The organism is Mesorhizobium sp. 113-3-9 (assembly GCF_016756515.1).
Taxonomy (GTDB): Bacteria; Pseudomonadota; Alphaproteobacteria; order Rhizobiales; family Rhizobiaceae; genus Mesorhizobium.
On the sequence record NZ_AP023246.1, the window covers coordinates 2,366,115 to 2,423,785 of the forward strand.

General features: G+C 64.0%; 50 protein-coding genes and 1 tRNA gene (2 of these 51 cut by a window edge). 28 read left to right on the forward strand and 23 right to left on the reverse strand.

Annotation, left to right across the window (positions count from 1 at the left end):
• The 4 genes from MesoLj_RS11440 to MesoLj_RS11455 all read left to right on the forward strand — a co-directional run.
• A protein-coding gene (locus MesoLj_RS11440; protein WP_140771681.1) for an ABC transporter substrate-binding protein crosses the window boundary here: on the forward strand, positions 1-26 show its final stretch. It extends 1,009 nt beyond the left edge of the window; only the last 26 of its 1,035 coding nucleotides appear in the window; the start codon falls outside the window, past its left edge; it ends in the stop codon at positions 24-26.
• 62 nt (positions 27-88) lie between these two features.
• Positions 89-1,285, forward strand: coding sequence for a serine hydrolase domain-containing protein (locus MesoLj_RS11445; RefSeq protein WP_202326045.1), 1,197 nt, complete (start codon positions 89-91; stop codon positions 1,283-1,285).
• A 33-nt stretch (positions 1,286-1,318) separates the two neighbouring features.
• Positions 1,319-2,500 carry a serine hydrolase domain-containing protein gene (locus tag MesoLj_RS11450; protein WP_202326046.1) on the forward strand — a complete coding sequence of 394 codons (1,182 nt, stop codon included), beginning with the start codon at positions 1,319-1,321 and terminating at the stop codon, positions 2,498-2,500.
• Positions 2,501-2,625: 125 nt separating this feature from the next.
• Complete coding sequence (locus MesoLj_RS11455) at positions 2,626-4,947, forward strand: Tex family protein (RefSeq protein WP_202327251.1); 2,322 nt, start codon at positions 2,626-2,628, stop codon at positions 4,945-4,947.
• On the opposite strand, the gene MesoLj_RS11460 is transcribed toward MesoLj_RS11455, so the two are convergent.
• The gene (locus tag MesoLj_RS11460; protein WP_140771673.1) at positions 4,948-5,859 is read right to left on the reverse strand and encodes a LysR family transcriptional regulator; all 912 of its coding nucleotides are present in this window, start codon (positions 5,857-5,859) and stop codon (positions 4,948-4,950) included.
• Between the two features lie 157 nt (positions 5,860-6,016).
• Between MesoLj_RS11460 and MesoLj_RS11465 the strand changes: the two genes are divergently transcribed.
• From MesoLj_RS11465 to amaB, 9 genes are all read left to right on the forward strand, one after another.
• A complete protein-coding gene (locus MesoLj_RS11465) occupies positions 6,017-7,213 on the forward strand; it encodes an acyl-CoA dehydrogenase (protein WP_202326047.1) in 1,197 nt (398 codons plus the stop codon).
• Between the two features lie 115 nt (positions 7,214-7,328).
• Positions 7,329-10,688, forward strand: coding sequence for a transglutaminase family protein (locus tag MesoLj_RS11470; RefSeq protein WP_202326048.1), 3,360 nt, complete (start codon positions 7,329-7,331; stop codon positions 10,686-10,688).
• 6 nt (positions 10,689-10,694) lie between these two features.
• Complete coding sequence (locus MesoLj_RS11475; protein ID WP_202326049.1) at positions 10,695-13,106, forward strand: circularly permuted type 2 ATP-grasp protein; 2,412 nt, start codon at positions 10,695-10,697, stop codon at positions 13,104-13,106.
• A 164-nt stretch (positions 13,107-13,270) separates the two neighbouring features.
• A complete protein-coding gene (locus MesoLj_RS11480) occupies positions 13,271-14,155 on the forward strand; it encodes a transglutaminase family protein (protein ID WP_140771665.1) in 885 nt (294 codons plus the stop codon).
• Positions 14,156-14,301: 146 nt separating this feature from the next.
• Positions 14,302-15,240 (forward strand): glycosyltransferase family A protein, encoded by a 939-nt coding sequence (locus tag MesoLj_RS11485; RefSeq protein ID WP_202326050.1) that lies wholly within the window; start codon positions 14,302-14,304, stop codon positions 15,238-15,240.
• A gap of 103 nt (positions 15,241-15,343) precedes the next feature.
• Entirely contained in the window at positions 15,344-16,432 is a 1,089-nt protein-coding gene (locus tag MesoLj_RS11490; RefSeq protein ID WP_202326051.1) for a DNA topoisomerase IB, read from the forward strand.
• 94 nt (positions 16,433-16,526) lie between these two features.
• Positions 16,527-16,901 carry a YciI family protein gene (locus MesoLj_RS11495; protein ID WP_056578181.1) on the forward strand — a complete coding sequence of 125 codons (375 nt, stop codon included), beginning with the start codon at positions 16,527-16,529 and terminating at the stop codon, positions 16,899-16,901.
• Positions 16,898-18,172: an RNA polymerase sigma factor gene (locus tag MesoLj_RS11500; protein ID WP_202326052.1), complete on the forward strand. Its 1,275-nt coding sequence runs from the start codon at positions 16,898-16,900 to the stop codon at positions 18,170-18,172. Before MesoLj_RS11495 ends, MesoLj_RS11500 begins: the two co-directional genes overlap by 4 nt.
• A 198-nt stretch (positions 18,173-18,370) precedes the next feature.
• Positions 18,371-19,885 carry an L-piperidine-6-carboxylate dehydrogenase gene (gene amaB, locus MesoLj_RS11505; RefSeq protein ID WP_202326053.1) on the forward strand — a complete coding sequence of 505 codons (1,515 nt, stop codon included), beginning with the start codon at positions 18,371-18,373 and terminating at the stop codon, positions 19,883-19,885.
• Positions 19,886-20,125: 240 nt separating this feature from the next.
• Here amaB and MesoLj_RS11510 read toward each other — a convergent pair whose 3' ends face one another.
• The 7 genes from MesoLj_RS11510 to MesoLj_RS11540 all read right to left on the reverse strand — a co-directional run bounded on the left by MesoLj_RS11510 (position 20,126) and on the right by MesoLj_RS11540 (position 31,813).
• Positions 20,126-20,992, reverse strand: coding sequence for a hypothetical protein (locus MesoLj_RS11510; RefSeq protein WP_202326054.1), 867 nt, complete (start codon positions 20,990-20,992; stop codon positions 20,126-20,128).
• Positions 20,993-21,149: 157 nt separating this feature from the next.
• Positions 21,150-22,064 (reverse strand): hypothetical protein, encoded by a 915-nt coding sequence (locus tag MesoLj_RS11515; protein WP_202326055.1) that lies wholly within the window; start codon positions 22,062-22,064, stop codon positions 21,150-21,152.
• Between the two features lie 504 nt (positions 22,065-22,568).
• The gene (locus MesoLj_RS11520; RefSeq protein WP_140771651.1) at positions 22,569-22,943 is read right to left on the reverse strand and encodes a hypothetical protein; all 375 of its coding nucleotides are present in this window, start codon (positions 22,941-22,943) and stop codon (positions 22,569-22,571) included.
• Positions 22,944-23,139: 196 nt separating this feature from the next.
• A complete protein-coding gene (locus MesoLj_RS11525; protein ID WP_202326056.1) occupies positions 23,140-26,424 on the reverse strand; it encodes an efflux RND transporter permease subunit in 3,285 nt (1,094 codons plus the stop codon).
• Complete coding sequence (locus MesoLj_RS11530) at positions 26,421-29,549, reverse strand: MdtB/MuxB family multidrug efflux RND transporter permease subunit (RefSeq protein WP_202326057.1); 3,129 nt, start codon at positions 29,547-29,549, stop codon at positions 26,421-26,423. Before MesoLj_RS11530 ends, MesoLj_RS11525 begins: the two co-directional genes overlap by 4 nt.
• Complete coding sequence (locus tag MesoLj_RS11535; protein WP_202326058.1) at positions 29,546-30,925, reverse strand: efflux RND transporter periplasmic adaptor subunit; 1,380 nt, start codon at positions 30,923-30,925, stop codon at positions 29,546-29,548. The genes MesoLj_RS11530 and MesoLj_RS11535 overlap by 4 nt, the downstream gene beginning before the upstream one ends.
• Before the next feature lie 129 nt (positions 30,926-31,054).
• The gene (locus tag MesoLj_RS11540; protein ID WP_056578165.1) at positions 31,055-31,813 is read right to left on the reverse strand and encodes an SDR family NAD(P)-dependent oxidoreductase; all 759 of its coding nucleotides are present in this window, start codon (positions 31,811-31,813) and stop codon (positions 31,055-31,057) included.
• A 154-nt stretch (positions 31,814-31,967) separates the two neighbouring features.
• On the opposite strand from MesoLj_RS11540, the gene MesoLj_RS11545 reads away from it, so the two are divergent.
• From MesoLj_RS11545 to MesoLj_RS11585, 9 genes are all read left to right on the forward strand, one after another.
• Positions 31,968-33,377 (forward strand): aldehyde dehydrogenase family protein, encoded by a 1,410-nt coding sequence (locus tag MesoLj_RS11545; RefSeq protein WP_202326059.1) that lies wholly within the window; start codon positions 31,968-31,970, stop codon positions 33,375-33,377.
• A gap of 16 nt (positions 33,378-33,393) precedes the next feature.
• Positions 33,394-34,197 carry an N-formylglutamate amidohydrolase gene (locus MesoLj_RS11550; RefSeq protein WP_202326060.1) on the forward strand — a complete coding sequence of 268 codons (804 nt, stop codon included), beginning with the start codon at positions 33,394-33,396 and terminating at the stop codon, positions 34,195-34,197.
• 164 nt (positions 34,198-34,361) lie between these two features.
• On the forward strand, positions 34,362-34,946 hold the full coding sequence (locus tag MesoLj_RS11555) for a helix-turn-helix domain-containing protein (protein WP_056578162.1): 585 nt from the start codon (positions 34,362-34,364) through the stop codon (positions 34,944-34,946).
• 145 nt (positions 34,947-35,091) lie between these two features.
• A complete protein-coding gene (locus MesoLj_RS11560; RefSeq protein WP_202326061.1) occupies positions 35,092-35,817 on the forward strand; it encodes an ABC transporter ATP-binding protein in 726 nt (241 codons plus the stop codon).
• 43 nt (positions 35,818-35,860) lie between these two features.
• Positions 35,861-37,015 (forward strand): ABC transporter substrate-binding protein, encoded by a 1,155-nt coding sequence (locus MesoLj_RS11565; protein WP_202326062.1) that lies wholly within the window; start codon positions 35,861-35,863, stop codon positions 37,013-37,015.
• A gap of 45 nt (positions 37,016-37,060) precedes the next feature.
• Positions 37,061-37,765 carry an ABC transporter ATP-binding protein gene (locus MesoLj_RS11570; RefSeq protein ID WP_056578155.1) on the forward strand — a complete coding sequence of 235 codons (705 nt, stop codon included), beginning with the start codon at positions 37,061-37,063 and terminating at the stop codon, positions 37,763-37,765.
• Between the two features lie 8 nt (positions 37,766-37,773).
• Entirely contained in the window at positions 37,774-38,673 is a 900-nt protein-coding gene (locus MesoLj_RS11575; RefSeq protein ID WP_202326063.1) for a branched-chain amino acid ABC transporter permease, read from the forward strand.
• A 1-nt stretch (position 38,674) separates the two neighbouring features.
• Positions 38,675-39,760: a branched-chain amino acid ABC transporter permease gene (locus tag MesoLj_RS11580; protein WP_202326064.1), complete on the forward strand. Its 1,086-nt coding sequence runs from the start codon at positions 38,675-38,677 to the stop codon at positions 39,758-39,760.
• Positions 39,761-39,792: 32 nt separating this feature from the next.
• Positions 39,793-41,187 carry a glutamine synthetase family protein gene (locus tag MesoLj_RS11585; protein ID WP_202326065.1) on the forward strand — a complete coding sequence of 465 codons (1,395 nt, stop codon included), beginning with the start codon at positions 39,793-39,795 and terminating at the stop codon, positions 41,185-41,187.
• An 18-nt stretch (positions 41,188-41,205) separates the two neighbouring features.
• On the opposite strand, the gene MesoLj_RS11590 is transcribed toward MesoLj_RS11585, so the two are convergent.
• The 4 genes from MesoLj_RS11590 to MesoLj_RS11605 form a co-directional block, all read right to left on the reverse strand.
• The gene (locus MesoLj_RS11590; protein ID WP_140771629.1) at positions 41,206-41,529 is read right to left on the reverse strand and encodes a hypothetical protein; all 324 of its coding nucleotides are present in this window, start codon (positions 41,527-41,529) and stop codon (positions 41,206-41,208) included.
• Positions 41,530-41,603: 74 nt separating this feature from the next.
• Positions 41,604-42,455 carry an endonuclease/exonuclease/phosphatase family protein gene (locus MesoLj_RS11595; protein WP_140771627.1) on the reverse strand — a complete coding sequence of 284 codons (852 nt, stop codon included), beginning with the start codon at positions 42,453-42,455 and terminating at the stop codon, positions 41,604-41,606.
• 119 nt (positions 42,456-42,574) lie between these two features.
• On the reverse strand, positions 42,575-44,038 hold the full coding sequence (locus MesoLj_RS11600) for a phospholipase D-like domain-containing protein (RefSeq protein WP_202326066.1): 1,464 nt from the start codon (positions 44,036-44,038) through the stop codon (positions 42,575-42,577).
• Positions 44,039-44,553: 515 nt separating this feature from the next.
• A tRNA-Met gene (locus MesoLj_RS11605) sits at positions 44,554-44,630 on the reverse strand.
• 241 nt (positions 44,631-44,871) lie between these two features.
• On the opposite strand from MesoLj_RS11605, the gene MesoLj_RS11610 reads away from it, so the two are divergent.
• Complete coding sequence (locus tag MesoLj_RS11610; protein WP_140771599.1) at positions 44,872-45,831, forward strand: Gfo/Idh/MocA family protein; 960 nt, start codon at positions 44,872-44,874, stop codon at positions 45,829-45,831.
• Between the two features lie 45 nt (positions 45,832-45,876).
• On the opposite strand, the gene mnmA is transcribed toward MesoLj_RS11610, so the two are convergent.
• Complete coding sequence (gene mnmA, locus MesoLj_RS11615; protein WP_202326067.1) at positions 45,877-47,067, reverse strand: tRNA 2-thiouridine(34) synthase MnmA; 1,191 nt, start codon at positions 47,065-47,067, stop codon at positions 45,877-45,879.
• 287 nt (positions 47,068-47,354) lie between these two features.
• Between mnmA and sciP the strand changes: the two genes are divergently transcribed.
• Positions 47,355-47,630, forward strand: a complete 276-nt coding sequence (gene sciP, locus MesoLj_RS11620) for a CtrA inhibitor SciP (RefSeq protein WP_006203587.1) — start codon at positions 47,355-47,357, stop codon at positions 47,628-47,630.
• Positions 47,631-47,718: 88 nt separating this feature from the next.
• On the opposite strand, the gene MesoLj_RS11625 is transcribed toward sciP, so the two are convergent.
• Positions 47,719-48,645 (reverse strand): NADP-dependent oxidoreductase, encoded by a 927-nt coding sequence (locus tag MesoLj_RS11625; RefSeq protein WP_202326068.1) that lies wholly within the window; start codon positions 48,643-48,645, stop codon positions 47,719-47,721.
• A gap of 89 nt (positions 48,646-48,734) precedes the next feature.
• Between MesoLj_RS11625 and MesoLj_RS11630 the strand changes: the two genes are divergently transcribed.
• On the forward strand, positions 48,735-49,133 hold the full coding sequence (locus MesoLj_RS11630) for a winged helix-turn-helix transcriptional regulator (protein WP_202326069.1): 399 nt from the start codon (positions 48,735-48,737) through the stop codon (positions 49,131-49,133).
• Between the two features lie 130 nt (positions 49,134-49,263).
• Here MesoLj_RS11630 and MesoLj_RS11635 read toward each other — a convergent pair whose 3' ends face one another.
• Entirely contained in the window at positions 49,264-49,641 is a 378-nt protein-coding gene (locus tag MesoLj_RS11635) for a hypothetical protein (RefSeq protein ID WP_056578132.1), read from the reverse strand.
• Between the two features lie 451 nt (positions 49,642-50,092).
• Between MesoLj_RS11635 and ctrA the strand changes: the two genes are divergently transcribed.
• A complete protein-coding gene (gene ctrA / locus MesoLj_RS11640) occupies positions 50,093-50,788 on the forward strand; it encodes a response regulator transcription factor CtrA (protein WP_006203583.1) in 696 nt (231 codons plus the stop codon).
• A gap of 181 nt (positions 50,789-50,969) precedes the next feature.
• Here ctrA and MesoLj_RS11645 read toward each other — a convergent pair whose 3' ends face one another.
• The 3 genes from MesoLj_RS11645 to MesoLj_RS11655 form a co-directional block, all read right to left on the reverse strand.
• Entirely contained in the window at positions 50,970-51,338 is a 369-nt protein-coding gene (locus tag MesoLj_RS11645) for a response regulator (RefSeq protein ID WP_056578130.1), read from the reverse strand.
• A gap of 223 nt (positions 51,339-51,561) precedes the next feature.
• The gene (chpT, locus tag MesoLj_RS11650) at positions 51,562-52,191 is read right to left on the reverse strand and encodes a histidine phosphotransferase ChpT (RefSeq protein WP_019860754.1); all 630 of its coding nucleotides are present in this window, start codon (positions 52,189-52,191) and stop codon (positions 51,562-51,564) included.
• Positions 52,160-52,459, reverse strand: a complete 300-nt coding sequence (locus MesoLj_RS11655; protein ID WP_140771591.1) for a hypothetical protein — start codon at positions 52,457-52,459, stop codon at positions 52,160-52,162. Before MesoLj_RS11655 ends, chpT begins: the two co-directional genes overlap by 32 nt.
• Before the next feature lie 119 nt (positions 52,460-52,578).
• Between MesoLj_RS11655 and MesoLj_RS11660 the strand changes: the two genes are divergently transcribed.
• Positions 52,579-53,115, forward strand: a complete 537-nt coding sequence (locus tag MesoLj_RS11660; RefSeq protein WP_224518884.1) for a DUF1134 domain-containing protein — start codon at positions 52,579-52,581, stop codon at positions 53,113-53,115.
• 158 nt (positions 53,116-53,273) lie between these two features.
• Complete coding sequence (locus MesoLj_RS11665; protein ID WP_202326070.1) at positions 53,274-54,425, forward strand: hypothetical protein; 1,152 nt, start codon at positions 53,274-53,276, stop codon at positions 54,423-54,425.
• A 30-nt stretch (positions 54,426-54,455) separates the two neighbouring features.
• Here the strand turns inward: MesoLj_RS11665 and MesoLj_RS11670 are convergent, their stop codons facing one another.
• From MesoLj_RS11670 to MesoLj_RS11690, 5 genes are all read right to left on the reverse strand, one after another.
• Positions 54,456-55,253, reverse strand: coding sequence for a TrmH family RNA methyltransferase (locus tag MesoLj_RS11670; RefSeq protein WP_202326071.1), 798 nt, complete (start codon positions 55,251-55,253; stop codon positions 54,456-54,458).
• Positions 55,254-55,356: 103 nt separating this feature from the next.
• Positions 55,357-55,701: an ArsR/SmtB family transcription factor gene (locus MesoLj_RS11675; protein WP_056578376.1), complete on the reverse strand. Its 345-nt coding sequence runs from the start codon at positions 55,699-55,701 to the stop codon at positions 55,357-55,359.
• 155 nt (positions 55,702-55,856) lie between these two features.
• A complete protein-coding gene (locus tag MesoLj_RS11680) occupies positions 55,857-56,636 on the reverse strand; it encodes a HugZ family pyridoxamine 5'-phosphate oxidase (protein ID WP_140771583.1) in 780 nt (259 codons plus the stop codon).
• Between the two features lie 145 nt (positions 56,637-56,781).
• The gene (locus tag MesoLj_RS11685; protein ID WP_202326072.1) at positions 56,782-57,543 is read right to left on the reverse strand and encodes a 3-hydroxyacyl-CoA dehydrogenase; all 762 of its coding nucleotides are present in this window, start codon (positions 57,541-57,543) and stop codon (positions 56,782-56,784) included.
• 123 nt (positions 57,544-57,666) lie between these two features.
• On the reverse strand, positions 57,667-57,671 hold the 3' portion of the coding sequence (locus MesoLj_RS11690) for a GNAT family N-acetyltransferase (protein WP_140771579.1). 520 nt of this gene lie beyond the right edge of the window; 5 of the gene's 525 nt are visible here — the last part of the coding sequence; its start codon lies off the right edge, out of view; it ends in the stop codon at positions 57,667-57,669.

Below are 57,671 nucleotides of genomic sequence, written 5' to 3' on the forward strand. Positions count from 1 at the left end.
AGATCTGGACCGAACTGCAGAAGTAATCGCTGCGTGAGAGACCCGGCGGTACACGCCGGGTCTCTATCTTTTCCGGGAATGGCCTTTCATGGACTCCTATCGCAACAGCGATCCGCGGCCGCCGATCATGCAGGGCTCGCCGCCCGCCATGGTCCCTCCGAAGCTCGACTGGGACCGGCCGTCGTGGAACCGCTGGGCGTTCCAGCACATCAGGGAAATTCTGCCGACAGCCGAAGTCTGGCGCGGCAACGGCCATCGCCATCGCCTCGAACGCGCCGAGGTCGATCTTGACGGGCTGGCGGTCGAGGACAGCGAGGGCAAGCCGACAACCCTCGCCGGGTTGTTGGACGAGACCTACACGGATGGCTTCCTCGTGCTCAAGGACGGCAAGATAGCCTATGAGCGCTATTTCAACGGCATGGACGAGCGCACGCTGCATCTGTCGCAGTCGATGGCCAAGTCCGTCACCGGCTCGGTGTTCGGCATATTGGCTGGACGCGGCCTGATCGATCCGGCCAGGCCGGTCACCGACTATCTACCTGAACTCGGCGCCACCGGCTGGGCCGGGGCCAGCGTCCAGCATGTGCTCGACATGACGACGGGCGTGCGTTTTTCCGAGGAATATACCGACCGCTATTCCGATATCGGCCAGGTCGACGTCGCCACCGGATGGAAGCCGGTGCCGCCAGGCAGCGATCCGGATTTCCGCTGGCCCTCGCACATGTTCGAGCTGATCCTGGGCCTGAAGGACACGGTCCGCCCGCATGGCGCTGCATTTGAATACCGCTCGATCGAGACCGACGTGCTCGCCTTCATCATGGAGCGCGTGACCGGCAAGCGGCTGGCGCAGCTGGTTTCGGAAGAACTCTGGCAAAAGCTCGGTGCCGATGAAAGCGCCTGCTTCACCGTCGACAGTGCCGGTTATGCGCTGGCCGATGGCGGCTTCAATGCGACGCTGCGCGACTATGCCCGCTTCGGCCAGATGATCCTCGACAATGGCGGCGGCATCGTGCCGGCCGGCTGGATCGAGGCGACACGCAACGGCGAGCACGGGCCGGATTTCTCCACCAGCCTGCCGGAAGGCAGCTATCGCAACCAGTTCTGGATCGAGGATGCCAGCTCGCGCGCACTGATGTGCCGGGGTGTGTTCGGGCAAATGATCCATATGGACTGGAACACAGGAATGGTCGTGGTGAAGCTTTCGACCTGGCCGGATTTCAGCAATCTCGGCTATTCCACAGCGACGCTGAAGGCGGTGCACGCCATCGCCGCCGCGCTGATCTGAGCCCCCACAAGAAACGACCTGGAAGGAAACGCCATGACCGGCAAGACCGCGTTCGAGACCCGCTACGGCTTTCGCCGCAACGAGGTGCTGCTTTCCAACTGGCGCGTGAACCCGTTCAATCGATGGTCGTTCCAGAATCTGGGCGAACTGGTGCCGACAGCGCGCGTGACCGCTACATCGGGTAGTGCCGAGGCGCCCGCGCGGGATTTCGGTGGCTTGCTTGGTGAAAAGGTTTCGGTTGCCAGCGCTCCGGAGACGGTGGCGGAATTCCTGGTGCGCTCCAGCACCGATGCGCTGACGGTGATGAAGGGCGGCAAGGTGATCGGCGACTGGTTCGCGCCGCATATGGATTTTGGTGCCCGCCACATCATCTTCTCGATCAGCAAGTCGGTCACCGCCATCATCGCCGGCATATTGGAAGGCGAGGGCGTGTTCGATCCGGAAGCGCCGGTGACGACCTACATCCCCGAAGCCGCCGGCTCGGCCTATGGCGATGCGAGTTGCCGGCATGTGCTCGACATGAGCGTCAGCCTCGATTTCGAGGAAGCCTATCTTGATCCGGAAAGCGCTTTCGCGCGCTACCGCCGCGCCACGCTGTGGAATCCGGGCGGCGGCACGGAAAGCCTGCGCCAATTCATCCTGACCCTGCAGCGCCTGGCCGAGCCGCATGGCCAGACATTCCGCTATCGCTCGCCCAATTCAGACCTGCTCGGCCTGTTGCTGGAGCGGGCTTCCGGCCAGCGCTTCACCGACCTGATGCGCGAGAAGCTGTGGCTGCCGCTTGGCGCCGTCAGCGAAGCCTCGATCGGCGTCGACATGGAAGGCACGGCGCGCACCGCCGGCGGCATTTCGGTGACGCCGCGCGACCTGGCGCGCATCGGCGAAATGATGCGGCAAGGGGGCACCGCCAATGGACGCCGCATCGTGTCAGAGGCCTGGGTGCGCGACACGACAAGCACCGGCGGCAGTGCGGAAGCCTGGCAGCGCGGCGCGATGCTGCCGCTGTTTCCCAAGGGCCGTTATCGCAACAAATGGTACCAGACCGGACATGAGAACGGTGCCTATTGCGGCATCGGCATCCATGGCCAGTGGCTTTATGTCGATCCCAGCACCGAAGTGGTGATCTCCAAGATGTCGTCGCAACCGGAGCCGGTCGACGACCCGCTGGATCTTGAACTCGTCGCGTTTTTCGAAGCGTTGAGCCGGATGGTCTAAGCGGCTCCGCAGCCACATTAGCGCGCGCTTTCCTGTGGACCGCCGGGCTGATGGAGGCGCGGCGGTTGGCGGACCGGATGTCTGCGCCTATGGTCGCCGCTCTTTTCGACAAGAGTGGGAATGACATGGCATCCGACATCAAGCGCATCGCAGCCATCATCGCGGCCGAGATCGCTGCCCGGCCCGAACAGGCGGCAGCGGCGATCGAACTGCTCGACGAGGGCGCGACGGTGCCGTTCGTGGCACGTTACCGCAAGGAGGTGACCGGCGGGCTTGACGATACGCAATTGCGCGACCTTGCCGAGCGGCTCGCCTATCTGCGTGAGCTCGACGCCCGCCGCGACACCATCCTTGGCTCGATCCGCGAACAGGGCAAGCTGACGCAGGAGCTTGAGACCAAGATTGCCGCCGCCGCTACCAAGGCGGAGCTGGAAGACATCTATCTGCCCTACAAGCCCAAGCGCCGTACCAAGGCCGAGATCGCCAGGGAGCGCGGGTTGGGGCCGCTGGCGGAGGCCATTCTTGCGGACCGTTCACTGGTGCCCGCCGAACTGGCGCTGGCCTATGTCACCGAGGAGGTGGCCGACGCCAAGGCGGCCCTTGAGGGCGCGCGCGATATTCTCTCTGAACAATTCGCCGAGAATGCCGACCTGGTCGGCAAGCTGCGTACCTACATGAAGGAACGCGCTTTCATGCGCGCCAAAGTGGTCGACGGCAAGCAGGAGGCCGGGGCGAAATTCTCGGACTATTTCGACCATGTCGAGCGCTGGGCAAATGTGCCGAGCCACCGTGCACTGGCCATGTTGCGCGGCCGCAACGAAGAGGTGCTGTCGCTCGACATCGAGGTCGACGCCGACGACACTTCGCCGGTGAAGCCGGTCGAGCGGATGATCGCCAACGCCTATGCCATCGGCGCCAGCCTGCCGGGCGACCGCTGGCTGATGGACGTCGCCGGCTGGACCTGGCGGATAAAACTGTCGCTGCACCTGACACTCGACCTGATGCGCGATCTGCGCGAACGGGCCGAGGAAGAGGCGATCCATGTCTTCGCCCGCAATCTGAAGGACTTGCTGCTCGCCGCGCCCGCCGGGTCGCGTGCCACGATGGGCCTTGACCCCGGCATCCGGACCGGCGTCAAGGTTGCCGTGGTCGACGGCACCGGCAAGGTGCTGACAACGACGACGGTCTATCCGTTCCCGCCGAAGAACGATGTGCGCGGCACGCAGGCCGAACTCGCCAAACTCATCCGACTGCACAAGGTCGAGCTGATTTCCATTGGCAACGGTACCGGCAGCCGCGAGACGGAAAAGCTGGTGGCGGACATGCTGTCCGACATGCCTTCCGATGGCGGACCCAAGCCGCTCAAGGTCATCGTCAGCGAGGCGGGCGCCTCGGTCTACTCGGCGTCGGCAACGGCGGCGGCGGAATTCCCCGGTCTGGACGTATCGCTGCGCGGCGCGGTGTCGATCGCGCGGCGCTTGCAGGATCCGCTCGCCGAACTGGTCAAGATCGAACCGAAGTCGATCGGCGTCGGCCAGTATCAGCATGACGTCGACCAGTATCGGCTCGGCCGCTCGCTGGAGGCGGTGGTCGAGGACGCGGTCAACGCCGTCGGCGTCGATCTCAACACCGCTTCGGCGCCATTGCTGGCGCGCGTTTCGGGCCTTGGCGCGTCGCTCGCCGACGCCATCGTCGCGCATCGCGACGCCACCGGGCCGTTTGCCAGCCGCAAGGACCTTCTCAAGGTGCCACGGCTTGGGCCGCGCGCGTTCGAGCAATCCGCCGGCTTCCTGCGCATTGCCAATGGCAGCGAGCCGCTCGATGCCTCGTCGGTCCACCCGGAAGCCTACGGGGTCGCCAAGAAGATCGTCGCCGCCTGCGGCCGCGATGTGCGTTCGCTGATGGGCGACAGCGCCGCGCTCAAGGCGCTCGACCCGCGCGTCTTCGTCGACGAGCGTTTCGGCCTGCCGACGGTGCGCGACATTCTTGCCGAGCTGGAAAAGCCTGGCCGCGACCCGCGCCCCGGCTTCAAGACGGCGACCTTTGCCGACGGCATTGATGACATCAAGGATCTGAAGCCCGGCATGCTGCTGGAAGGCACCGTCACCAATGTCGCGGCCTTCGGCGCCTTTGTCGATATCGGGGTGCACCAGGACGGCCTGGTGCATGTCTCGCAACTGGCCGACCGTTTCATCAAGGACGCGCATGAGGTGGTCAAGGCGGGCGACGTGGTGAAGGTGCGCGTCGTCGATGTCGATATCAAGCGCAAGCGCATCGCGCTTTCCATGCGCAAGGACGGCGGTGAGGGGGCGTCAAAAGGTGGGCCGCGCGACAATGGCGGCGGCAGGCCGGCGCCACGTGGCCCGGCACCGCAGCGCCAGCCGGAGCGGCCGGCCCAGCAAGGCGCGTTTGGTGCTGCGTTGGCGGATGCGCTTAAGCGGAAGTAGCTACCACGCCAGAACAGTCGGCTCCTTCTCGACCTGGCTCAGCAGCCAGTCGCGAAAACTGGCGACGGGCGGATGGCCGCGCTTGTCGTGCGGGACGACGAGATAATAGGCGCTGCGGCTTTGCATGGGCTGGCCGGGCGCCGGCACAAGCTGGCCGCGCTGCAATTCGCCTGCGATGAGGAGCAGCGGCAGGAGCGCGACGCCAAGCCCTTCCATGCAGGCCTGGGCGGCGGTGCCGAACTGCTCGAACTGCATGCCGGGCCCGGTCGGCGCGCTCAGGCCCTGATGCTCGAACCATTCGGTCCAGGCACCGGGACGCGTTGCCATATGCAGCAAGGGCAGGCGGCCGATATCAGCAGGCGTGGCGATGGCGCGGCCGGCGAGGAATTCGGGCGACACCACCGGCGCCACCGTTTCGCGCACCAGGAGGGTCGAGTCGGCGTCCGGCCAATCGGGCAGGCCATAGTGGATGGCGGCGTCCAGCCTCTCCCTGGCGAAGTCGAAACGGCCGACGCGGGTGACGAAGTTGATGGTGATGTCGGGGTTGTTCTCGACGAAATCGGGGATCATCGGCATCAGCCAGCGCGTGCCGAAGGTCGGCAGAATGGCGAGGTTCAAGATGCCACTATGCCGATTGCTCATCAATCCAAGGGCTGCGTCGCGCAGCTGGCCAAGTGCCGAACGCACCGCTTCGGCGTAGATTTCGCCCGCCGTTGACAACCGGACATTGCGGCTGTCGCGCTCGAACAGCCGGCGGCCAAACTGATCCTCCAACAGCTTGATCTGCCGGCTTACAGCGCCCTGAGTCAAATCCAGCTCCTGGGCAGCGGCGGTAAAAGACCCAAGCCGCGCCACCGCTTCGAAGGCAGCGAGGGCGCTGATGTTAGGCAGGAGGCGGCGCTGGACACTCATGATCCATTCCTAACGCTCATTGATTGGTGAAGCAATTTCGTTTGATTTTTTCAAGCCCCGGGTCGATAAGCCGGACCAAGATTTTGCTTCACGCATGCCGTTGTTGCCAAGGATCCTGAACTCCTTCGCCGGCATGCATAGAGTCCGGGAGAGAGCCATGGCCGCCGACAAGAATACCTTCGTCTGGGAAGATCCGTTCCTGATCGAGGACCAGCTTTCCGAAGATGAGCGCATGGTGCGCGATGGTGCAGCGGCTTTTGCCGCCGACAAGCTCGCGCCGCGCATCGAGGACGCCTATCTCAACGAGACCTTCGACACCGCCATCTTTCGCGAGATGGGCGCTGCCGGCCTGCTCGGCATCAACATCCCGGAAGAGTTCGGCGGGCTCGGCGCCAACTATGTGACCTACGGGCTGGTCGCGCGGGAAGTCGAACGTGTCGATTCCGGCTATCGCTCGATGATGTCGGTGCAGTCGTCGCTGGTGATGTATCCGATCTACGCCTATGGCTCGGACGAACAGCGCAAGAGGTACCTGCCCAAGCTCGCCAGCGGCGAGTGGATCGGCTGCTTCGGCCTGACCGAGCCGGATGCCGGCTCCGATCCGGGCGGCATGAAGACGCGCGCCGAGAAGACCGCTAACGGCTACAAGCTCTCCGGCTCCAAGATGTGGATTTCCAACGCGCCGGTCGCCGACGTGTTCGTCGTCTGGGCGAAGCTGAAGGGCGAGAACGGCAAGGACGAGATCCGCGGTTTCGTGCTGGAAAAGGGCATGAGGGGGCTGTCTGCGCCGAAGATCGGCGGGAAGCTGTCGCTGCGGGCGTCGATCACCGGCGAGGTGGTGATGGAAGGCGTCGAGGTCGGCGAAGACGCGCTGCTGCCCAACGCCAAGGGCCTGGGCGGCCCGTTCGGCTGCCTCAACCGGGCTCGTTATGGCATTTCCTGGGGCTCGATGGGGGCGGCGGAAGATTGCTGGCATCGCGCCCGCCAGTATGGCCTTGACCGCAAGCAGTTCGGCAAGCCGCTGGCCGGCACGCAGCTTTACCAGAAGAAGCTCGCCGACATGCAGACCGAGATCGCGCTCGGGCTGCAGGCATCCTTGCGCGTCGGACGGCTGCTCGACGAAGGCAAGATGGCGCCGGAGATGATCTCGATCGTCAAGCGCAACAATTGCGGCAAGGCGCTCGACATCGCCCGCCAGGCCCGCGACATGCATGGCGGCAACGGCATCCAGATCGGCTACCACGTCATGCGCCACGCGCAGAACCTGGAGACCGTCAACACCTATGAGGGCACGCACGACGTGCATGCGCTGATCCTGGGGCGGGCCCAGACCGGGATACAGGCGTTCTTTTGAGCGACTTTAAGCCGGCAACCGGTTCTTTAATTTAGGTGCAGCGCAACATCCGCTTGGAGAATGGCGGCCAGATGTGTCAGGGTTCGGCTGAATAAACGCCGATCTCCGGGGCCCCATGGCAATTCTGGCAGCCGTCTACCACCTGACCCACTACAAATATGACCGGCCGGTGGTTCTCGGGCCCCAGATCATCAGGCTGCAGCCGGCACCGCATTCCCGTACCAAGGTCTTGAGCCACTCGCTCAAGGTCGAGCCGGCGAACCATTTCGTCAATTTGCAGCAGGATCCCTACGGCAACTTCCTTGCCCGCTTCGTCTTTCCCGAGCCGGTGAGCGAGCTCAAGATCGAGGTCGACCTCGTCGCCGACATGACGGTCTACAATCCGTTCGATTTCTTCGTCGAACCGTCGGCCGAGACATTCCCGTTCGAATACCCGGAGGAGATCAGGGATGACCTCGCTATCTACCGGACGCCGGAACCGGCGGGGCCGCTGCTTTCGGCTTTCCTGAAAACCGTTGACACCACCCAGAAGAACACGGTCAATTCCCTTGTCGACCTGAATGCCCGGTTGCAACGTGAGATCGCCTATATCGTGCGCATGGAGACCGGCGTGTTCTCGCCGGAGGAAACGCTGGCCGCCGGCAAGGGATCGTGCCGGGACTCTAGCTGGTTGCTGGTGCAGATCCTGCGCAATCTCGGCATCGCCGCGCGCTTCGTGTCGGGCTATCTGATCCAGCTCAAACCCGACCTCATCGCGCTCGATGGGCCGGCCGGCACATCAGTCGACTTCACGGATCTGCATGCCTGGTGCGAGGTCTATCTTCCCGGCGCCGGCTGGATCGGCTTCGATCCGACCTCCGGCCTGCTCACCGGCGAGAGCCATGTGCCGCTCGCCGCGACACCGCATTTCCGCAATGCGGCCCCCATTTCCGGCATGGCGAGCTTTGCCAATGTCGAATTCGGCTTCGACATGCGGGTCGACCGCATCGCCGAGCATCCGCGCATCACCAAGCCGTTCTCGGATGAAAGCTGGCGGGCGCTCGACGCGCTCGGCAACAGGGTCGATGCCGCACTTGGCGAAGGCGATGTGCGGCTGACGATGGGCGGCGAGCCGACCTTCGTGTCGATCGATGATTTCGAGTCGGCCGAATGGAACACCGCCGCCGTCGGGCCGACCAAGCGTGAAAAGGCCGATGCACTGATCCGTCGGCTGCGCGAACGTTTCGCGCCGGGCGGCTTCCTCCATTACGGCCAGGGCAAATGGTATCCCGGTGAAAGCCTGCCGCGCTGGACCTTTTCGCTCTACTGGCGTGCCGATGGCGAGCCTGTGTGGAGCGACCCGTCGCTGATCGCGCGCGAAAAGAGTTCGGCCGATATCGGCCCGAAACAGGCCGAAAGCCTTCTCACCGCGATCGCCGGTGAACTCGGCATCGACACGTCGATGGTCAGCGAAGCTTATGAGGACCCGGCCGAGTGGCTGCTCAAGGAAGGCAAGCTGCCGGAGAATGTCGATCCGTCCAATTCCAAGCTGGAGGATCCGGAAGAGCGCAGCCGCATGGCCAAAGTGTTCGAGCGCGGGCTGACCAAGCCGTCCGGCTATGTGCTGCCGGTGCAGCGCTGGAACAGCCAGGCATCCGGGCCACGCTGGCGTTCGGAAAAATGGAAGACGCGACGCGGGCGGCTGTTCCTGGTGCCTGGCGATTCACCGGTCGGTTATCGCTTGCCGCTCGGCACGCTGCCTTATGTGCCACCGGCGCAATTCCCCTATATCGTGCCCGTCGATCCGTCGCTGCCGCGCGGAGCGCTGCCCGCGCGTGAAGCCATCTTGCCCTCCGCCGCGCCTGCCGAACTTGAAGGCGCCGACGAGATGGCGCGCCGGCAGCAGGCGGTGTCGTTCACCGCGGCGACCGGCCAGCAGGACCGGGTCGAACAGGAGATCACCGAGATTGGTGGCGCAGTGCGCACCGCGCTCTCGGTCGAGCCGCGCGATGGACGGCTCTGCGTGTTCATGCCGCCGGTTGAAGCACTGGAGGACTATCTCGAACTGGTCGCGGCCGCCGAGAACGCTGCGCGAGCCATCGGCCTTCCCGTCCACATCGAGGGCTATGGCCCGCCGCATGATCCGCGCCTCAATGTCATCCGCGTCGCGCCCGATCCCGGCGTCATCGAGGTCAACATCCATCCGGCTTCCAACTGGCAGGATTGCGTGGCGACGACGACGGCAATCTATGAGGAAGCGCGGCTGACGCGGCTTGGCGCCGACAAATTCATGATCGACGGCCGCCACACGGGCACTGGCGGTGGCAATCATGTCGTCGTCGGCGGCGCGACACCAAACGACAGCCCGTTCCTGCGCCGGCCCGATCTGTTGAAGAGCCTGGTGCTGCAATGGCAGCGGCATCCGTCGCTGTCCTACCTGTTTTCGGGCCTGTTCATCGGCCCGACCAGCCAGGCGCCGCGCTTCGACGAGGCGCGCCACGATTCGCTCTACGAACTCGAAATCGCCATGGCGCAGGTGCCGCATCCCGACCAGGGCGCGGCACCCCTGCCGTGGCTGGTCGACCGGCTGTTCCGCAACCTGTTGACGGACGTGACCGGCAACACGCATCGCTCGGAAATCTGCATCGACAAGCTGTTTTCGCCGGATGGGCCGACCGGCCGGCTCGGCCTGGTCGAGTTCCGCGGCTTCGAAATGCCGCCCAACGCGCGCATGAGCCTTGCGCAGCAGCTTCTGGTCCGTGCCATCATCGCCCGTGCATGGAAGAACCCGCTCGACGGCCGTTTCGTGCGCTGGGGCACTTCGCTGCATGACCGCTTCATGCTGCCGCATCATGTCTGGGCTGATTTTCTCGACGTGCTCGACGATCTCAAGCTCAACGGTTTCGAATTCCGGCCTGAATGGTTCGACGCCCAGCTCGAATTCCGTTTTCCCTTCTGCGGCGAGGTGCGGCATGCCGGCATCAAGCTGGAACTGCGGCAGGCGCTGGAGCCGTGGCACGTCATGGGCGAGCAGGGCGCGATCGGCGGAACCGTGCGCTTTGTCGATTCCTCGGTCGAACGGCTGCAGGTCAAGACCGAAGGGCTCAATCCGGAACGCCATGCAATCGTCTGCAACGGCCGCATCGTGCCGATGAAGGTGACGGACAATCGCGAGGTGGCGGTGGCGGGCGTGCGCTTCAAGGCCTGGCAGCCGGCGTCCGGCCTGCATCCGGCGCTGCCGGTCAACACGCCGCTGGTGTTCGACATCTACGACCGCTGGTCGGGCAGGGCGGTCGGCGGCTGCGTCTACCATGTCGCGCATCCCGGCGGGCGCAACTACGATACGTTCCCGGTCAACGGCAACGAGGCGGAAGCGCGGCGGCTCGCCCGCTTCGAACCGCGCGGCCACACGCCATCAGGCTATGTGCTGCGCGAAGAACAACCGGCGGAAGATTTCCCGATGACCCTTGACCTTCGGCGTCCACCCAGACTGTGATCGGACATGGCAAAGGGGAATCACAAGAGGGTACGCGGCAAGCCGCAGATCCACAGCCTGCTGGAGCACTACCAGCCGATCGACGGTGTCGTCGACGAAATGGTCGACGCGTCAGGCAATCCCCGTCCGGCGTGGAAGCAGTTCATCGAGGCGCTCGACGAAATAGGGTCTGAAAAGCTCGGCCAGCGTTTCGCCCGCGCCGACCAGTATCTGCGCGATGCCGGCGTCTATTACCGCGTCTACGACAAGGCCGGCGCCAATGAGCGCGAATGGCCGCTGGCGCATGTGCCCTTGCTCATCGAAGACGCCGAATGGGCCGCAATCAGCGCCGGGCTCATCCAGAGGGCCGAGCTGTTCGAGGAAACCATCGCCGATATCCATGGGCGCAACCGACTGGTTGAAAAAGGCATCCTGCCGGCGGGATTGATTGCGGCCAGCCCGGAATATTTGCGGCCCGTGGTCGGTACCACGCCGGCCGGTGGCCATTTCCTGCATTTCTGTGCTTTCGAGCTCGGCCGTGGGCCCGATGGCCGCTGGTGGGTGCTGGGCGACCGCACGCAAGCGCCATCGGGCGCCGGCTTCGCGCTGGAGAACCGCGTCGCCACCACGCGCGCGCTGTCCGACATCTATGGCGAGATGCACGTGCACCGGCTTGCCGGCTTCTTCCGACGCTTCCGCGATGCGCTGATCGGCATGGCCAGGGAAACCGACGGCCGCGTCGCCATCCTGACGCCTGGGCCGCTCAACGAAACCTACTACGAACACGCTTATATCGCCCGCTACCTCGGCATCATGCTGCTCGAGGGCGAGGACCTCACTGTTTCCGGCGGCAGGCTGATGGTGCGCACCGTTTCCGGCCTGATGCCGATCAGCGTGCTCTGGCGGCGTCTCGATGCCGCCTTCGCCGATCCGCTCGAATTGCGATCGGATTCGCAGATCGGCACGCCGGGGCTGGTGGAAGCGATCCGCCAGGGTGCGGTTGCAACCGTCAACGCGCTGGGCTCAGGCTTGATGGAAACGCGGGCGCTGCTTGCTTTCCTGCCCAAGATCGCGCGCGAATTGCGCGGCGAGGAGCTGCTGCTGCCGAGCGTCGCGACCTGGTGGTGCGGGCAGGCGACGGAACGCGCCCATGTGCTTGCCAATATCGACCGCATGGTGGTCGGCCCGGCGCTCTCGACGAGACTAGCCTTCGAGGATGATGGCCAGACCACGCTTGGCTCGACGCTGTCGGCCGGCGAGCGGGCCGAACTGGTGGCGCGCATCGAACGCGATGGCGGCGCCTTCGTCGGCCAGGAAGCGGTGACGCTGTCGACGACACCTGTCTTTGTCGGCGGCTGGCTGGAGCCGCGGCCGGCGAGCCTGCGCGTTTATCTGGCCCGCACGCCCGAGGGCTGGACGGTGATGCCGGGCGGGTTCGCCCGCGTCGGCCTGTCGCTCGACCCGACCGCGATCGCCATGCAGCGCGGCGGCCAGGCGGCTGACGTCTGGGTGGTCAGCGACAGGCCGGTTGAGCGTGAAACGCTGTTGCCGCAGGAGGGCGACAGCTTCAGCCGCACCCGGCCGGGCAGCCTGCCCAGCCGCGCGGCGGAGAACCTGACCTGGCTCGGGCGCTATATCGAGCGCTCGGAAGACACGGTGCGCATCCTGCGCGCCTATCATGTGCGGCTGGCCGAGACCTCCGATCCGGATATGCCGCTGCTGGCCGACATCAGGGACTATCTCGAACCGTTCGGCATCGACGTTGCGACAGCGATCCCGTTGGGGCTGATCGGAACGCTCGACAGCGCGGTCTACAGCGCAGGACAGATCCGCGACCGCTTCTCGCCCGATGGCTGGCTGGCGCTGAAGGACCTGTCGAAGACCATCCATCAGTTCGCCAAGACGGTGGCGCCGGGCGACGATGCGACACGGGCAATGACGGTGATCCTGCGCAAGCTCGCCGGCTTTTCTGGCCTGCTGCACGAGAACATGTACCGCTTCGCCGGCTGGCGTTTCCTCGAGATCGGCCGGCGGCTGGAGCGCGGCATCCAGATTGCCCGTACGCTGTCCCGGCTGACCGGCTCCAAGGCGCCGGATGGGGCGCTCGACATGATGCTCGAGATCGGCGACAGCGTCATGACCCACCGCCGGCAGTATCCGGTGCAGGCTGGCCGGCGCACGGTGATCGATCTTCTGGCGCTCGACCCACTCAATCCGCGCTCCATCCTGTTCCAGCTCGAAAGGCTGAAGGCGGAGATCGGCCTGTTGCCGTCGCTTGGCGGCGAGGGGCATATGTCGCCGGCGGCAAAGGAGATCCTGCAGCTCAACACGGCCATCGCCATCAAGGAGCCATCGGACATGACGGCAAAGGCGCTGGACGAGCTCGCCTATGAGATCGGGGGGCTCTACAACAGCCTCGCCAAGGCCTATTTCGGTTAGAGCCGGATGATTTCAGATCAATCATCCGACTCTAAATTAGGAGATAGAGCATGACGTCGTCCGGAAACCGCTTCACAGTTTTCGGCATCATGCTCTAGGCAGGCTCCGCAAAAGTGTCGCACGGTTCTGCGACAAGAACCTGCGGCAAACAAGAAAAGCAGCGCATGCTCTACGACATCAGGCTCCATCTCCATTACGACTACGCAGCCGCGGCCGGCGGCGGCCGCCATCAGATCCGCGTGCTGCCGTCGACGATTTCCGGTGTGCAACGCGTCATCGCCGCATCCCTGTCATTCACGCCGGCGCCGAATGAACGGTCGGATTTTTTGGACTTCTTCGGCAACAGCGTCACGTCCATCGCCTTTCGCGACGCGCATGACGCGCTCGACATCCGTATGAGCGCACGCGTTTCGGTGTCGCGGCCGGAACCCGGACTCGACGTGTCGCCCGATATCGCTCGGCTGAGGCAGGAGCTGGCCGCGGTGCGGTCGCTGGCGCCTGATGCGCCGCACCATTTTTTGGCGGGAAGCGCTCACTCCGGCATCGATGCGGCGATAACCGCCTATGCGGGGGACAGCATTGCCGGTTCGGCCGCCGGTACGGCGATGAATCTCTGCAATCGCATCCATCGCGACTTCACCTATGACGGCGAAGCGACCACGGTGCGGACCCGGGCCAGCGATGCCTTCAAGCTGAAGCGCGGCGTCTGCCAGGATTTTTCGCACATCATGATCGCCGGCCTGCGCGGGCTCGGCATTCCGGCCGGCTACGTCAGCGGCTTCCTGCGCACCATTCCACCCAAGGGGAAGCCCCGGCTGGAAGGCGCCGATGCCATGCATGCCTGGGTCAAGGTCTGGTGCGGGCGTGACGCCGGCTGGCAGGAGTTCGATCCGACCAACGGCATGCGGGCGAGCAACGACCACATCACCGTCGGCTATGGCCGCGACTATTCCGATGTCGCGCCGATCGTCGGCGTTCTCAAGACCACGGGCGGTCAGGTGGGCGAGCAGGCCGTCGACGTCATTCCGGTCGCGCTCGAAAAGGTGTGAATGCGAGCGAAACGCCGAACCGTCCCGTTGTTGCAATTCTGGATTGTCGAAGGCGACTTCTCAAACATCGAACGGGCCGCTAGTCTGTATTCGTTCCGAGGGACAATCATCGTACTGCCAAGGCGCGCGAGCGCGGGATTTTGTAATTGAAAGCGGTCAGCGTCGTCATTCCTGCCCACAATGCAGCAGCCACAATCGCCACGACACTGGCGTCACTCGCCTGCGAGGCCGAGGTTATCGGCGAGATCCTGCTGGTCGACGATGCATCGACGGACGGCACGGCGGCGACGGCGCTGCAGGCCGCGGCGCAACTGTACTTGCCGCTGCGTGTGCTGCCGGCCAATTGCCGCGACGCCGGCGGCGCCCGCAACGTGGCGCTGGCCGAGGCACTCCATCCCTGGGTTTACCTGATCGACGCCGACGATCTGCATCTTGATGGCGGATTGCGCGCACTGCTGCGGCAGGCCGAGAGCCAGCCGAAAGCCGACATGATCGTTGGCGCCTATCGACGACGCGTGAGCGGTGAGGATCGGCAGATCAAGGTGCCGAACGGCTACCAGGCCGCCTGCCTGGCAAACGCTTCCGCCTATGTGAAAGGCGACATACGTTCGGTCGCGGTGGGCAGCGTGCTGGCGTCCCGGCGCCTGATCGGCGAGACGCGTTTTCCTGTGGGTCTTGCCTATGACGAGGACACGCTGTTCTGGGCGCGACTGATGAGCAAGGCCTCGCTGGCCATGATGCCGCAGCCGGTGATGGTCTATGAGGTTTCGCCCACCCGTTCGGACGATCGTTTTGCGATCAACCCGGTGCGGCGCTTCCTGGAGTGGCGTCGCGAACTGCGCACGCTCACGGATTGCAGCATCCCGGTCTCGGCGCTCAAGGCCAGGGAGGGCCTCGTCGCCCTCAAGATCGCCCGCGTCCACTACGCCCGTGGCGACCTGGACACCGCCGCGCGCTTCCTGGCGGTGGCGGCGGTCGCGCCCAAGCGACGCTCGGAGGCATGGCGCTGCCTGCGCTACAAGCTCAAGCTCGCCGTGCGCCGCCGGCTGTCGGCTCAGCAGATAGAACTGCAAGGCGTGCTCTAGAGCAATTCGGCGCCCGTTCGGCGCCGCATCACGGACTTTTCGGATGGCTGTGGAACCAGCAGTCAGCCAACGGCTTATCTACCGACATCTGCATGGAGCCGTCATGCTGCAGAAATCCGGATCAACCTACAGCCGATCGGCTGGCGGTGAAGCGAAGAATGGCGCGCAGCTTTCGGCAAGGGATGCCGCACTGACCTATGTCAGCGATGCCGAGCCCGGCATCCGCCGGCTGAAGGCAGGCAAGCGGTTTTCCTACAAGGGGCCGGACGGGAAAGCAGTCTCGGATGCCACCAGGGCACGGATCGAGGCGATCGTCATTCCGCCGGCTTGGACGGATGTCTGGATCTCGCCCGACGCGGATGGGCATATCCAGGCGACCGGAAGGGACCAGCGCGGACGCAAGCAGTATCGCTATCATCCGCAATGGGCCGAGGAACGCGACGGTGCCAAATATTCAAGCCTCGTCGCCTTCGCCGAAAGCCTTCCGGAGCTCCGGCGCACCATAGACCGCGATTTCCGCCGCCGCGGCCTGCCGTTTGAGCGTGTCGTCGCCGCGGTCGTCTGGCTGCTCGACAACACGATGATCCGCGTCGGCAATGCCGCCTATGCGCGTGACAACAAGAGCTTCGGCCTGACGACATTGCGCGACCGCCATGTCGACATCAGGGGATCGAGCCTGCGCTTTGCCTTCAAGGGCAAGTCCGGCAAGGAATGGAAACTGAAGCTGGTGGACCGCCGCATTGCGGGGATCGTACGGGGTGCACAGGATCTGCCGGGCCAGAAGCTGTTCCAGTATCTCGACGAGGACGGCAACAGGCGCCCGGTCCGCTCCGACGACGTCAACCGCTATATCCGCCAGGCGGTTGGCGATGCCTTCAGCTCGAAGCATTTCCGCACATGGGGCGGCACCATCCATGCCGCGTCGCTGTTTGCGCAGACGGAGCTGCCCGAAAGCCAAGCACAGCAAAAGCGCGTGATGAACAGTGTCATCGACAAGGTCGCCGAGCGGCTAGGCAACACCCGCGCGGTCTGCCGCAAATGCTATATCCACCCGCAGGTCTTCGAGGCCTGGCTGCAGGGGCGGCTGCTTGCCGAAATGGCGGAGGCCAACAAGCGCAAGCGGTCCATCGAGGGGCTCGATGAGGAGGAGGCGCTCGTGCTGAGATGGTTGAAACGCACGAACGATGACTGACGGCAATTATCAGCCGCCATCTCGGGATTTTTTTATCGACGTCGTGTCGGGATCGGCCCTACTGTTTCGTCCTTTGATACAGAAAGGACCAGCCATGCTCTACGCCATCCTCTGCTATGCCTCCGAAGACGTCGTCAGCTCGTGGAGCAAGGCGCAGGACGACGAAGTCATGGCCAATCTCCTCGGCGTCCAGGAGAAATACGCCAAGGCCGGCCGGCTTGGTCCCGTGGCGCGGCTTCTGCCGACGACGGCGGCGACGACGCTGCGGAAGGTCAAGGGCGAATCGATCGTCATCGACGGCCCGTTCGCAGAGACCAAGGAGCAGTTCCTCGGTTTCTATACGCTCGAATGCGCCGATCTCGACGAGGCCGTCGAGTTCGCCCGTGAGCTTTCCGAGGTCAATCCGAGCGGTGGATCCTATGAGATACGGCCGGTCTCGGTGTTCAATCCCACCGGGGTTGCCGTATGACCGAACTTGCCTGGATCAGCTCCGCGATCAGCGCCGCCCGCCCGCAGGCGATGGGTGCGCTGCTGCGCTATTTCCGCGATCTCGATACGGCGGAGGAAGCTTTCCAGGATGCCTGTCTCAGGGCGTTGAAGAACTGGCCACAGAACGGGCCGCCGCGTGATCCGGCGGCCTGGCTGATCTTCGTCGGCCGCAACAGCGGCATCGACGCGGTGCGCAAGCGCGCCAAGCAGGCGCCGATGCCCGAAGAAGACCAGATCTCCGATCTGGACGATGCCGAAAGCGATATCGCCGAGCGGCTGGACGGAGCGCATTACCGCGACGACATATTGCGGCTGCTCTTCATCTGCTGCCATCCGGACCTGCCGGCAACGCAGCAGATCGCGGTCGCGCTGCGCATCGTTTCCGGCCTGACGGTCAAGCAGATCGCGCGCGCCTTCCTGGTTGGCGAGAGCGCCATGGAACAGCGCATCACCCGCGCCAAGGCGCGCATCGCCGACGCCGGTATGCCGTTCGAGACGCCGGGCGCCGTCGAGCGCTCCGAGCGGCTCGCGGCGGTGGCGGCCATGGTCTACCTTATCTTCAACGAGGGCTATTCCACCAACAGCGGCGAGGCACCGGCCCGCGCGCCGCTCTGCGAGGAGGCGATCCGGCTGGCCCGGCTGTTGCTGCGGCTGTTCCAGACCGAGCCGGAAATCATGGGGCTGACGGCGCTGCTCCTGCTCCAGCATGCGCGCGCACCGGCCCGTTTCGACGAAGACGGCGAGATCGTGCTGCTCGAGGACCAGGATCGCGGCCTGTGGAGCCGCAAGATGATCGACGAGGGGCTGGCCCTTGTCGACAAGGCTTTGCGCCATCGCAAGCCCGGCCCCTACCAGGTGCAGGCGGCGATCGCCGCCCTGCATGCGCGGGCTGATAAGGCCGAGGACACCGACTGGGTGGAGATAGACCTGCTCTATGGCCTGCTCGAACAGATGCAGCCGTCGCCGGTCATCACGCTCAACCGCGCGGTGGCGGTCTCCAAGGTGCGCGGCCCGGAAGCCGCCCTTGCCATGATCGAGCCGCTGGAGCCGAGGCTTTCCGGCTATTTCCATTTCTTCGGCCTCAAGGGCGGACTGCTGATGCAACTCGACCGGGGCGAGGAGGCGCGGATCGCCTTCGACCGCGCTATCGCGCTTGCCAACACGGCCGCGGAAGCGGCCCATATCCGCATGCATATCGACCGTTTGATGAAAGACGGTGCAGTACGCACGCCGGCGAAAAAGGCCAACTGAGCAGCATCGCCGGTCTGGCTCAATCGTCTCTGGCTCAATCTTGTAATTTGGGCTTGGACCATGCCGGGGTGGCGATTTTCCCCTGAAACGAGTAAGGCCACGCCATGACTGTGCCTCGAGTGCCTTTGGCACGCGGGCGAAATGGCGAGGCTTTGACCCGACGCCATATGATGACGACGGGATCTGAAAGGGACAAAAATGACCATAGCGAAGGAAACGGCTGAGCTTCTGGCGAAACTGGGTGTTGCCAGGGAGGCGCTTGCCGGCGGCGACCTGATCGTGAAGAGCCCGGTGACGGGTGAAGAGATCGCGGCGCTGAAAACGATCTCGCCGGCCGATGCGGCCAGGTCGATCGATGCCGCGCACAAGGCGTTCCAGTCCTGGCGGCTGGTGCCGGGGCCCAAGCGCGGCGAACTAGTGCGGCTGCTCGGCGAGGAATTGCGTATCCACAAGGCCGAGCTTGGCCGGCTGGTGTCGATCGAGGTCGGCAAGATCCCGTCCGAGGGGCTGGGCGAAGTGCAGGAGATGATCGACATCTGCGATTTCGCCGTCGGCCTGTCGCGGCAATTGTATGGTCTCACCATCGCCACCGAGCGCCCAGGCCATCGCATGATGGAAACCTGGCACCCGCTCGGCGTCGTCGGCGTCATCTCCGCCTTCAACTTCCCGGTCGCGGTGTGGTCGTGGAACGCAGCCCTGGCGCTGGTCTGCGGTGATGCGGTGGTGTGGAAGCCGTCGGAGAAGACACCGCTGACCGCACTTGCCTGCGAGGCGATCTTTGCGCGCGCCGTCAAGCGTTTCGGCGCCGACGCGCCGCAGGGCCTGCTCCAGGTGCTGATCGGCGATCGCGCCGTCGGCGAAGTCCTGGTCGATCATCCCAAGGTGCCGCTGGTGTCGGCCACCGGCTCGACGCGCATGGGCAGGGAGGTCGGGCCAAGGCTGGCCAAGCGCTTTGCGCGCGCGGTGCTGGAACTCGGCGGCAACAATGCCGGCATCGTGGCGCCCAGCGCCGACCTCGACATGGCGCTGCGAGCGATTGCCTTCGGCGCCATGGGCACGGCCGGGCAGCGCTGCACGACGCTGCGGCGCCTGTTCGTGCATGAGAGCGTCTATGACGCGCTGCTGCCGCGGCTGAAGAAGGCCTATCAGAGCGTTTCGGTCGGCAATCCGCTAGAGACCTCCTCGCTGGTCGGGCCGCTGATCGACAAGGCCGCCTACGAGGCCATGCAGAAGTCGTTGAAGGAGGCCACGGCCCATGGCGGCAAGGTGACCGGCGGCACGCGGGTCGAGAACGGTCATCCCGATGCCTATTATGTGCATCCCGCCCTTGTCGAAATGCCGAAGCAGGTCTCGCCGGTGACCGAAGAGACCTTCGCGCCGATCCTCTATGTGATGAAATATTCCGACTTCGACGCCGTGCTCGACGAGCACAATGCGGTGGGTGCGGGCCTGTCGTCGTCGATCTTCACGCGCGACCTGCAGGAATCGGAGCGCTTCCTCGGCGTCGACGGTTCGGACTGCGGCATCGCCAACGTCAACATCGGCACGTCGGGGGCCGAGATCGGCGGTGCCTTCGGCGGCGAAAAGGAAACCGGCGGCGGCCGCGAGAGCGGCTCGGATGCGTGGAGGGCCTATATGCGGCGCGCCACCAACACGGTGAACTACTCCAAGGCGCTGCCGCTGGCCCAGGGCGTCTCATTCGACATCGATTGAGACCGCCGGGGGGTGTCCAAGGCTAGTGTCGATTGGGCTCGGCGAGCATCAATCGACACAGGTGGAGGGCGTACATGCCGCACTGACGCTGGACAATCGTTCGCGCTTGTCCAGGGTCGGCTTTTCATAACGTCTTTCATGCAGGTCCCTCTCCAATCATGGCGCCGCGCATAGCGGCGATCGGAGTGCTAGCGGGCATGACGGATTCGTGCATCCCCCGTGCGGCAGACGACGCACGGGTCAGCGGGCTGCCGTCGAACCAAAGGTTTCGGTGAAAGCGGCATCCATGATCGCCAGCTTCACCGCCTGGGCGGCCATGTATTCCCCATAGAAATCGCGCGACACCCACATGACCGACTGGCCCCGTTGGCCGAGCCAGCCGACACTGCCGAGGTCTTCGGCGGCGCGAAGCTTGCGTGCAAGGTGAGTGCGCGACAGTTTCAGCCATTTGGCGAAATCGCCGATCGAGACGACGCCGGTCGGGATCCGGTCGAGGCCGGCATGCTCGGGATCGACGCCCGATATCAGCCAGTCCATGACGACGCCGCCATTGTTGAGCCAGGTGAACAGGGAAAAGGTCTGCTTGGGCTCGCGCACCGGATTGGACGAGAGCAAGCCATCGGCAATCCGCGGCTGCAGCATGGCGAGCGCGTCCGGCCTGGCCAGGAACAGGGCCAGGCGGTTCGCACCGTCGAGACCGTCCAGCGTCTGCAGATGCGCCATCAGCCAGAGGGTAACCGGCTCCAGCGAGGCCGCGGCCGGCTGCATGGGACGGATGCGGCCGTCCTGTGCCTTGGGCACATACTCGATGAAACCGTAGTGCAGCATTTCCTTGACGAAGGCGTCGGCGGTGTTGCGGCTGGCCACCGAATTCTGCCGGATCGCGTCGAGGAAACGGGCTGCCGTCAGTTCCTTGCGATAGTCGTCGGGCTCCCGCCTGAAATGCAAGGCGAGACCGATATGGGCCATGAGCCAGCGTTGCTGCGTGGCAAACACCGACGCGAGCCGCGGATTCATCTCATAAGTCTGGTTCATCGCCTGTGCCTGGACGCGGATACAGCGATGCAGTGCCGGATGAGCGGCAATTTCTTCCAACGTCAGCGCCATTCCCCCCGCTGCGATAAGACCCCTTGTCGCGAAGACGCAAGAACACATTTTCAGTCTTCGCGGCTCGTGTCCAGACGCCGGCCGTCAACAGTGAGTGAATGCGCACAGTGGGTACAAATCGCGGGAGCGCTTCATCGCTTCGCGCAAACGCCGCTGCTCAGCCACCGCCTCGCGATGGCGGAAAACAAGTCTCGAAGGCAGTGTCGACAACGGCCAGCTTGGCGGCCTGGACAGTCATGTACTCCTCATAGAACCCGTGCGACACCCACATCACCGAATGGCCGCGCTGGCCAACCCAGCCAATGCTGCCCAATTCCTCGGCGGTGCGCAGTTTGCGGCCGAGATGGGTCCGCGACAGCTTGAGCCATCTGGCGAAGTCGCCGATCGAAACCACGCTGGTCGGGATTCGCTCCAGGCCGGCGTGATCGGGATCGATGCCGGACATCAGCCAGTCCATGACGATGCCGCCATTGTTGAGCCAGATGAACAGGGAAAAGGTCTGGTTGGGTTCACGCACCGGCTTCGAGGCCAGCAGGCCGTCGGCTATCAGGGGCTGCAGCGTGGCAAGCATGTCGGGCCGGTCCAGGAATCTGGCCAACCGGTCGCCGCCATCGATATGGTCAAGCGTGCGCAGATGGGCAATGACCCAGCCGGTGAATCTCTCAATGGTGGCCGCCGTCGGCTGCAGGGGATGCGTGCGACCGTCCCCGCCCGCCACATACTCCGCGATGTTGTAGTGCAGCATCTCCTTGATGAAGGCGTCCGCCGTGTTGCGGCTGGCCACCGCGTTCTTGTGCACGACCTCGATGAAACGCGAGACTGTCAGTTCCTTGCGGCGGTCGTTCGGATCGCGCCTGAAGTGCATGGCAAGGCCGACATGGCCCATAAGCCAGCGCTGCTGCGTGGCAAAGATGGAAGCCAGTCGCGGTGTTTCCTCATAGATTCGGATCAGGGACTGCGACTGTTCCTGAACGTAGCGGTGCAAGGCCGGATGGGCCGCTATGTCTTCCAATTTCAGCGCGGATCTCCTGAAGCTTTGAAACAACTCTGATGGCGAGATTGCGTTCCTCATTTTCCAATCTTCAGTATTTGTGTCCAGACGTACCAATTGCGAAGAACAGCGCCAGCCGAGATATGGATCCACGGCGACAGGTTCACGGTTCGGTCTGCTAACTGATTGCCATGGCTTGGAAAAATCCTCCCAATCACCGTCAGTCGAACGAGCGCCCGTTGGATTGATCTTCCAGCGCGGCAAACTCGAACGATATCACCTATGCCGGTGCGGGCTTCATCGCAAGCAGCCAGTGCAGGGGGCTACAAGCCTATGCACATGGTGCTGGCGGGCCGGTGACGGCCTTCTCACCGGCCCGCCGGTGGATGGCAACAGGCGGATGCTGGTCGAGGATGTTCGGCTTGGTGGCTTGACCTTCGGCCAAGGCCTGGCCGAAACAGCTTCCATCCGCGCAAATTACCTCGGTCCGGCAGGCTCCTGCCTTGCTCGTTCGCGAGGCTCGATGAAAAAAATCGGCGCCCCGGAAACCTGTCCGAGGCGCCGTGCGATCATGATCAGCCCGCGTCAGCCGTTCGGGTAATAACCGCCATCGGCGCCGTCGCCGATGTAGGTGCCGCCGCCTGAATCGGTCTGCAGTTGCTGATCCAGCCTCTCGATCTGGCCGAGCAAGCTCTGGTATGCACCGCCACCCGTGGCCGAGCGATGGATGCTGTCAGCCTGCGTCATCAGATCGTGCTCCTGCTCAGGGGTGATCGCCTTTGCATCCATTGCCTCGACAATCCCCTGCTTGACCCCCTGCAACTGATCCAGGACCGCCCGTGACTCGACGGACATGCCGCCAGGTTCGACCCGGTGGCGATGCACCGCGTAAGCACTCGATAGTGGCACTGCCGCCAGGAGCGATGCAATTGCTATGATCTTTGGTGTGAAACCGCGCATGGTTGCGCCTCCCTTCAACGGGAAAAGCGGTAAGGCTATCGCTTTCCGATCGCGGGCAATCTGCTCCCGTCGCGTCGCGATGATCCTGTCATCGCCGGCGGTTCGTAGCCCGCAAAGTCGATATAGGGATGTTCCGGGGCCCGGCATGGCGCAGGAACGGAGAGTTGACAGGTTGTGATCGGCGGGGTGAGCCGGCTCACTCCCCGGCTTGCACAGTTGGTTGCCGGGGATACCGTGCCCGTGAACGCAATTGCCGGCACCAGCGACTGAAGCGGTCGACATAGACGTAGATGACCGGCGTCGTGTAGAGGGTCAGGATCTGGCTCAGGATCAGGCCGCCGACGATGGCGATGCCAAGCGGCTGGCGCAGTTCCGCGCCCTCGCCAAGGCCGATCGCCAATGGCACGGCGCTGAACAATGCCGCCATGGTCGTCATCATGATCGGGCGAAAGCGCAGCAGGCACGCCTGGTAGATGGCGTCATGCGCCGGCTTGCCTTCGTTGCGCTCGGCAGCCAGCGCGAAGTCGATCATCATGATCGCGTTCTTCTTGACGATGCCGATCAGGAGGATGATGCCGATCAGCGCCATGATCGAAAACTCGATGTTGAACAGGGTCAGCGCCAGCAAGGCGCCGACACCGGCCGAAGGCAAGGTCGACAGAATGGTCAGCGGGTGGGCGTAACTCTCGTAGAGAATGCCGAGCACGACATAGACGGCGATCAGCGCGGCGAGGATCAGCAGCGGCTGATCGGACAGCGAGTCCTGGAAGACGCGCGCCGTGCCCTGGAAACTGCCATGGATGGTGGCCGGCATGCCGATGCGGTCGGCAGCGGCGTTGATGGCCGCGACGCCTTCGCTGAGCGCGACGCCGGGCGCCAGATTGAAGGACAAGGTGGTGGCGACGAACAGGCCCTGGTGGTTGACCGACAGCGGCGTGCTGCCGGGGCCGTAATGCGCGACGGCCGACAACGGCACCATGGTCTCGGCTCCGGTGCTGACCGCCGAACCGGTCGAGGCCGCCGTCCTGCCGGTGCTGGTGATGGAATTGTTGGCCTGGTTGCGCGCCGCGTCGGCGGCGATCGACTGTGCCGAGGTGGACCGGCCTGATACAGCGAATGTGCCGGCGACCGCATTGCTGGCCTGCGAACCATGCACCGAACCGCCGGAGGTGCTGACATAGACCTTGTTCAGCGCGTCCGGGTTCTGCCAGTATTGCGGCGCCACCTCCATGATGACGTGGTACTGGTTGCGCGCCACGTAGATGGTCGACACCTGGCGCTGGCCGAAGGCGTCGTAGAGCGTGTTGTCGATCTGGCTGGCTGATACGCCGAGGCGCGTCGCCGTATCACGGTCGATGGTGACGTCGGCTTCCAGGCCTTTGTTCTGCTGGTCGGAGTTGACGTCGGTGAGCCTGGGCTCTGTTTGCAGCGCGGCGGCGAGCTTCGGCGCCCACTCCGCCAGCTCGTCGAAACTGTCACCTTGCAATGTGTACTGGTATTGCGCGTTCGACTGGCGCCCGCCGACGCGGATATCCTGCACGGCCTGCAGGAACAGCGTGGCGCCCGGCACATCAGCCAGTTCGCGCCGCAGCCGGCCGATGACCTGGTCGGCGGAGATCTTGCGCTCGGCCAGCGGCTTCAGCGACACGAACATGAAGCCGGAATTGGTCTGGCCGCCGCCGGTGAAGCCGACGGCTGTGTCGACGGCCGGATCCTTGCCGACGATGGCCGCGTACTGGCTGAGTTTCTGCGACATCGACTGGAAAGAGGTTGCCTGGTCGGCCTGGATCGAGCCGGTCAGCCGTCCGGTGTCCTGCTGCGGGAAGAAGCCCTTCGGGATGGTGACATAGAGGTAGCCGTTGAGGCAGAGCGTGGCCGCAAGCACGGCCATGATCAGCAGCGGATTGTCGAGCGCCCAGGACAGCGACCGGCGATAGAAATTCAGCATGCCCTCGAAGATACGTTCGCTGAAACGATACAGCCGGCCGTGTTCGCGTTGTCCCTCGGAGCGCAGCAGGATCGAGCACATCATCGGCGTGGTGGTCAGCGATATTGCGAGCGAGACCAGGATCGCCGCCGACAGCGTTATGGCGAATTCGCGGAACAGCCGGCCGACGATGCCGCCCATCAGCAGGATCGGGATGAAGACGGCGATCAGCGACAGGCTCATCGACAGCACGGTGAAGCCGACTTCCTGGGAGCCCTTGATGGCGGCCTCCATGCGGCCCATGCCGGAAGCGGTGTGGCGGGCGATGTTTTCAAGCACGACGATGGCATCGTCGACGACAAAGCCGGTGGCGACCGTCATCGCCATCAGCGACAGATTGTCGATGCTGAAGCCCATGAGGTACATGGCGCCCAGCGTGCCGACCAGGGACACGGGCACGGCCACGATCGGCACCAGCGCCGAGCGCACGTCGCGCAGGAAGACGAAGACGACGAGGATCACCAGGCCGATGGCGATCATCAGCGTCCGCGCGACCTCGCTCAGCGAGGCGCGGATGGTGGTCGAGCGGTCGACCGCCAGCGACAGGTCGATGGCCGGCGAGATGGAGGCGCGCAGCGTCGGCAACAGCGCCTTCACCCGGTCCACCGTCGCGATGATGTTGGCGTTGGGCGAGCGGTTGAGGATGATCAGCACGCCCGGCTTGCCGTTGGCGAGACCGGCATTGCGGATGTTCTCGACGGAATCATTGACCTGGCCGACATCGGAAAGCCTGACCGGCGCGCCATTGCGGTAGGCGACGATGAGTGAGCGGTAGGCGTCCGCCTGGTTGGCCTGGTCGTTGGCGTAGATCTGATAGCGTTGCTGGCCGACATCGATCGCGCCCTTGGGGCTGTGGGCGTTGGCGGAGGCAAGGGCCGCGCGCACATCCTCCAGCCCGATGCCGTAATCGTAGAGCACCTGCGGGTTGAGTTCGACGCGCACGGCCGGCAGCGAGCTGCCGCCCACCGAGACCTCGCCGATGCCGTCGACCTGCGATAGTTTCTGCGCCAGCACGGTGCTGGCGGCATCGAAGAGCTGGCCCTTGGACAGGGTGTCCGATGTCATCGACAGGATGAGGATCGGGGCATCGGCGGGATTGACCTTGCGATAGGTCGGGTTGGAGCGCAGGCTGGACGGCAGGTCGGCGCGCGCGGCGTTGATCGCCGCTTGGACGTCACGCGCGGCGCCGTCGATGTCGCGGTCCAGCCCGAACTGCAAGGTGATGCGGGCGCTGCCAACGCTGCTCGACGAGGTCATTTCATTGACGTCGGCAATCTCGCCGAGATGCCGCTCGAGCGGGCTGGCGACGGTGTTGGCCACCACCTGGGGACTGGCCCCCGGCAGCGAGGCCGACACCGAGATGACGGGGTAGTCGACCGCCGGCAGCGGCGCCACCGGCAATTGCGGAAACGCCACCAGCCCGGCCGCCAGCAGGCCGAAGGTCAGCAGCGTCGTCGCCACCGGCCGCCGGATGAAGGGAACCGACAGGTTCATGACCTGGCGTCCGCCCCAGGAATGCGGGTGGGGGCGTGGGGAAGGTTGGGTTCGATGCCTCGGAAACGAGCGGCGAGGCGGTCGAACCAGAGATAGATCACCGGCGTGGTGAACAGCGTCAGCAACTGGCTGAGCAGCAGGCCGCCGACGATGGAGACGCCCAGGGGATGGCGCAGTTCCGAGCCGACGCCGGTGCCGAGCATCAGCGGCAGCGCGCCGAGCATAGCCGCCAGCGTTGTCATCAGGATCGGACGGAAGCGCAGCAGGCAGGCCTGGTAGATCGCCTCGCGCGGCGCCTTGCCTTCATGGCGCTGCGCGTCGAGGGCGAAGTCGATCATCATGATGGCGTTCTTCTTGACCACGCCGATCAGCAGGATGATGCCGATGATGGAGATGATGGTCAGGTCCTGGCCGGCGATCATCAGCGCCAGCAGCGCGCCGATGCCGGCCGAAGGCAGCGTCGACAGGATGGTGATCGGGTGGATGAAGCTCTCATAGAGCACGCCGAGCACGATGTAGACCGTCACCACCGCCGCCAGGATCAGGAACAGCGTGTTGTCGAGCGACGCCTGGAAGGCGCGCGCGGCGCCCTGGAAGCTGGTGATGATGCTGAGCGGCATGCCGATGTCGGCTTGCGCCTGCTCGATCGCGGTGACCGCCTCGCCGAGCGACGCGCCCGGCGCCAGGTTGAACGAGACGGTGGTGGCCGGGAATTGCCCCATATGGGTGATCTGCAGCGGCGAGGTGGCGATATGGGTGGTCGCCACCACCGACAGTGGCACCGGCGCGCCACCCGTTGACGAAGGCAGGTAGACGGAGGACAGCGCCTTCAGCGAGTCCTGTTCGGACGGGGCGGCCTCGAGAATGACGCGGTACTGGCTTGATGTGGTGTAGATGGTCGAGACCATGCGCTGGCCGAAAGCGTCGTAAAGCGCATTGTCGACGGTCGCCGGCGTGATGCCGAAGCGGGCGGCCTGGTCGCGGTCGATGTCGACAAAGACGGCAAGGCCGCTGTTCGACAGGTCGCTGGCGACATCGGCGAGCTGCGGCAGCGTGTTCAGCCTGGCGAGCAGCTTCGGCGTCCATTCGCCCAATTCGTCGGCATTGGCGTCCTGGAGCACGAATTGATACTGGGTGCGGCTGACCTGGCCGTCGATGGTCAAATCCTGGACCGGTTGCATGTAGAGGGTGACGCCAGCCACCGAAGCGGCTTCCTGTTTCAGGCGCGCGATGACGGCGGTGATATCGGCGGTGCGCTCCTCATGCGGCTTGAGGTTGATCAGGATGCGGCCGACATTGAGCGTGGTGTTGGTGCCGTCGACGCCGATGAAGGACGACAGGCTGTCGACATCGGAATCCCTGAGGATGATGGCAGCCAGCTGCTGCTGGCGCTGCGCCATGGCGGCATAGGAGATCGACTGCGGCGCCTCTGATATGGCCTGGATGACGCCGGTGTCCTGCACGGGGAAGAACCCCTTGGGGATGACCACGTAGAGCACCGCCGTCAGCACCAGGGTCGCCGCCGCCACCACGAGCATCAATGTCTGCCGGTCGAGCACCCAGGTCAGTGCCCGGCCGTAGCCGCGGATCACCCAGTCGAAGAAATCGTGGCTGGCGCGCTGCAGGGCATTCTCATGCACCGCCGACAAGGGATTCAGCAGCTTGGCGCAGGCCATCGGCACCAGCGTCAGCGACACCACGGCCGAGATCAGGATGGTGGTGGCGAGCGTGATGGAGAATTCTCTGAATAGCCTGCCCACGACGTCGCCCATGAACAGAAGCGGGATCAGCACCGCGATCAGTGAGACGGTCAGCGAGATGATGGTGAAGCCGATCTGCTGCGACCCTTTCAGCGCCGCCTGCAGCGGAGTCGCGCCTTCCTCGACATAGCGCGCGACGTTCTCGATGACGACGATGGCGTCGTCGACGACGAAGCCGGTGGCGATGGTCAGCGCCATCAGCGACAGATTGTCGAGGCTGAAGCCGAACAGGTACATGACGCCGAGCGTGCCGACCAGCGACAGGGGAACCGAGAGGCTGGGGATCAGCGTGGCGCGCGCGCTGCGCAGGAAGACGAAGATGACCAGCACGACCAGGATGATCGACAGCGTCAGCTCGTATTCGACGTCGCGCACCGAGGCGCGGATGGTCGTGGTGCGGTCGGTCAGGACCTTCACGTCGATGGCGTTCGGCAGCGAGGCCTGGAGCTGCGGCAGCAGCGCCTTGATGCGGTCCACCACGTCGATGACGTTGGCGCCGGGCTGGCGCTGGATGTTGAGGATGATCGCCGGCGTGCTGTTCATCCAGGCTGCCAGCCGGTTGTTCTCGGTGGCGTCGACCACATCGGCCACATCGCTGAGCCGCACCGGGGCGCCATCCTTGTAGGCGACGATCAGTGAGCGATATTCGTCGGCGCTCTTCAACTGGTCGTTGGCGTTGATCGTGTAGGCGCGCGAGGGGCCGTCGAAATTACCTTTCGGCGTGTTGACGTTGGCGCTGCCCAGCGTGGTGCGCAGGTCGTCGAGATTGAGGCCATAGGCTGCGAGCTTGCGCGGGTCGGCCTGGACGCGCACGGCGGGGCGCTGGCCGCCACTGAGGCTGACCAGGCCGACCCCCGGCAGCTGCGATATCTTCTGCGCCAGCCGGGTGTCGGCAAGCTGCTGCACGTCGCGCAGCGGCATCGTGGCCGAGGTCAGGCCCAGCGTCAGCACTGGCGCGTCCGCCGGATTGACCTTGGCATAGATCGGCGGCGCCGGCAGGTCGGCCGGCAAGAGATTGCCGGCGGCGTTGATGGCGGCCTGCACCTCCTGTTCGGCGACATCGAGCGAGATCGCCAGGCTGAACTGCAGCGTGATGACCGAGGAGCCGGCCGAGCTTACCGAGTTCATCTGGTTGAGGTTGGCGATCTGGCCGAGCTGGACCTCCAGGGGTGCTGTGACCGATGACGTCATGACGTCGGGGCTGGCGCCGGGATAGAAGGTCTGCACCTGGATGGTCGGATAGTCGACCTCGGGCAGGGCCGAGACGGGCAGATAGCGGTAGGCCAGCAGGCCGGAAAGCATGATGGCGACCATGAACAGCGATGTCGCCACCGGCCGCAGGATGAAGGCTCGCGACGGGCTCATTGCTGCTGCCCGGACTCCGCGTGACGATGCTTGCGACCCTGGCCCTTATGCCTGCCCGTGTCGTCCGGCTTCGGCGTATCGGATGCGGGCTGGTCGGGTGCCGGCGCCTGCGACTGAGTGCCGGCCGGCAAGGCAGCGGATGCCTGCGGAGGTGTCTGTGCTGGCGCCTGTGTTGAGGGCTGTGCCGGGGCTGGCGCCTGGCCGTCCTGTCCGAGGTTGATATGGGCGCCGTCGCGGAGCTTGTCGGCGCCGTCGACGACGACACGCTCGCCGGGGTTCAGGCCGGCGAGTATCTCGACGTGCTCGCCATTGGTGACGCCGAGCGTGACCTTGCGCACGGAAACCGTGCTGTCGGGATTGACCAGGTAGACGAAGGTGCCGGGCAGGCCGCGCTGGATCGCCGCTACTGGGGCGATCGCCACGTCCTTGTGCTCGTCGACGAGAAGCGCGACGTTGACGAACTGGTTCGGATAGAGGACACGCGCCTCATTGGCGAAGCCCGCCCTCAGCTTGATGGTGCCGGTGCTTGGGTCGATCTGGCTGTCGAAGGTCTCGAGCTGGCCGTCGGCAAGCTTCTTGGCTCCGGCGCGGTCGAAGGCGGTGGCGGGCAGCGTGGCCCCCTGCTGCATGCGCTGCGCGATCGCGGGCAATTCATCCTCGGGCACGGTGAACAGCACGCTGATCGGCTGGACCTGCGTGATGACGACGATGCCGTTGGCATCGCTGGGGGTTACGTAGTTGCCCTCATCGACCTGGCGCAGGCCGGCCCGTCCGTCGACCGGAGCCAGGATGCGGCAATAATCGAGATTGAGGGTGGCGGTCTGTATCATCGCCTGGTCGACCTGGATGGAACCCTGATCCTGCGCGACAAGGGCGACCTGCGCGTCGAGGGTCTGGGGTGTCGCCGTTCCCTGGGCCACCAGCTTCTGGTCACGAACGAGGTCGAGCTGGGCATCCCTGAGCATGGCCTGGTCGCGCATCAACTGGCCCTGGGCCTGGGCAAGCGCCGCCTGGTAGGGGCGGGGATCGATCTGCGCCAGCAGGTCGCCCTTCTTGACGTCCTGGCCCTCCTTGAAATTCACTTGGACGAGCGGACCGGTGACCTGCGGCTTGACCGTGACCGTGGAGAGCGAAGTCACCGTGCCGAGGGCATTGAGGGCGACATCTATCGTGCCCTTTTCGATGGCGGCGGCGCCGATCGTCGTCGGCTGCGCGCCGCGTCTGCCGCCGGGCTGCCTGGCCTCGACATGCGGCCGCTGATAGAGATAGGCGCCCGTGGCGGCAACTATCGCAATGAAGATCAGCCAGGGGATCCAGCCGCGCGAACGGCGTTGCGCGACGGTCGTCTGCAGGGGCATTTCCAATTGCTGGTCCATGGCGGCGTCTTTCACCCCCGTGAACCAATATGGCTGAAACCGGCCCAAGTCGAATTAACACTTGGACAGGTTCGAACGGCTCTGCGGCCGTTCGCTTCGGTCGCGCCATCGCGCCCTGGTGGGCGCCTTCTACATGCGCATCAACAGGCCGCCATCGACCGCAAGCTCGATGCCGGTGATGTAGCTCGCCGCGTCGGAGAGGAGGAACAGCGCGGCGTTGGCCATGTCCTGCGGCGTGCCGATGCGACCGAGCGGTGCGTAGCTCGCCACGGCCGAGCGCTTTTCCTCGGTGTCCCAGCGCGCCTGCAGCGGCGTCAACGCCATGCCCGGGCAGATGGCGTTGGAGCGGATGCGCTCACCGGCGAGTTGCATGGCGAGCGATTTGGAGAGCGCGCACACACCTGCCTTCGAGGCCTGGTAGGCATCCTGAGGATTGGCGTCGCCGCGATACCACTGGATGGTCGAGAAATGCACCATGGCGCCGCCGCGTCCGCCCGAGCGCATATGCGGAACGACCGAGCGTGCGGTGTGGACGAAGGACTTCAGATTGATGTTGAAGACCTCGTCCCAGACGTCGAGGTCCATCTCCAAGGCCGATTTGTCGCGGCCGAACCACAGCACGCCGGCGACATTGGCGAGATAGTCGATGCCGCCGCGTTCGCGGCCCGCCGTATTGACGACTTGTTCGACGAAGGCGGCGTCAGTCAGATCGCCCTGCGCGAAGGTGAGCCTGTCGTCATAGGCGGCCAGCGACGCCGGACGGGCCTTGACGTCGATGGCGGTGACGGAGGCGCCGGCATCGAGCAGGGCCAGCGTGATCGCCTCGCCCATGCCGCCGCCCGCGCCGGCGACCACCGCATGCCTGCCGGTGAAATCGTAAGCGATCATCTCAACTCCCTCATGTGCTGCCGCCAATGCGCGATGTCGGGACAATAGGGGCGGATAAAAATTCCATCAAGCGGTATTAGAAAAAATTTGCCAAAATGGAAAATCGCGATATCGTGCCCCGAATGACCTCTCATCTCGGATGGATTTCACGACCATGAACCTGCATTCCGGCGCGCGGACCTTTTCCGTGACTTCTCCCGTCGACGGCTCGACCTACACGACGCGCGCCTATGCGGACGGGAAGGCCATCGAGGCCGCGCTGAGCCGGGCACGTGCCGCGCTGCCGTCGTGGCGGCGTACGCCGTTGGCCGAGCGGCTGGCGATCCTGCTGCGCTTCGGCGAGGAGATGAAAGCGCGGGCAACGCCGCTCGCTGAAATGGTGGCGTGGCAGATCGGCCGGCCGCTGTGGCAGGCCGACGAGACGCCGCGCCTGGCACTGGTTGGCGAACTGCTGGCCGGCGTCGCACCGGAAACGCTGGCCGATGTGCCGTATCCATCGGACGAAAACATCCGCCGCTACGCCAAACCCGTGGCAGGTGGCCTGCATCTGTCGATCTGCGCCTGGAATTACCCGACCGCCATGCTCGGCTATCTCGTGACGTCGCCGCTCGCGGCCGGCAATGTCGTGATCTTCAAGCACTCACCGCAAACGCCGCTGATCGCCGAACTGGCCGAGGAAGCCTTCCGTGCCGCCGGCGGCCCGGAAGGTGTCTTCCAGAGCCTGCATCTCGACCATGTCGATGCCGAGAAGCTGATCGCGTCGGGTGCCTTCAACGCGGTGAATTTCATCGGCTCGGTCAATGGCGGAAGGCGTGTCCATGCCGCCGCTGCCGGCACCTTCACACAGGTGCATCTCGAACTCGGCGGCAAGGACCCGACCTATGTCAGGGCCGATGCCGATCTCGAGGCGACGATCCCGCAGATCGCGGAGGGCACCTACTCCAATGCCGGCCAGTCCTGCTGCTCGGTCGAGCGCATCTATGTCGACAAGGCAATCCATGACCGCTTCGTCGAAGCCCTGGTCGCCGAGACCGCCAAATGGACCATTGGCCATCCCTTCGACGAGAAGCCGATGGTCGGCCCTGTGGTGCGGGCGAGTGCGGCCGACACCATTCGCGGTCTTACCGAAAGCGCGGTGCGGGCAGGGGCCAGGCGCCTGATGCAGCAGGATGGCGCGCTCAAGGCCTCCGGCCTCGGCGCCGCCTATGTCGCGCCGGAGGTGCTGGTCGGGGTCGATCACACCATGCAGATCATGCGCGACGAGCTGTTCGGGCCGGTGGCCTGCATCCAGTCGGTCGGCAGCGATGACGAGGCTATCCGCCTGATGAACGACAGCGATTTCGGGCTGAGCGCCTCGATCTGGACCAGGGATATCGAGCGCGGCGTGGCGCTGCTTGACGAAGTCGAGGCCGGCACCGTCTATCTCAACCGCTGCGATCACGCCGACCTGCATCTGCCTTGGGGCGGCATCAAGAACTCCGGCCTTGGCCGCACCAATGGCCGCGCCGGACTGGCGGAGGCGACAGCGGCGAAGGCCTACCATGTCCGCTCCGTCATCGGTTGATCCGGAGCCTGGTGCGATGAACGCCGCGGGCCTTGCAGGGCTTGACGATGCGGCGATCGCCGCGCTGGCCGCGGCCGGCGTCGAGCGGCTGCACATCGATGCCGCCAGCCCCTACCTGCTGATCGCCGAGCACGCCGGCCATATCGTGCCCGCGCCCTGGCATGACCTTGGCCTGCCAGGGCCCTATCTTGGCACGCATTTCGCGGTCGACATCGGCGTCGACGCCTTGACGCGCCGGCTGTCTCGCACGTTGCGGGCGCCCGCCGTTCTCGCGCACTACTCGCGGCTGTTCCTGGACTACAACAGGCCAGCCGGCGAATGGGACTTCATGCGTCCGGATCTCGGCGGCATCCCGGTGCCCGGCAATGTCGCGCCGGATGCCACCGATGTCAGGCTACGCAAGTCCATCGCCTGGGCGCCGGTCGAACAGGCAATCGTCGAGGCCGCAGCCGGCCGGCAGGCGCTGGTCTCGGTGCATTCCTTCACCCCGGTGATGGGCGGTGTCAGGCGCAATGTCGACATCGGCGTCTTGTGGCGGGAGCCGTCTGCCTTCGTCACCTCGGTGCTGAAGATGCTTGGCGCGCACGGAGCGGAAGCAGGCCTGAGGATCGGCGACAACGAACCCTATGACTGGCGCCAGGCGATCGGCTACACGTTGAACCGGCACGGGCTAGAGCAGGGCAGGCCTTGCCTCTACCTCGAGGTCCGCAACGACCTGCTTTCCGATCCGGAAACATTCGAGCTTGTCAGCCGCACGCTCGAAACCGTCTTTGCAACTGTTGCGATGTCGCTATGGCCGAAACCAGCCGTAGCCGTCTAAAGCGGTTCGCCGAACGGCGACCCGCTTTATCTCCTTGTTTTGACGCAATTCCGAACGGAAAACCGCCGCACACTTTTCCTGGAATTGCTCTAGAGGCTGGACGCCCCAAGGCGGCCCCGCTAGAGCTTGTCGAATTGGAAACACGACAGCCAAGGGCGTGGGCGATGCAGGGCAATGTGGGCAGCAAGATCCGCGACGCGCGCAAGGAGCAGAATATCACGCTGCGCGATCTCAGCGAACGCTCCGGCCTGTCTGTGTCGCAACTGTCCAAACTCGAGAACGGCAAGGCGCGGCTGACGGTCGATGTCGCGCTGATGATCGCCGGCGTGCTGCATGTGCCGGTGGCTTCCTTCCTGTTCAGCCCCAAGCCCGGCATGCAGGCACGCCGTTCCATCACGCGCGCCGGCAGCGGCATCCTGCACCAGGGCAATGCCATGGAATTCGAGGTCCTGTGCAGCGATTTCCGCGACAAGACCAACATTTTCTGGCGCGTCACGCTGCGCGCGAAGAGTTTCGAGGAGAATGGCGGCTGGCGCAGCCATTCGGGCGAAGAGTTCATCCACGTGCTGAGCGGCAGCCTGGAACTGCACACGATCCACTATGATCCGACGGTGCTGCTGCCGGGCGACAGCATCCTGTTCGACGGCGAAATGCAGCACGCCTATATCGCGCTTGGTGACGAGCCAGTCGTCATGCTCATGTCGAACACCGTGCCGCGCGACGGGCTTCCCGCCGGCGCGGGGATTTGAGCCCAAGCTGACCGCACAGCTCCTCATCTCAAGAATATTTTCTAAAATGGAAAAAAATGCTTGTTATGGAAAAGTCGGAGGTCTAGCATCCATTTGACCGGCCGACAGGAGAAATAGCCATCGACCGGGATGGGAGATGTGACCGATGCTGTCGGTTGAGGCAGTCAGCAAGACCTTTGGCGGCGTACAGGCATTGCGCAATGCGTCGCTGTCCTGTGAGGCCGGCGAAATCCTCGGCCTGATCGGCCCCAATGGCGCGGGGAAATCCACGCTGGTCAATGCCATCTCCGGCGTGCTCAAGCCCGATACCGGGAGTGTCCGGCTGGGAGGCCAGGACATCACCGGCCATGGTCCCGAGCATTGCGCTCGGGCGGGGGTCGCGCGCACCTTCCAGACCATCCGCCTGTTCAAGGATCTGACCGTCCGGCAGAATGTTGAGGTCGCCCATATCACCTGCCAGGCGGTTCGCCCGGATGCGGCGGCGCGCATCGGCATCGACCAGCTGCTCGCCCAGTATCAGCTCGATGGTTTTGCCGACGTCCCGGCCGGCACGCTGTCCTACGGCAGCCAGCGCCGGCTCGAAATCGCCAGAGCGCTGGCGCTGGGCCCATCGCTGCTTTTGCTCGACGAGCCGGCCGCGGGCCTCAACGAAGGCGAGTCCGAGACGCTGGCCGTGGCGATCGAAGGCATTCGCAGCGATGTCGGCTGCGCCACCATCGTCATCGACCACGATCTGCGCTTCATCAACCGGCTCTGCGACCGGCTCTGCGTCATGGACCAGGGCCAGGTGATCGCCTCCGGACAGACCGAAGAGGTGTGGCGCGATCCGCGCGTCATCGAGGTTTATGTCGGGCAGTCCGCCACATCGTGACGGCGCCCGGGCCAGCAACAACAAGGGAGAAGGAGGGGTTCAAATGGAGAAGATGATCTTGGGAGCCGCGGTCGTCGCGGCGGGGCTTTTGCAGGTGGCGCATGCTGAGGCCGCCGACCTGAAGATCGGGCTCGCCGTGGCGATGACCGGCACCTATGCACCTTACAGCGAAGCCGAGGGCGCGCGCTGCATGGCCGACAAGCTGAACAAGGCGGCCGCGGCAGGCGATCCCAAGGTCGAGCTGATGATCGAGGACAACCGCTCCGACCCGCAGCTCTCGGTGTCGCTCGGCCAGAAGTTCCTCGATGCGGGCGCGCAGATCATCACCGGCGTGCCGTTTCCCGACGCGCTGATCCCGACCGCGCAGATCGCGGCGCCTTACGGCGCCACCGTGTTTTCGGCGCCGAACACGCAGCTTGAAATGCAGCAGGCAGGGCTCGACAATTTCATCGCCGGCGCGGTGCCCGATCCGATCAACGCGGCGGCCACCGCCAACGCGCTTTACGGCAAGGGCGCGCGCAGCGTGGCATTGATGGTCTCGCCCGATGCCGGCTCCTATTCGGAAAAGTTGCCGGAATGGTTCGGCGAGGTGTTCGAGCATCTCGGCGGCAAGGTCGTTGGCAAGTTCAACTATTCCTGGGGCACCACCGACTGGTCGCCGCAGATCGCCAGCATCAAGGCGCTGCCGCAGAAGCCGGACGCCATCCATATTTGCGGCGTGCTGCCCGACGTCGGCATCTTCATCCGCCAGCTGCGCGCCAATGGTTATGACGGCTGGGTCGCCGGCTGCGATGCCTTCGACGACAAGTCCCTGGAAGGCACCGTCGGTGATCCGGCGTCGCTGGAGAAGGTGATGTTCGCCACCCATGGCGCGACCGGCATCGACAGCCCGATCGACAAGTTCCTCGCCCAGTGCAAGGCCGATGGCTACAAGATCAACGGCATCTTCGACGCGCTCGGCGCCGACATGGTGCAGATCAGCTACGAGGCGGCCAAGAAATCCGGCACCGTCGAACCCGCTGCCTTGCGTGAGGCGATCCGCGCACCGGGCGGCTATCCCGGCACCACCGCGCCCACCATCTCCTTCGCCGAGAAGAAGGGTTATCCGGTGAAAGCCGTGCCGGTGATGGGCTTCTCCCACGGCAAGCGGGTGCTGATCACCGACACGCCGCCGACCTTCGTGCCGGCGCTGAACTGACGGGCAGCAGGCGATGATGATGATGAGAGCCTGGCAGGCCCAGTCGTGCTGAGCGTCGACAATCTGGTCGTCCGCTACGGCGCGGTGAGCGCGGTGCGCGACCTCAGCCTGAAGGTCGGGCGGGGCGAACTTGTCGCCTTGCTCGGTCCCAACGGCGCCGGCAAGAGTTCGACCATCAACGCGCTGACCGGCCTGGTCACGCCGGCCTCCGGTCGCATCGTGCTTGACGGCCAGGACATCTCGCGTGTCCGCACCGAGGATCGTATCCGCGCCGGCCTGACTTCGACGCCGGAGGGCCGGCACATCTTCGCCAATCTGACCGTGGGCGAAAACCTGCGGCTGGGTGCAGCTACACGACGCGATCCCAAGGGCGTGCGCGGCGATATCGAGCGCTTCCTGGCGCTGTTTCCAGTGCTGTCCGAGCGCTACGGCCAAGCGGCCGGTACGCTTTCGGGCGGCGAGCAGCAGATGCTCGCCATCGCCCGCTCTCTGATGTCGCGGCCGAAGCTCTTGCTGCTCGACGAGCCGTCGCTCGGGCTGGCGCCGAAGATCGTCGTGCAGATCTTCGATTTCATCGGCGAACTCAAGCGGGAAGGGCTGACGCTGCTGGTGGTCGAGCAGAACGCCAAGCAGGCGCTGCGCTTCGCCGACCGCGTCTATGTCGTCAGCGCCGGGACGCTTCGCTACGACGGGCCGCCGGCCGAGCTTGCCGACGAACATGGCCTCTTCAACCTCTATATTGGCGGGTAGGCGGCGACATGGACTATGCCCTGCAGCAGCTTCTCAACGCGCTGGCCTTCGGCGCGGAATATTCACTGGTCGCGCTCGGCCTGGCGGTGGTGTTCTCCATCATGGGCCTGGTCAATTTCGCGCATGGCGAAATCATCGGCGTCTCTGCCTACAGCGTGTTCCTGGCGGCCGCCCTTGGCCTGACCTCGCCATTCGTGGCCGTGCTGCTTGCCGTCGCCGCCGCCGCCCTTGCGGCGGTCGCCTTCGAACGCGTCGCGTTCCGGCCGGTGCGCTACGCGCCGACGACGACAGGACTGCTCACCGCCTTCGGCGTCTCGATCGTCGTGCAGAACCTGTTCATGCTGCTGATCTCGCCCAAGCCGCAGTCGGTCTCGATCCTCAACGGGCTGAACCAGATGTGGTTCTTCGGCCCGTTCGCGGTGTCGTCGCTGCAGGTGATGGAACTCATCGTTTCCGGCCTGACCATTCTGGCGCTGGTGCTCTTCCTCAACCGCTCGACGCTTGGCCTGGCGATCCGCGCGGCATCGCGCGATTTCGCCACGGTGCGGCTGATGGGCATCAAGGCCAACCGGGTGATCGCCACCGCCTTCGCCATTTCGGGCGCACTGGCCGGCATCGCGGCCGTGTTCATCATCGCGCGGCGCGGCAGCGTCTCGCCCGATCTTGGTTTCGGCCTGGTGTTGAAGGCCTTCGTCGCCTGCGTCATCGGCGGCTTCGGCTCGCTGGCGGGGGCGGCGGCCGGCGGCATGCTGCTCGGCTTCATCGAAGTCGGGCTGCTGGTTGCCTTGCCGCAGGAATATGGGGGCTTCAAGGATGCGCTCACCTACGTGATCATCGTCGCGCTGCTGGTCTACCGGCCGGAAGGCCTGCTCGGCCAGCGGGTCGAACTTGGCGACAAGGAGATCTAGGATGTCGCAGACTATCGAAACCACTGCGCATCCGGTTGCGGCTGTCACACGGCCCAACAGCGCCCTGAAGCGCTCGCTTATGGGCGGGTTGGTGACGTCGCTGCCGGTGCTGGTGATCGGGCTCGCGATCCTCAATTTCGCGCCGACCTACTACACCTATCTGGCGCTCGGCGCCTTCGTGAACCTGATCGTCGTCGTCGGCCTGCAAGGGTTCATGGGCAACTCCAACATCGCCAATCTCGGCCACAGCGCCTTTGTCGGCCTTGGCGCCTATGGCGTCGCCATTCTCTCGACGCCGCTGGCGATGAAGAAGCTGTCGATCCCCAACGCGCCGTTCGGTTTCGCGACGCTGCAGCTCGACCCGGTGTCCTCTGCGTTGATCGCTCTCGTTGTGGTCGGCATCGTCGCCGCTATCAGCGGCAAGGTCATCAGCCGCTTGTCGGGCGTCGCCGCGACCATCGTCAGCCTGGCGCTGCTGATCATCGTGCATTCGGTGTTTCTCAACTGGACCGATCTGTTCAAGGGCAACCAGGCCTTCTTCGGCATCCCAAAGGTGGTTGGCCTGCCCTGGATGCTGGTGTTTTCGGTCGTAGTGATCGTGCTGGCGCGGCTGTTCAAGGATAGCCGCTGGGGCCTGCAGCTGCGGGCCAGCGCCCAGAGTCCGCAAGCCGCCGCTGCACTCGGCATCGACGCGAAAAAGCTGCGGCTGATGTCGTGGGTGCTGTCGGCGCTGATCTGCGGCCTTGCCGGTGTGCTCTATGCCTATTTCGCCGGCACGATCAGCCCAAAGCTCTTCTACTTCCAGATGATCTTCAACACGCTGGCGATGCTGATCCTGGGCGGCATGGCCACGGTGACGGGCGCGGTGACCGGCGTGATCGTGCTTTCGGTCGGGCTCGAATTCATCCGCAGCATCGAATCCGGCGTGACGATCGGCAGCGTCCAGCTGCCGCAATTGCTCGGCCTGTCCGGCGTGGCGCTCGGCGTCGTCATCGTGCTGTGCATGGCGTTCCGGCCGAGCGGCATAAGCGGCCGCTACGAGCTCGACGAATTGTTGTCGCGATTTTTGAGGCGCAACGCGAAATAGCGGCGCCCGGCATTCTTGGTGGAGGACTGAAAGTGGAATTTGAGGACAAGGCCGCGGCTTACGCGCCCCAGCTCGAGGCGTTGCAGAAGAAACTCGCGGCCGACGGGGTCGAGTTCATCGAGGTGCATACGGTCGACACGTCGGGCGCGTTCCGCTCCAAGATCGCACCGCTGAAGCTGTCGACGCATGGCGAATCCATCAACGCCATCCTCTATTGCGTCACCCATGGCGACGGCCAGCCGATGGGCGATGTCGCCTTCGCATCGCCCAGCGCCAATGAGGAGAACGGCTTTCCCAACATCAAGGGGATCATCGATCCCGCGACCGTGGTGCGGCATGGCTGGAAGCCGAAATTCGCCTCGGCCATCACCCGCTCCTACATGCTCGACGGCGCGGTCTGTCCGTTCGATCCGCGCGGCGTGCTGGCTCGTGTCGAGGAGCGCGCCAAGGCGCTCGGCTACGAGCCGATGTTCGCGCTGGAATACGAGTTCGGTATCTTCCATGCCGACCACGATCTGATGCGCGCCGGGCGCTATCGTGAGCTCAAGCCATGGGGCCATTCGCTGATCAACTATGATCTGGTGCGCAGCGGCGAGTATCAGGATTTCGCCGCCGAGTTCATCACCCGGATGAAGAGCATCGGCATCGGCGTTGCCTCGCTGGTCACCGAATATGGTTACGGCATGTATGAATATGCGCTGACGCCGAAGACCCCGCTGCAGGCGGCCGATGACGCCATGCGCGCCAAGCTGCATCTGCGCGAACTCTGCGCCGAGCGGGGCCTGGTCGCCACCTTCATGACCCGCTTCCAGCCGCCGGGCAAGGAAAGCGCCTGTGGCGCGCATCACCATGTCAGCCTGTGGCGCGACGGCAAGCCGGCCTTCGCCGCTGGCCCGAACAGGCTGACGCCGGTCGCCGAGAAATTCCTCGCCGGCGTGCTCAGCCGGATGCAGGAAACGCATCTCCTGTTCCGGCCGACGGTCAATTCCTACCGCCGCTTCGACCGTGGCGCCTGGTCGCCGGAAGACGTCGCCTGGGGGTTCGAGAACCGTACCGCGCCAATCCGCGCCATCACCACGCCCAATGACGGCGCCTGCCGGCTGGAGCATCGTGCGCCGGGCGCCGACATCAATCCCTATCTGTCGATCGCGGCGATCCTCGCGGCGGGCTGTGAGGGCATTGAAAAGGACCTGCCACTGGAAGCGCCGGTGACGTCGAACCTCGCCACTCTCGACAAGCCGAAACTGCCGCGCACGCTCAATGCCTCGATCGAAGCCTTCGCGGCATCCGATTTCTGCGCCGAGGCGTTTGGCGAGGCGTTCCGCGACAATTACGCCGAGAGCCGGCGGGCGGAGCAGGCGGCGTTCGACGCCTGGCAGGCGTCGCACATCACCGACTTCGAATGGCAGCGCTATTTTGTGAGCTGACGAGGCAGGCCTGTCACATTAGCCGCAGACGCGAACGTCCTCGATCACCCTGTGATGATGGCGCCAATGCACGACCGTTTCGGTGTGGCAGCGGTGATGCCGGTGATGGCGCCGGTATTCGCCGTCATTGTCATACTGGACGTTCTGGTCGCCATCATACTGATTGTCATAACGGCGGTCATGGTGCCGGCGAACAATAATTCCGCCATTATCGGACTCGTCATCCGGTGAATATCGGTTGCCGTCGTCGGACTGGATAATCACGCTAGCGGCTTGCGTTGGCGCAATGACTGCCGCTGTCGCCGTCAATGCCAAAAGGGAAGCTAAAATCAATTTTTTCATTTCGTCCTCCTGCGAGTTCAGGACTTAAACTCGACCTATCAACTCGCGGAAGAACCGAGCGTTCCACTGTAAATCTACACGCTTTGCGACGCAGGAGACATTGCGTTATCGGCCGAAACCATATGATCCAGGCGCACGAAGGCTGTGAGCGGCAGATGATCGGAGGCAACGCGTGATAGCGGCGTATCGTGCGCTTCGACCGCCGCGATCATTCCGTGCCGATTGGTCATGATCCGGTCGAGCGCCAAGAGCGGCAGGTTGGAGGGGAAGGTCGGGACCGCCGGCGGTTGCGGCCCGAAAGTCGCATGCAGCGTGTTGAGGGCGGAGCGGTTTCCAAGCCGCCACTCGTTAAGGTCGCCAAGCAGCAGGGTCGGCTTCTCATCGGCGCTGCTCATGATGTCCAGCACGACGCGAGCCTGCTGGGAGCGCGAATGGCGCAGCAAGCCGAGATGGGCGGCGATGACACGCAATGTCCGGTTTCCATCGAGGTCGATCTCCGCCACCACCGCGCCGCGCGGTTCCAGGCCCGGAAGCCTGATCTGATGCACATCACGGACGACACCCCTCTTGAACAGCAGGACATTGCCATGCCAGCCGTGACCCTTGCCGGTGGCCGAAATCGGCACCGGCACGAGGCCGGTTTCGCGCTCGAGGCGGGGCAGGTCCAGGAGGCCGTCACGGTCGCCGAAACGGTTGTCGGCCTCCTGCAGGGCAATGACATCGGGATCGATTTCGCGGATAACGCGGCTGGTCCGCTCAGGGTCGAACTTCCGGTCGACACCGATACATTTATGGACATTGTAGGAAGCGACCAGCGTGCCGGTGGCGGCGGTCGCCTTGTGCGCAGCCGCGTTTGCTTTCCGCATCCGCCGGTCGCGGATGGTCAAAAGCATGCTTGCCGGAAGGCTGCGTCCGTTCATTCGCATCGTGTGCTTGCCATTCCTGCTGCCTTCACCATGCACTTCAAATAGAGTCTTTGCGCCTATGTTCCATGATCGACTTCAAACTATCCGGCAAACACGTCGTTTTGTTAAAGTCAGGCCTTCTAGAGATAGGGTGATCCCAGCCACAGGATACGGTCGAACAGCCGGATGATGAAGGGCCGGGCCCGCAAGGAGTCCAGGGTGACAGGGATGGCCGTTTCGATTGCCGATCCAATCCGGGTTTCGATCTCGTGGGCAAAGCCCGCGTCGAGGACCTCCAGATCGATCTCGAAGTTGAGCCGCAACGACCGGGCGTCGAGATTGGACGAGCCGACATAGGCCCACACGCCGTCGATCGAAAGCAGCTTGGAATGGTCGAATGGGCCTTCCGTGCGCCATATGCGGCAATAGTTCTTCAGGATCTGGTCGAATTGCGCGGTCATGGCGCGGTCGACGAGGAAGAGATTGTTCACCGCGGGCACCACGACATCGATCTCGACGCCGCGTCGGGCGGCGGTGATCAACGCGCTGATCAGCTCCCGGTCCGGCAGGAAATAGGGCGACATCAGGCGGATCGACTTGCGCGCGACCGAGAACGCACCGATCAGCAGTTTGTGGTTGGTCTCATTGCTGGCATCAGGCCCGGATGCAACCGCCCGCACCAGCATCGGCTGGCCAGGTGGCGGCGACAGCGGGGCAATTCGCCAGACATCGCCCTTCAGGGCCTCGTTGGTGGCGAAGCGCCAGTCTTCGGCGGCAACCGAGAACAGGTCGGCGACGACAGGCCCGGTGACCTTGAAATGCGTGTCCCTTGCGCTGTTTGAGCCTGCGAACTCGGCGGAAAAACCCTTGCGGATGTTCATGCCGCCAGTAAAGGCAACCGTGCCGTCGACCACAAGGATCTTCCGGTGGGTCCTGAGATTGGCGTAAGGCAGGCGCAGGCCCATGACGATGTTGCCGTTGAAGACGTCGGCGGGAATGTCGGCCTCGCGCAGATGACCCAGGATGCTGGGGACCGAATAGCGGGCACCGACGGCGTCGATCAGCACACGAACGGTGACGCCGCGCCGGACGGCACCGGCCAGCGATTCGACGAAAAGCAGGCCGACGGCGTCATTGTCGAAAATGTAAGTCTCGAGCAGGAGGCTGCGTTCGGCGCCATCGATGGCCGCGCACATGGCGGCATAGGCCTCGTCGCCGGTCTCCAGTACGTCGATGGCATTGCCTGGGTTGAGCGCGCGCCGCGCCACCCTGTCGCCCAGCGTCCGTAGACCGGTGAAGCGCTGCCCGTACCGTTCGACAATGAGTGCCTCCTCGGCAGCGACGTCACCCTCGTGCTTGGCGGCCACCGCATCGCCGGCAAGCGGGCGCTGCGCGGTGATCGTGGCGCGGCGAATGCGGTTGATGCCGGCCACGGCATAGATCAGCACGCCGAGGATCGGTGACAGCACCATTACGCCCACCCAGCCGGTGGCGGCGCGGACATCTTCCTTGGTCATGACGGCGTGGGCGATACCGACGGTCGCCATCACCACCGAGATGATTGCCAGGATTTGGGTCCAGTGAGTCGCAATGGTGTCGAACATTGCGGGGACTATCCAGCGAGCGATTGCAGAAGGCAATGCGGCCGATCATGCTTCGCATTCGCAGGTAGCGCCCATAGGTCGGTCAGCACTTTGGATAGGCATCAGCGCTGCGGGATTGGCCTGGGCAAAACATCGGTTCTGCGTGCTCCAGCGTCACCTTGCCGGGCCCCATGGAACGTTGCCGCGCCGCGGTCGTTTAGTCCCGGTGCCACTGCCATCGGAGCGTCACCATGAAGAAAACCTACGTCAAACCCACGCTTGTGAAACGCGAAAAACTGACCGAGCGCACGGCGCAAATCGTGGCATCCGGGATCATACTGAGCGAGTAACCGCACCTTCGCGAGCCGGAGTTCCCGCTCCTGCGAACAGCTGCACAGTGTCGATTGGCATTGAGTTGTTGACGGCCGCTTCTGTGTTTCGAGATCATCGAGGATCGGTGAAGTTGAAGTCGCGGAGCGTCTCACCGCACCCTTGGGCGAGAGTACCCCGACGGCGTCAAAACAGTGTGGAGAAAGTGGTAGCGGGAGAGGGACTTGAACCCCCGACCCCAGGATTATGATTCCCGTGCTCTAACCAACTGAGCTACCCCGCCAGGGCGGCGAAAGGCCCGAAATCCACCTTAAATCGAAAGGCATTTCGAGGCGTTCGCCAAGGTCGCGCGGATATAAGGTTGGGAGGGCGAGCCTGTCAAGCTTCGAAGCATTCCATATCGCCGCATATTCTCATTGCCGAAAAAAGCTTTGCCGCGTGGACATTTGGTTGCAACCGCCGGGGTTGAGTTCGAAGGGGCACGTCGCTATGTCTCGGCCACGAGTTTTTAGAGTTTGAAACAGATGAAGCCGCGCATTGCAGTCCTCGGTTGCGGATACTGGGGCTCAAACCATATCCGCACCCTCAAGGCGCTTGGCGCGCTGTACGCGGTTTCCGACGCCAACCGGGCGCGAGCCGAAGGCTTTGCCAGCGAACAGGATTGCCTGGCGATCGAGCCTGACCAGCTGTTCGGCCGCGACGACATCGACGCCATCGTCATGGCCTTGCCGCCGCAGTTCCATGCCGACCTTTCCGTGCGCGCCGCCGAAAGCGGCAAGGACCTGCTGGTGGAAAAGCCAATCGCGCTGACGGTGCCGGATGCCGAGCGTGCGGTGCAGGCGGCTAAGGACAATGGCCGCGTCTTCATGGTCGGCCATGTCCTGCGTTTCCATCCCGCCTTCGAGACGCTGAAGGGGCTGATCGACAATGGCGAGCTCGGCGAGGTCCGCTACATACATTCGCACCGGCTCGGCCTTGGCAAGTTCCACACCGAGAACGATGCGCTGTGGGATCTGGCGCCGCATGATTTGTCGATGATCCTGGCCATCACCGGCACCGAGCCGATCGAGGTGCGCGGCGAGGGCGCCGCACTCCTCGACAATCTCAGCGACTTCGCGCATCTGCACATGCGCTTTCCCAACGGCCTGCGCAGCCATCTTTTCACCTCGCGGCTCAATCCCTACCGCGAGCGGCGGCTGACAGTGGTCGGCACCAAGGCAATGGCGGTGTTCGACGATGTCGAGCCGTGGGAGCGCAAGCTTGCCGTCTACCGCCACGCGGTCTGGCAGGACAGCGGCCAATGGGCGTTCACCACCAACGAGCCATCCTATGTCGCGGTCGCGCAAGGCATGCCGTTGACGCGCGAGCTGGAGCATTTCATCCACTGCATCGAGACGCGCGCCGAACCGCGCACCAGCGGCGAGGAAGCGATCAGGGTGCTGCGCATCCTGACGGCGGGCACGGTCACCCACACCAAATCTTGAAGGAAGGCCGCGCCGTACTCTTGGCGCGACAGGGCAGGTGGTCGCCTATTCGGCGGGAATTTGCGCCGGCCTTGCCGCCAGCTTCGTCAGCATGGCCTCGGCCTCGGCGCCACGCTCGGAGCGCTCGATGAAACCGCCGCCGAAGATGCGGGCTTCGTTGCCGTCATCGGAATAGAGCACGCACGCCTGTCCGGGCGCGATGCCGGATTCGCCGTCCGCCAACTCGACTGATGTCACGCCTGCCGCATGGCGCAGCACCGCTGGACGCGGCGGCCTGGTGGAGCGCACCTTGGCGAACAGTTCGATGCCACCTGTGGGCACGTTGGCGAGCGGGCCGTCGCCAAGCCAGTTCATGTTGCGCAGATAGATCTTGTGCGTCTCCAGCGCCTCGCGCGGGCCGACCACGACGCGGGCCCGTTCGGCGTCGAGATGGACGACATAGAGCGGCTCGCCGGAGGCGATGCCGATGCCGCGGCGCTGGCCGATCGTGTAGCGCAGGATGCCTTCATGGCGGCCGAGTACGCGGCCATCGATGTGGACGATGTCGCCCGGATTGGCGGCGGACGGCTTCAGCTTGGCGATGATGTCGGAATATTTGCCCTGCGGCACGAAGCAGATGTCCTGGCTGTCCTGCTTGGCGGCCACCGTCAGCCCCATCTCTTCGGCAATCGCGCGAACCTGCGGCTTCGACAGGCCGCCCAGGGGAAAGCGCAGATAGTCGATCTGCGCCTGCGTGGTGGCAAACAGGAAATAGCTCTGGTCGCGGTCGGCATCGACCGGCCGGTAGAGCGCGCGGTGGGCGCCATTGGCGCCGGAGCGGATGTAGTGGCCGGTGGCGAGCGCGTCGGCGCCAAGCTCCTTGGCGGTGGCTAGGAGATCGGCGAACTTCACCGTCTGGTTGCAGGAGACGCAAGGAATGGGGGTCTCGCCGGCAACATAGCTCTCGGCGAAGGGGTCGATGACCGCCTTGCGGAAACGCTCCTCATAGTCGAGCACATAGTGGGGAATACCCAGCGTCTCGGAGACGCGGCGGGCGTCGTCGATGTCCTGTCCGGCGCAGCATGAGCCGGCCCGGTGCGTCGCCGCGCCATGGTCGTAAAGCTGTAAGGTGACGCCGACGACATCATAACCCTCGCGCTTCAACAGGCCGGCGACCACGGACGAATCCACGCCGCCCGACATGGCGACGACGATGCGGGTGTTTTCGGGACGTCCGGGAAGGTCGAGACTGTTCATGATGCTTTCATTCTGCGCGGCGTCTGAATGCCAATGTCGAGAATATAGGTCAAGCTTTCCCACGACGCCAGCTTGCAGGCCGATTCACCGATTGCGGACGATCGGCCATCCGTCGGATTTTTCCCAACCAATTCAAGGCTTCGAGCCCGATGTTTCAAATGCCTGCGAAAAGACTAACGCGCCGTTCACGATCCTTACCTAGTCATTAGGGTCTGCTTAGGCAATTTTTAAAGCTGTGGCGGTAACGTGGCGGGGATTGGGTCTTTGAGTTTTTTGTAGAGAGTACGATGACCGATCTGGTTAGACCTAGAGTCAAGTATGTTATTGGGCCTGACGGCAGCCCTCTTACGATTGCCGATCTGCCGCCGACGAACACGCGTCGCTGGGTTATCCGGCGCAAGGCGGAAGTGGTCGCGGCGGTGCGCGGCGGGCTTTTGAGCCTCGAAGAGGCATGCCAGCGCTACAAGCTGACCACCGAGGAATTCCTGTCCTGGCAGGCGTCGATCGACGAATATGGCCTTGCCGGGCTGCGCACCACGCGCATCCAGCAATACCGGCACTAGAGCCGGCCTGGTACAGTCAAAGGGCGCGGCACTCCGCGCCCTTTTGCTTTTCCAGGCAGGTTCCTGGTCCTGAGGCAATTTCCCGCGGTCAGACCGTCAGCGCCACCTTGCCGATCGGCCTGGTGGCGAGAAAGGCGTGGGCGGCCCCCGCCTCTTCGAGCGGAAAGCTCCTTGCCACATGAACGGCAAGCTTGTTCGCGTCGATCAACCGACCAAGCTCCACAAGGCCTTCGCGGTCAGGCACGACAGACATGCGCTCGACCCGGATGTCGCGCGCGCTTGCCAGTGCCCTGGTGGTGTCGTTCAGGTTCAGCAAGGACACCAGCACACCGCCATTCCTGATGACCTTCAAAGAGTGTTCGGCGTGCTCGCCGCCCATCGGGTCCAGCACCAGATCGATGTCGCTGGTCCGGCTGGTAAAATCGCCCTGGGTGTAGTCGATGACCTCGTCGGCGCCGAGCTTGCGGACGAAATCGAGCTTGTTCGGGCTGGCGGTGGCGATGACATAAGCACCGCGCGCCTTGGCGATCTGCACCGCCAGATGGCCGACGCCGCCGGCGCCCGCATGCACCAGCACACGCTGGCCCGGCTTCAATGCGCCATGGCGGACAAGGCCCTGCCAGGCGGTCAGGCCGGCCAGCGGCAATGCGCCTGCCTGGATGTGGTCCGCCGCCTTCGGCTTCAACGCGATTTCGTCGGCTGGCACGGCGGCCAGTTCGGCGTAGGCCGCCGCCTGCTTGGGGAACCGCGGCATGCCGAACACCTCGTCGCCGATCTTGAGATCCGTGACGCCGGCGCCCAGCGCCTCGACGGTTCCCGAAATATCCCAGCCGAGGATGAAGGGAGGTTCGCCAAGCAGCGGATAGTAGCCGGCGCGTACGGCGCCATCGACCGGATTGATGCCGGCGGCCTTGACGCGGACCAGCGCTTCACCGGGCTTTGCCGTCGGGTCGGGCTGATCGGCAATGACAAGGACGTCGGGTCCGCCGACGGAATTCTGGATAACGGCACGCATGGGATGTCTCCTGCTTGGTTGCTGCCACTATCATTTGGATAGTAATATTCCCTTGTCCAGTATGTACCTTCTTGATATATAGGTACCCCATGGATAGTGAAGATGGCTCCCCCTTCGGCTATGACGCGTTCCGGCGGACATGTCCGTCGCATACCGTGCTGGAGATGCTGGCCAGCAAATGGGTCTACCTGGTGGTCTGCGCGTTGCGCAAAGGCCGTCTGCGCAATGGCGAGCTTGCCCGCAAGCTCGAAGGCATCACGCCCAAGATGCTGACGCAGACGCTGCGCGTGCTGGAGCGTGACGGCCTGGTGCGGCGTGAGATCTTCCCGGTCATTCCGCCGCGCGTCGAATATGAATTGACCGAACTCGGCCAGAACCTGGCGGGACTGCTGACCCAGATCAGGGCCTGGGCGGAACAGCACGCCCCAGACATCAAGGATGCGCGAGCCAGGGCGATTGCGGCGAATGAAGGGGAATGGGCCGCCTAGGGCAGCTCGCCGTTTCCCGGAAACCGCATTCTTTCTTGTTTTTACGCAAGTCCGTACCGAAAACCGCCAGGCACTTTCCTGGAATTGCTCCAGTTACGCGCCCGCGGACATGCCGACGATCTCGGCCTGTTCAACCGATCATGGCGCTGCGGCCGCCGGTCTCGGCTTCGCGAATCTTGGTGTCACGCGATTCCAGCATTTCGGCCTTGGAAAGCTCCGCTTCAGCTTCGCCGAGTAGTGATTCGGCAGCGCTTCGCTGTTGTGCGAGGTCGCTTTGCGAATTTCTGAGGTTGTCGCGGCGCAAGCGTGCCGCCTTGGCGAAGGTCGGATAGGCGAAATGATTGATGTCGGTGATGCCGGCCTTCTTTTCCTCGGCGGTGATTTGAAGCTCCAGTTCGACGGCCATGCGTTCGAACTCGGCGATCATCATGTCGAGTTGCAGCAGCTGCCGCCGCTTCTCATTCACCTGAAACTGTTTCAGCCGAACGAGGTTTTCACGTGACTTCATGATTCGGTACTCCCGGAAACGCACACCCGCACATATCGTCCAAACCACCTGGAAACGCCCAGGCGTTGCCCGTGTCCACCGGCTTTCCCCGAACTATGGGAAACAAAACCCTAAAGTTTTTTGCCGGCGGTAACCATTCGTTTACGGGCATTGTTAATCATACGGGTCAGGGCTTAAGGCCGGGTAAAAATTCCGGTCGCCGAAGCGAAGGCGCGTCGATGAGTCCCTGGAGTCGCTTAGTCCAGGTTATTAATGTGTTGCATTAGGAATTTGGGTCTAGGATTCGTTATTAGATTCAAGAGGGTGTAGAAAGGGGTTAAAAAATCTGATACCGTCATGGACGGGAAATTAGGTTTTGTTAACCATTCGATGGCAGCCTCTGCACAAGGCAACCACTGCTCCGGGGCAGGACGGGTCGTGAAATGGTCCGGCAGCAGAAAAGGGGAATGAAATGCGTGTTCTGCTGATAGAAGATGACAGTGCAACCGCACAAAGCATCGAACTGATGCTGAAATCGGAAAGTTTCAATGTCTATACGACGGACCTCGGCGAAGAGGGTGTCGATCTGGGCAAACTCTACGACTACGACATCATCCTTCTCGATCTCAACCTGCCCGATATGTCCGGCTACGAGGTCTTGAGAACGCTTCGTCTCTCCAAGGTGAAGACGCCTATCCTCATCCTCTCCGGCATGGCCGGCATCGAGGACAAGGTCCGCGGCCTGGGCTTCGGTGCCGACGACTACATGACCAAGCCGTTCCACAAGGACGAGCTGGTGGCGCGCATCCACGCCATCGTGCGGCGCTCCAAGGGCCACGCCCAGTCGGTCATCACCACTGGTGACCTGGTGGTCAACCTCGACGCCAAGACCGTTGAGGTCGGCGGCCAGCGCGTGCACCTGACCGGCAAGGAATACCAGATGCTGGAGCTGCTCTCGCTGCGCAAGGGCACCACGCTCACCAAGGAAATGTTCCTCAACCATCTCTATGGCGGCATGGACGAGCCGGAGCTGAAGATCATCGACGTCTTCATCTGCAAGCTGCGAAAGAAGCTCGACGCTGCGTCCGGTGGCCAGAACTACATCGAGACGGTCTGGGGCCGCGGCTATGTGCTGCGCGAACCCGAGGACATCCGCGTCAGCGCCTGAGCCGACCGACTATTGCCATCTCCGACAAAAAACCCGGCTTCGGCCGGGTTTTTGCGTCAGCGATGGCAATGACGGTGGCTGCCAGAGCAATTCCAGGAAAAGCCTGACACGGTTTCCGTCCGTGCAAAACAATGAGATAGGCGGTTCGGGGTTTCCGTGAACGGTGAACCGTTCCGGCGTCTCAGGCTGCGATCTTCAGCGTGCGAAAGCGCTCGAGCAACTGCGGGCGGTTGAACGGCTTCAGGAGATAGCCCTGGGCGCCTGCGCGCTTGGCCCGCATGATCGACGCGATATCGAGTTCGACCAGCGAGATCAGGATCTGCGGCTTTATCGGGCTCTCCATGGCGCGTACGCGGCGGATGAGGTCGACCGCCTGGACGTCCGGCAGGGCACCGTCGACGACGATGATGTCGGGCATGTCGGCGGCGCACATCTCCAGTGCATCAAGCCCGCTGGCCGCTTCGATGACCATCATGTCGGAACCGCCCAGGATGCGTTTTGCAACCTTCCTGATGACGCTTGAATCGTCGACGAACATGCAGCGTTTCATTCCGGGTCCTCTTTGCCCTTGGGCAATCCGGTCGTGCGGGGCATCTGCTGCGCACCCTAGACCAATCTGGTAAAGAACCCGGAAAGCCATTGGGTAAAATTTTTGCAAAGATGCGTTTGAGAGGCTTTTCCTTGCGGATGCTTCGATGGTGCTCCCAGTCGAGCCATCACGACAATATTACGCTGCTGAAATACTTTGCCCTACGAGCAAGCCGGCAGGCCGCTCAGGCTGCCGAAAGTACGATTTCTTCCGCCGTCGCGTGGATCGATATCGTCATGCCGGCCTCGCGGGCCAGAAGCAGCGTGTAGTAGGGCTGCACCGAATGCGCATCGATCGGCTCTTCCGGCTTGTGGCCGGAATGCAGTTCGAGGAATTTCGGCGGCACGCGCAGCATCGGGCCGCTTGCCGACAGGGAAATGCGCGGCTCGGTTTCGAGATTCTCGAGGGTGACGACCAGCTTGCCGCCACGCGGAATGGCGGCATTGGCGACCAGGATCAGGTTGAGCAGCAGCTTGACCTTGTTCTTGGGCAGCAGCGCACGGGCCCCGTTCCAGGTCAGTTCCGGCTTTTCATTCTTGAGGAAGGCGATCGCCACCGCTTCGGCGTCGCCGGTGTCGATCAGCATGCCGGCCGAACCGGCCGCGCCGAAGGCGATGCGGGCGAACTGCAGCCGGGCCGAGGCGTTCTTGGCGCTCTGGCGGATGAGCCGCATGGCGTCTTCGTCGGCGCCGCCCTCGTCAAGCAGTTCAAGCCCGTTGTTGATCGCGCCGACCGGCGAGATGATGTCGTGGCAGACGCGGCTGCACAGAAGCGCCGCCAGGTCAGGCGCGGAAAGGGTGAACAGATCGGCCATCGGTGAAAATCCCTGCAAAATTCCACAATTCGCGGCCGAGCGATTGATTATCGCGCCTGCGCACACGAATCATGCTCCAACCCGAGGCTTTCTGAATACACAGCACTCGTAGGTACAGCAACAAACCCAAAATTGTCGTCTGGCAAATGGCGTGTTCGCGCAGGCCGCCGGCGCCGCGCGACCCCAAAGCCAGCCTTCGAACCGCCATCTTCCTGTGGGAGTTAATGGTTGAAAAAGAATTACGGCATAGTTTGCCCTTAACTGTCATCCTTAACGGCCGCCTAAAGAGCCGGACCGGATGCGAGGCGTCGGCGAAAGTGCTCCATGACGGAGATTGGAAGCATGTTTTCCCGAATCTATGACCGGAGTGTCCTCCGTGTCCTCTCAATGGCGATCACGCTCATGGGCGTACTCGTCTTCTCGACTTCAGCCCTGCGGGCTCAGGAATATACCGCTCAGGAGATTGTCGATTCCGGTCACAAGTTCTTCGGCGCGACATCGGGTGGACTCGCCACGGTCGTGGAGAAGATCTTCGCCTCCTACGGCTTGCCCAATGGCTATCTCCTCGGTGAGGAGGGGTCGGGTGCGCTGATCGGCGGCCTGACCTACGGCGAAGGCACGCTCTACACCAAGAATGCCGGCGACCACAAAGTGTTCTGGCAAGGCCCGTCGCTGGGCTGGGATTTCGGCGGCGAGGGGTCCCGGGTGATGATGCTGGTCTACAATCTCGACGATGTCGGCAACCTCTACAACCGCTATGGCGGCGTGGCCGGTTCGGCCTATGTGGTGGCGGGTGTCGGCTTCAACGTGCTGAAGAACAACAATGTGCTTCTGGTGCCGATCCGCACCGGTGTCGGCGCCCGGCTCGGCGTCAATCTCGGCTACCTGAAGCTGACCGAGCGGGCGACCTGGAATCCGTTCTGATTCCAGTTCGCCGTGACCGCAATGCCGGCTTTCCGTGGGAATTGTAGGTCCGTGATGCTCCATGCGCCGCGGCAGGCTCTTGCCGCAGCGCCGGATTTCCGCCATGCCAATATGATGCGGTCCAGTCCAGGTGGTTGCCGCCGATAGCGGGTTGTCTTTTGGTTCAGTCGGTCCTGTTCTTTGCCCTCGGCTTTCTCTGCGCCGGCTTTCTGGCGCTGATCGTGGCCCCGGCCGTCTGGCGGCGTGCGGTCTCCCTGACCCGCAGGCGCATCGAGGCCTCTATTCCGCTGACGCAGGCCGAGATCCAGGCCGACAAGGACCGGATCCGGGCCGAGTACGCCATGTCGACACGCCGCCTCGAGATGAACGTCACGGCGTTGCGCGAGAAGGCGGCCGAACAACTCGTCGAGATCAGTCGCGGCCGCGAAGCGTTGAAGGGGCTGGCGGTCGAGCGCACGGACAAGAATCACGCGCTCGCGGAACTCGGCGCCAAAAGCGAAGCATTGCGGCAGCGCGAAGAGGAACTGCACCAGCTTTCGGAGCGGCTCAAGGAAACCGAGCGCAAGCTGGAGAGGCGGGCGCTCGAACTCGAAAAGCTGGAGCACATGTACGACGATGCCAGTTTTTCCTCCAGCAGCCGGCAAATCGAGCTCGTGGCGCGCGAGTCCGAATTGCAGAAGCTCGCCAGCGACATCTCGCTGCTGCGCGGCCAGCGCAAGGAAGCGGATCGGCGTCATCAGGAAATCGCGGCCGAAAGCAAGGCCGCGCGCGATGCCCTGAAGGCGGAGAAGAAAAGGGCGGCCGAACTCGACAAGAAGGTCGAACGGCTGCTGGCGACGCTCGCCGACCGCGAGGACAAGCTTGACCGCCGCGAGAAGGAACTGGTGCGGCTGCGCGAAAAGGCGAAGGCCGAGGACGGCGCACCGGCCTTGCGGCTTGTCGGCAGGCCGGATGATGCGGCAAGGGATGACGAAGCCAAGAGGCGCGACGACCTGGACCAGGCGATCGCCAAGCTCGACAGCGATCGCGAACGGCTGGAGGCCAGGCTGACGGCGCTGGCGCGCGAGAACAAGCGGCTCAAGGCGGATCTCGGCGCCGTGGCATCGTCTGGTTCGGTGAATGGCAGTGCCGCGCTACGCGAGCAGATGAACGAGTTGGCGGCTGAAGTCGTCCACCTGACGGCCAAGCTCGAGGGACCCGATTCGCCGATCGCGAAAGCGCTGGCGGGCCCGCAGGACAGCCCATCCGACGGCGGCGACCTCAGTCTCGCCGACCGCGTGCGGGCCTTGCAGAAAGCGGCCACGAACTAAGGTGGCGGCCACAGTCGTGCTCGTGCTGCTCTAACGGTGTGAGAAATGATGCAGGGCGATGGCCGAGGCGGCGGCGACGTTCAGGCTGTCGAAGCCTTTCGACATTGTGATCCGCACGGTCTGCAGGCTGGCTAGCAGGTTTTCGGGCAGGCCTTCGCCCTCGGTGCCGAGATAAAGCGCCAGGCGTTCGGCCGGCCTTGCATCGCGCATGTCGGTTCGTCCGCGCGGCGACAGGGCGAATTGTTCAAAGCCCCGTTCGGCGAGCGTTGCGACAAAGCCAGGGGCGTCGCTGAAGGATGCGAACGGGATCTTGAGCGCGGCGCCGACAGAAACGCGAATCGCCTTGCGGTACAGCGGATCGCAGCATGTCGCGTCCATGAGCACCGCATCGGCGCCGAAGGCGGCGGCATTGCGAAAGATCGAACCCATATTGTCGTGGTTGGCGATGCCGACAAGCACCACCACCAGGGCTCGGCCGGGCAAGGCATCCAGCAATGCCCCCGCCGCTTGCGGCGTCTGCTTGCGGCCGATGGCCAGGATGCCGCGATGCATGTGGAAGCCGGCGATCGCGTCCATCACCGCACCGGTGACGACGTAAACCGGCAGGTCCACCGGCGCCTTGTACAGGATGTCGCTGAGGCCGCCGAGCCGGTTTTCCAGGACCAGAACGGATTCGGCGCCGAAGCGGCCGGACGACAGAAGCAGGTCGAGCACCACCTTGCCTTCGGCGACGAAACGCCCTTGCCGGCCGGCGAGATCGCGTTCGCGGATATCAAGATAGGCGGCGACCCTGGGATCGCCCGGGTCTTCGATGCGAATTGGGTCCATATCCTCCGCTCAAACATCAAGAGCGTGGTTTGTGCGTCGAGGAAGACGCGCAAGCCATGTTCTGGAAATCGTCAGCGAGGTAGACGGCCGCAGCCGCGTCCGGTCAAGTGCCGGCGCGGCGCAATCTCTGTGCCATCTGGGACAGATCCTCCTTGCCGCCGCCGAAAATACCATCCAGCACGACAAGCAACTCCCGCACCGCATCGGAGTTGCAGGAGTAGTAGATCATCTGGCGGTCGCGGCGGGTTTCCACAAGGTCGAGCGCCCGCAACTTGGCCAGATGCTGCGAGAGGGCGGATTGGCTGAGCATCACCTTTTCGGCGATAGCGCCGACCGACATTTCACCGTCGATCAGATGGCTCATGATCAACAACCGTTTTTCGTTGCCCATCAGCATCAGAAATTCGGCAGCCGATTCGGCGTTGGCGATTAGCTTTGTCGAGACCATGAATGCCCCATGCTGTTTGCTCATCGAGGCGCCATGGGGGCAATGGTGCCTGAATCCATAAATTCAATAGCGAAAGGCAACCGACGAGTCAGCGCCCTTCACAAAGGGTAGAACATTTCTTTCAAATCTCAAGTGTTGCTTTCGATCAAATGCAATTAAGTTTCGTTGGTTGCCTGCCCGGCAGCCCGGCCGCTCCTGGCCATGGCGACCAGAACGGGTCGCAGATCCCTCGCTGCCACCAGGGGTTGCGGAAAGAATACCCGGCAAACATTGTCTTTCGACACCAAATCCATGCCATCGGCGTCCAAACCCGCGATGCTCCAGCCGTCGCCAGATGCCCCGGCATAGTGATGCGCATAAACCGCGATCGCGTCGAGATGGTCCGCATTCATGTGCTCGACGGCGGATTGTTCACTCGCCGCAAGCTCTTCGACGATGGGCCCGCTGGTGACGAGATCGGACCGATCGAGCAGATAGGCCTTGCCGAAACCGCCATTGAGGCTGGCGCGCTCCGGCTCGAGGCGAAAGATCGAGAAGTCGCCGAGCCCGGCATAGAGGCTCGCCTTGGGATTGCGGTTGAGATAGCGGCGCTCGGCACGGGCGTGCGCGTCAGAGCCACGCTCCAGCCGCGACGCCCGGCAGATCAGGGTCAGGCGCGGATGCGCCAGCGGGTCGCCCTTGCCGGGCTCGCCGAGCAGCAGGGAACAGCGTGGATCGGCAAGGATGGCAGGCGTATGCGCCGAGAGCATCGAGACCAGGATCAGCGGCGCGCCGTCGATGTCGGTGGCGACGCCGACCCGGCTTGCCAGCGGCGACCCGGTCTGCGCCTCCAGCACGGCCAGTGCGCCGAAGCGGGCACTGCGCAGAAGCGTTTTCGCCAATCGGATTGCCTCGGCGTCGGTCTCGCGGATCACATCCTTCTTTCGGTCGTCCAAGGTTCTCGCCCTGCTAAGTTGATTTTTCTATTCCACTTATCAGACGATGAGGCCTGTCTTGGCAAGTGTTCCAATGCATGTCGCCATCCCGGAACTCCCTCGCACTCGTGGCTCGAGGCGTGGGCAGGCTCATGGGCGGCATGCCTTACCTCGGCGCCATGCGGATGGCGCCGTCGAGGCGGATGGTTTCGCCGTTCAGCATCTGGTTTTCTATGATGTGCAGGGCAAGGGCGGCATATTCGGATGGCTCGCCGAGGCGGGACGGGAAGGGCACGGCGGCGCCCAGCGAATCCTGCACGTCCTGCGGCATGCCGGCCATCATCGGGGTCTTGAAGATGCCGGGCGCGATGGTGCAGACCCGAATGCCGGAACGGGCAAGGTCGCGCGCCACCGGCAGTGTCATGCCGACCACGCCGCCCTTGGAGGCGGAGTACGCGGCCTGGCCGATCTGGCCGTCATAGGCGGCGACCGAAGCGGTGTTGACGATGACGCCACGCTCGCCGCCCTGCAGCGGCTCGAGCCTGGCGGCGCGGTCGGCGACGAGGCGGATCATGTTGAAGGTGCCGATCAGGTTGATCTCGATCACCTTGCGGTATTGGTCGAGCGGATGGGGCCCATCCTTGCCGATCGTCTTCACACCAATGGCGATGCCGGCGCAATTGACCAGGATGCGCGGCTCGCCCAGCTTGCTCGCCGTCTCGGCGACGGCCGCAGTGCCACTGTCGGCGCTGCTGACTTCGCATTGCACGGCAATGCCGGCGATGTCGGCCGCGACCTTGGCAGCGCGATCGATGCCGACGTCGAAGATGGCGACGCGAGCGCCCTTGGCGGCAAGCGCACGCGCCGTTGCCTCACCAAGGCCGGAGCCGCCGCCGGTCACGATCGCGATCTGGCCGTTCGGATTCATGGCGTTATCCTCTCCTAAAGCGGTTCAAGTCCCGTGGGAAAACCGTTTCACATTTTTCCTGGAATTGCTCCAGGAGAACAGGACGGATCAAGGCCGGATCGAAGGACCAGGTCAAGCCATCGCCTAGA

Coding starts and splice junctions, on each gene's coding strand:
- sciP (WP_006203587.1), top strand. CDS start 47,355: ATGACCGATCTGGTTAGACCTAGAGTCAAGTATGTTATTGGGCCTGAC.
- MesoLj_RS11590 (WP_140771629.1), bottom strand. CDS start 41,529: ATGAAAAAATTGATTTTAGCTTCCCTTTTGGCATTGACGGCGACAGCG.
- MesoLj_RS11600 (WP_202326066.1), bottom strand. CDS start 44,038: ATGTTCGACACCATTGCGACTCACTGGACCCAAATCCTGGCAATCATC.
- MesoLj_RS11660 (WP_224518884.1), top strand. CDS start 52,579: ATGGCGATCACGCTCATGGGCGTACTCGTCTTCTCGACTTCAGCCCTG.
- MesoLj_RS11560 (WP_202326061.1), top strand. CDS start 35,092: ATGCTGTCGGTTGAGGCAGTCAGCAAGACCTTTGGCGGCGTACAGGCA.
- MesoLj_RS11470 (WP_202326048.1), top strand. CDS start 7,329: ATGGCAATTCTGGCAGCCGTCTACCACCTGACCCACTACAAATATGAC.
- MesoLj_RS11550 (WP_202326060.1), top strand. CDS start 33,394: ATGAACGCCGCGGGCCTTGCAGGGCTTGACGATGCGGCGATCGCCGCG.
- MesoLj_RS11565 (WP_202326062.1), top strand. CDS start 35,861: ATGGAGAAGATGATCTTGGGAGCCGCGGTCGTCGCGGCGGGGCTTTTG.
- MesoLj_RS11450 (WP_202326046.1), top strand. CDS start 1,319: ATGACCGGCAAGACCGCGTTCGAGACCCGCTACGGCTTTCGCCGCAAC.
- MesoLj_RS11500 (WP_202326052.1), top strand. CDS start 16,898: ATGACCGAACTTGCCTGGATCAGCTCCGCGATCAGCGCCGCCCGCCCG.
- MesoLj_RS11635 (WP_056578132.1), bottom strand. CDS start 49,641: ATGAAGTCACGTGAAAACCTCGTTCGGCTGAAACAGTTTCAGGTGAAT.
- MesoLj_RS11545 (WP_202326059.1), top strand. CDS start 31,968: ATGAACCTGCATTCCGGCGCGCGGACCTTTTCCGTGACTTCTCCCGTC.
- MesoLj_RS11575 (WP_202326063.1), top strand. CDS start 37,774: ATGGACTATGCCCTGCAGCAGCTTCTCAACGCGCTGGCCTTCGGCGCG.
- MesoLj_RS11455 (WP_202327251.1), top strand. CDS start 2,626: ATGGCATCCGACATCAAGCGCATCGCAGCCATCATCGCGGCCGAGATC.
- MesoLj_RS11475 (WP_202326049.1), top strand. CDS start 10,695: ATGGCAAAGGGGAATCACAAGAGGGTACGCGGCAAGCCGCAGATCCAC.
- MesoLj_RS11685 (WP_202326072.1), bottom strand. CDS start 57,543: ATGAATCCGAACGGCCAGATCGCGATCGTGACCGGCGGCGGCTCCGGC.
- MesoLj_RS11480 (WP_140771665.1), top strand. CDS start 13,271: ATGCTCTACGACATCAGGCTCCATCTCCATTACGACTACGCAGCCGCG.
- MesoLj_RS11555 (WP_056578162.1), top strand. CDS start 34,362: ATGCAGGGCAATGTGGGCAGCAAGATCCGCGACGCGCGCAAGGAGCAG.
- MesoLj_RS11495 (WP_056578181.1), top strand. CDS start 16,527: ATGCTCTACGCCATCCTCTGCTATGCCTCCGAAGACGTCGTCAGCTCG.
- MesoLj_RS11670 (WP_202326071.1), bottom strand. CDS start 55,253: ATGGACCCAATTCGCATCGAAGACCCGGGCGATCCCAGGGTCGCCGCC.
- MesoLj_RS11530 (WP_202326057.1), bottom strand. CDS start 29,549: ATGAGCCCGTCGCGAGCCTTCATCCTGCGGCCGGTGGCGACATCGCTG.
- MesoLj_RS11675 (WP_056578376.1), bottom strand. CDS start 55,701: ATGGTCTCGACAAAGCTAATCGCCAACGCCGAATCGGCTGCCGAATTT.
- MesoLj_RS11490 (WP_202326051.1), top strand. CDS start 15,344: ATGCTGCAGAAATCCGGATCAACCTACAGCCGATCGGCTGGCGGTGAA.
- MesoLj_RS11445 (WP_202326045.1), top strand. CDS start 89: ATGGACTCCTATCGCAACAGCGATCCGCGGCCGCCGATCATGCAGGGC.
- MesoLj_RS11460 (WP_140771673.1), bottom strand. CDS start 5,859: ATGAGTGTCCAGCGCCGCCTCCTGCCTAACATCAGCGCCCTCGCTGCC.
- MesoLj_RS11520 (WP_140771651.1), bottom strand. CDS start 22,943: ATGCGCGGTTTCACACCAAAGATCATAGCAATTGCATCGCTCCTGGCG.
- MesoLj_RS11630 (WP_202326069.1), top strand. CDS start 48,735: ATGGATAGTGAAGATGGCTCCCCCTTCGGCTATGACGCGTTCCGGCGG.
- MesoLj_RS11595 (WP_140771627.1), bottom strand. CDS start 42,455: ATGCGAATGAACGGACGCAGCCTTCCGGCAAGCATGCTTTTGACCATC.
- MesoLj_RS11515 (WP_202326055.1), bottom strand. CDS start 22,064: ATGAGGAACGCAATCTCGCCATCAGAGTTGTTTCAAAGCTTCAGGAGA.
- MesoLj_RS11580 (WP_202326064.1), top strand. CDS start 38,675: ATGTCGCAGACTATCGAAACCACTGCGCATCCGGTTGCGGCTGTCACA.
- ctrA (WP_006203583.1), top strand. CDS start 50,093: ATGCGTGTTCTGCTGATAGAAGATGACAGTGCAACCGCACAAAGCATC.
- MesoLj_RS11625 (WP_202326068.1), bottom strand. CDS start 48,645: ATGCGTGCCGTTATCCAGAATTCCGTCGGCGGACCCGACGTCCTTGTC.
- MesoLj_RS11645 (WP_056578130.1), bottom strand. CDS start 51,338: ATGAAACGCTGCATGTTCGTCGACGATTCAAGCGTCATCAGGAAGGTT.
- MesoLj_RS11655 (WP_140771591.1), bottom strand. CDS start 52,459: ATGACAGTTAAGGGCAAACTATGCCGTAATTCTTTTTCAACCATTAAC.
- MesoLj_RS11610 (WP_140771599.1), top strand. CDS start 44,872: ATGAAGCCGCGCATTGCAGTCCTCGGTTGCGGATACTGGGGCTCAAAC.
- MesoLj_RS11540 (WP_056578165.1), bottom strand. CDS start 31,813: ATGATCGCTTACGATTTCACCGGCAGGCATGCGGTGGTCGCCGGCGCG.
- MesoLj_RS11510 (WP_202326054.1), bottom strand. CDS start 20,992: ATGGCGCTGACGTTGGAAGAAATTGCCGCTCATCCGGCACTGCATCGC.
- MesoLj_RS11525 (WP_202326056.1), bottom strand. CDS start 26,424: ATGAACCTGTCGGTTCCCTTCATCCGGCGGCCGGTGGCGACGACGCTG.
- MesoLj_RS11465 (WP_202326047.1), top strand. CDS start 6,017: ATGGCCGCCGACAAGAATACCTTCGTCTGGGAAGATCCGTTCCTGATC.
- mnmA (WP_202326067.1), bottom strand. CDS start 47,067: ATGAACAGTCTCGACCTTCCCGGACGTCCCGAAAACACCCGCATCGTC.
- MesoLj_RS11535 (WP_202326058.1), bottom strand. CDS start 30,925: ATGGACCAGCAATTGGAAATGCCCCTGCAGACGACCGTCGCGCAACGC.
- amaB (WP_202326053.1), top strand. CDS start 18,371: ATGACCATAGCGAAGGAAACGGCTGAGCTTCTGGCGAAACTGGGTGTT.
- chpT (WP_019860754.1), bottom strand. CDS start 52,191: ATGGCCGATCTGTTCACCCTTTCCGCGCCTGACCTGGCGGCGCTTCTG.